The following is a 57,108-nucleotide window of genomic DNA, read 5'->3' on the forward strand; positions in this document are numbered from 1 at the left end:
TCGGAAGACTTGTTTCGCACCGTCACGGCCGGACATATCAATGGTCCCGGTGCGGTGGCCGTCCCATCCGATGATGGCTGCCTCCATGTGCCGACGCTCAAGAGCGACACCTTGACAGGGAAAGGTGGTGTGCTGCTCGGGCGGTCCCCCTATGACAAGCCCAACCTGCGCCCGTTCGCCGCCGGACGAGTCAAGTCAGCAGTTGATGGGGATCCGACTGCGGCGTTCCTCGATCGGAACGTGGCCATGCAATACAGTTTCAGTATCGCCCAGAAGTCGCAGGACAAGCTGGCGGCTGAGGATCCGAGCTTCTTTGCCAAAGGCATTTTGATCGTGGTGCCAGATGAGATGTGGCCGGCCGAGTACGCCGACCGTGGACTGGTGATGTCGGCCGAGGACGTCAAGTGCCATTCGAGCTGGACCGAGCGTAAGGACCGCGCGAAGGTGGACGTGCAGGTCGAATGTGTCGGCATTCTGCAGGCAACCGAATTGTTCGCTCCGGGGTCATTGGTTGCAGTCCCGCCTGGTGAACAGAACAAGCTCGATGGCGACTTCGACGGGGATACCGTCATTATCCTCGCCGACCGGCCACAACTTTATCAGCATGTCCGGCGGTTCGATGAGAAGGAGCAAGCTCGCGGCGTTCGCTCGCTCAAGCCGCCAAAGTCGCATACGCCGGCGATCAAGGATGATAGCTACCAGTTCAGTCGTGCCAGCCAGATCCTCGCGGCCACGACGAATGTTTTGGAAGTCTATAGCAGCCTGCAGCGAAGCTTTCTGGCGCAGTCCCATCAAGGTCGACACTGGTTTGCCGAGCGGGCCATCTTTGGCACTTACGAGGGCGTTCAGCACGAGCTCAGGCGACAGATCGGTGGCCTGTTGAACCAGGAGCAGGTGCGTTGCCAGGAAATCCAGGACAAGCTCGAGCAGGCGAGGCACGAGATCGAGGTCGCAGCCCATCCGGTCGCTCGCGAAACGGCCGAGTTGCTCGTCGCCGACCTCGATGCTTGGGCAGCGAGGGCGGATGAGCAGGTCCTGCGTGAGGCAGTCGGACGCGTGAGCGAGGCAAAGCTGACGGTGAGCCCAGCACTCGTCGCGCTTTTCCCGGAACTGGCGGAGGCCTATTCGGCGGCTCCTCAGCCTCGCGACCGCATCCAGGTCATACTCGACCACTATCCGGCGCGCATCGATCCCCGCCCGGATGGTTACAATCCGGACGATCTCGTCCAAAGCGCAAACAATCTCTTGAGCCTCGGCATCAAGGTCGGCACGGACGGCTATAAATCCGACACCGGGGTCCGCCTCTTCATGAAGAAAAGCCAAGAGCTTCAGCGACTCCTGCAACAGGTGCCGGCTCTTAAGTCCGCGCCCTACAGCAAGAGCATGGCGGCGACGCTCAGCCAGGGCCGGTTCGACGTCGATGCTACCTTGGAAGATCTGAAGGATAATCCCACGCTGGCGGCGTCAGTCATGGAGGCCTCAATCAAGCTTGCTGCGGAGAAGCACATTCTGCCCGAACCCTCTGGCCGACTGCTTACGGCTGAGGATACGCCATGACGGTCATTGTAGCCGACCATCCTGCGCACGACAGCGCCGTTCTTTTGCTCGACGAACGCTTGATCGTTTTTGCGGTACGGCCGGCAGCGCGTGAAAATGATACTGGCCGTGTCACAGTACGTCTTGAGCGTCTCGTTCATGAAAACGGTGTCATTGGCCGTGTCCAAGCCAAGAAGCGCGAAGGGCAATTGCTTACGCAATTCCGTCAGCACGGTGCTCAGCAGCGTCTGCTCGCGCACGATCAGCGGCGCACATTCCGTTCAGCCGGTCACGACGTCAGTGAGGACCAGGGTCTGTACGAAACTGCCGCGCGCCGATGGACCGCTGTGCGCGACAAGGTCCGCCTCCACGAAGCCCGGTGCGGGATCATTCCAATCCGCCGAAGTCCGTATCGGAATACTGCGTCGTAGGGCGTGTGCGGCCGGTCGCCGGCGCTGGCGACCGAGCCCCTCCCGAATCCGGCCCAACGCCCGGTCGATCGTCGCCGCGCTCATCGAAAGCAGCTTGCCGCGGATCTCGGGAGCGAGGTCAAGATGGCTGTGCCCGCTCCATCGCGTCGATCAGCATCGATATCAAGGCTTTCAGCCGCTTCCCGCAAACCCGGTCCGAGGCTTCTCAGAGGAGTGCGAGCGCATTGCGTTCGGCTTCACCGTAAATCCGGCGCCGCGCCCGACGACCTGTGAGCTATGCGGGATTTTGGGTGACGAGGCGATCAGGCGGCGTGGTTTTCCGGCACTTGGATGACCTCGATGCCGTTTTCGAATCTGACACCTGCGCTGACCTTCGGCAACTGATTTGTGCCTTTCAGCCGCCGCCAGGTCTTTGATGCGGCGCAGAGCAGCTTGAACACCATCAACTTGGCAGTCGTTGACGATAACGAACCTTTCGTGCGCACCGTTCTGTGCCGGACCGTCGCGAACACGCTTTCGATGGGATTCGTCGTCCGCAAGTGGTCCCAATGCTCGGCGGGGAATTCGTAGAACGCAAGCATTGCGTCGCGATCTTTCGTCAGGCACTCGACCGCCTTGTCGTACTTCGCTCCGTATTTCTCGGCAAAGACATCGATCGCCACTTCGGCCGAAGCTCGGTTGGACGCCAAATAGACCTCGCGCAGATCCTTCTTCATGCTGGCCTGTACCGACACTGCGACTTTGTTCAAGGTATTCGCGGTTTTGTGCACCCAGCACCGCTGATGTCGCGTGGCGGGAAAGACCTCGTCGAGCGCCTTCCAGAAGCCGAGCGCGCCGTCACCGACGGCGATTTCCGGGGCGATCTTCAGCCCACGGGTTTTCGCCTCGACGAGCAGTTCGTGCCAGCTCTGCGTGCTCTCGCGCACGCCGACCTGGAAGCCGATGAGTTCCTTCTTGCCTTCCGGCGTCGCGCCGATCAGCACCAGCATGCATTCGCTGTGGTCTTCCATGCGAGCCTGCAGGAAGACGCCGTCCGCCCACACGTATACGTACCGGCGCGCCGACAGATCGCGCTTCTGCCAACGCTCGTACTCGAGCTGCCACTCCGTCGTCAGTCTGGAAACCACCGCCGGAGAAAGATTCGGCGCATCCTTGCCCAAGAGCGCCGCCAGCGCCTCCTGGAAGTCGCCCGTCGAGATGCCTCGCAGGTACAGAACCGGCAAAAGTGCATCCAAGCTCTTCGTGCGCCGTGCCCACAACGGCAGGATAGCCGAGGTGAAGCGGATCCGCTCGCCATCGCTGGTCACCGCGCGATCGCGAATCTTTACCCGGGCGACTTCGACGGCGCCGATCCCCGTCTGGATCGTCCGCACTGGACCATGGCCGTGCCGCACGAGGCGGTCGCGGCCATCGGGAAGCTTCAAGCCCTTCATCGCGGCGAGAAACGCCTCGGCTTCCATCTCGACAGCCTGCGCAAGCAGCTGCCGAGCACCAGATCGCAAAATATTCGTCAGTGGATCGTCGATCTCATCGGGCTGACGCAGTGGGACAATGTTGCTATGCTCGTTCATGGCGTATCGCTCTCCTTGAGGTTCTGGCAGGCTCGACACCCGCCTCGATACGCCGCCTATCTCATTCCGTCATCACCCAGTTTCCCGCATAGCTCACGACCTGTTCGCGACCCATCGTGGCCCCGCAGCAGCCGCATCGCATGCTTGCGATGATATCCAGTGACATTGACGAACTCATCCAATATCCGCGCCTTCTCCACGCGATCGCTCGATCGGTAGCGTTCGCCCACAGCTGCCGTCAGTTCCTTCCTAGCCCGTCCTATTCGTGAGAGTGCGGCTTTTGGGCCCGATTGATGCGGCCGCACATCTTGTCTGACGAGGCGCACAGGATTGCCTTCGGCTTTTCGCCGCCTGACGACCGGTACTTTGCAACGCGCTTGAGGGATGGGTTGGGCGAACGGGGGCGGACGCCCCGCCGGTCAAGGACCGAGCGGCAGCAGCGCGCCGGGCAAGCCGCAGATCAGGTCGGCTTCGGGACATGCCGCGGCAAACGCAAGGCGAATGCGGCTCGTGGTCTCGACGACACGGGCGGCGATTTTCAAGAGCCGAAGACGCAGCGTCGCGAACTCGGCAGCGGCCAATTCCCGGGCTTTGGGAATGGCGTCGCGCACGGTCAGCATCAGCCAATAAGCGGCCGTATGGAGCACGAGACGGACCTGGTTGGCGAGCGCCGAACGGCAGCTGGTGCGATCGGAGGCGAGCTGCGTCTTATGCAGCTTGATCAGATTCTCGGCTTGGCCGCGCGCGCAATACAGGCTGTCGTAGATCCACTCGGCCGAGCCGACATCGAGGCTGGTGACGACGAAGCGGATGTCGAGGCCGAGCATCGTCGCCTCAATACGGGCGACAGTGCGCCGTTCGCGATCCCAGGACTTTGCCTTGTGGCGCGTCTCGGTATAGCCACGCAGAACCGGCAGGTTCTCGATGGCGCGTCGCGTGCGGATGTCGTCGGCGACCTCGTCGACTTTTCTGGCGAGAGGCTTGGTGCCGGACAGACCGAAGATGTAGTCGATGCCGTTGGTCTCGCACCACGCCATGGCCTCCGGCCGGGCATAGTGCCCGTCGCCACGGAACGTAATTCGCGTGTTGTGCCACCGCGTCCGGATATGCCGTACCAGGCGGCGCAGAAGGGCACGCACCTCGACGCCGCCCGGCGTCTTGCCGGGCCGCAGCACGACCGCCACGGGCCGGCTCTTCTCCGTGTCGTAGACGTGGATCGGCAGGAAGCAGCGTTCGTCATAATGAGCGTTGAACAGCGAGAGCTGCTGATGGCCGTGGACGACGTCGCAGGTATCATCGATGTCGAGCGTGACGGATGCCGGCTCGCGCGGGTAGCTATCCATCCATGCGTCGACCAAAGTGTAGGTCAGCCGGATCACGTCGCGCAGGCGCGGAGCATTCTCCAGCCGCGACAGCGTCGGCTGGGAACACAAATCCCGGCCCGTGTCCGGTAGGCGACCGCAGGCCAGTTTGAATGCCGGATCGGACCTCAGATGATCGAGGTCGTCGGCGTCCTCGTAGCCGCAGCAGATCGCGAACATGCGAGCGCGGAACATATCGACCAGGCTGTGCACGACCCGCGTCGGATCGCGCCGATCCCGATCTTCCTAATCACTCGATATGAGCGCCCCCACAAAGGATGGTGGGGGTCCCGAACCTCGACCACCTCCGGAAATGATTCGTCAGACTCACTATCAGGGACATTCCTCAATCCCCTCGTTTGAAGGGCTGAACTGGAAGCGAGTGGGCGAACGGATTGTCGCGACGCCAGCTGCGGCGAACTGACTCAGACCCGACAACCTGCTTCGCGCGGGGCTTTGGGATGATAGCTTGCGGATGTGCCGCCGTCCCCCATTGATCCCGCCCGTCTTGCAGCGCTGCCCGCCGATTTGCGCGCGCTCTTCCGCGCGCAGGAAGCGATGATTGAAGCCGAGCGTCGTCGCGCAGACGATGAATGCTCGGCGCGCCTTCATGTCGAGAGTGAACTGGCTGCGTCCAAAGAGAGCGTCGAACGCCTCGAACTGCTCGTGAAGGAGTACGAGCGCGCACGTTTCGGTAAACGCTCGGAGAAGTTCAATCCCGATCAGATGCAACTGGTTCTCGAGGACATCGAGATTGCCATCGCCGAAGTCCAGGAACGCCAGGACGATCGTGCGCGCCGCGCCGGCACGGCGCCGTCCAGCCGCCGGACCAGGCGCGCTGCCCGTGCCTTTCCCGCGCACCTGCCGCGCATCGAGCAGGTGATCGAACCCGAGAACCTCGAGTGTCCCTGCGGCTGCGGCCGGATGGTCCAGATCGGCGAGGATCGCTCCCGCCGTCTCGATGTCATGGCCGCCCAGTATCGTGTGATCGAGACGGTGCGACCGCGCTACGCCTGCGCAAAGGGCTGCACCGGTGTTGCTCAGGCGCCGGCGCCCGCCCATCTCGTGGAGGGTGGCATCCCCACCGAGGCGCTGCTGGCGCAGGTGGCGGTCGCCAAGTTCAGCGAGCACATGCCACTCTATCGTCAGTCGCAGGTTCTGGCTCGGCATGGCATCTTCATCGATCGCGCCGTTCTGGCAGACTGGATGGGAACGGTCGCCTTCCACCTCGCGCCGCTGGTCGAGCGCATGAGCGTCGTGATGAAGCAATCGGGCCGCTTGTTCATAGACGAGACCAGGGCGCCTGTGCTCGATCCGGGCCGGGGCCGAACGAAGACCGGCTATCTGTGGGCTGTCCTGCGCGACGATCGCGGCCACGGCGGCGCTGATCCACCAATCGTGGTCTACCACTACGCGCCAGGACGCGGTGGTGACCATGCTGAGCGCATCCTCGAGGGCTTCGACGGCATCCTTCAGGTCGACGGATACCAGGCTATCATCGGCTCGCACGGCCCAAGCGCAAAGGCGGCGTGCCGCTGCGGCTGGCCGCATGTTGGTCCCACTCCCCCGTGGGTCGGTCAAAACCCCCCGGGTATGGTCACTTGAAACTCCCCCACCTGATGATCGCCGTCAGCGCCGCTGAACAGCAGTAGCCGGTCAGGCAGGACGTTTATGTTCGACCCCTTTAGCCAGCAAGGGGCCGGGGAGTTGAACGTCTTGAAGCGACATCTGCAAAGCACCGTACTTACATTACTTGATCGCAACACCAGCCAGCGCGAGATTCACCGGCTGACGGGTGTCGATCGCAAGACGATCCGGCGTTATCAGGCGCTGCGGGCCGGTGCGGAGGCAAATTCCCCCGGGGAAGTGACCACCGGCTCGGTGAGCGCGGACGGCCAAATTCCTCCACCCCGACCACCGGCTTTTGGGACATCGGAAGCGACGGTCACCAGCAGCCTGGCCCGTTCGGCTTGCGAAGCGCATCGGACGTGGATCGAAGAACAGGTCCGGCTGAAGCGGAACGCGCAGGCGATTTACCAGGACCTGGTTGATCAATTTGGCTTTCCGTCCAGCTACCAGAGTGTCAAGCGGTTTGTGCGCCGGTTGCGGCACGCTGATCCTGAGCAGTTTGATCGTCTTGAGTTCCTCCCCGGCGAGGAAGCTCAGGTCGACTATGGCGAGGGCGCGCCGACGGTTGATCCGAAGAGCGGGCGGTACCGTCGTCCCCGCCTGTTCGTGATGACGCTACGCTACTCGCGGCGCAGCTTCCGGCGGGTAGTCTGGAAGTCCAGCCAACAAGTCTGGGCGCAGCTCCACGAAGAGGCGTTCCGGTATTTTGGCGGGGTCCCCAGCTATGTCGTGCTCGACAACCTGAAGGAAGGCGTCCTCAAGCCGGATTTGTACGAGCCCCAGCTCAACCCGATTTACAGCGCGATGCTGGCTCATTACGCCGTGGTCGCCGATCCCGCGCGCGTGGCCGATCCAAATCGGAAAGGATGCGTCGAGAATGCGATTCAACATACCCAGGGCACTGCGCTGGCCGGACGGCGCTTCGAGACGCTGGAGGCGCAAAACGAGTTCTTGAGGCACTGGGAGGAGAACTGGGCTTCCAAACGCATCCACGGCAGCACGCGCCGTCAGGTCGAGGCGATGTTCCAGGAAGAGAAGCCGCACCTGCGGCCGCTGCCTGTCGCTCCCTTCCGCATCTTCACCGAAGTCGTCCGGACTGTCTGCGACGACACCACCGTACGCGTCGACAACAGCTATTACGCCGCGCGGCCCGCGCCGATCGGCAGCCAGGTCGTCGTGCGCATCTACACCACCACGATCGAGATCCGTGATCGCCACACCCGTGCGCTGCTGCGTGTTCATTCCCGGATGGCGCACCCCGGTTCTGTCGTCCTGCCGACCAGCGAACGGCCGTTCAACCCGTCGCGGCAAACCGCCGTGCTGCTGGCGAGCGCCGAGCGCATCGGACCGCAGACCAGGGCCTTGTGCCAGCAGGTGTTCGACACCGAAGGGCGCCCCGGACAGCGCGCGATGTGGGGCATTGTCGGGCTGGGCCGGAAGTATCCGGCGCGGCTGGTCGAGCAGGCCTGCGCGCACGCCATCGACAACCGCATCTACCGCTACAAGCACGTGCGTGCGACCGTCGAGCGGTTGTTCGAACAGGCGATCGAGCAGGTTGGAGTGACGCCACAGCCGGCATCGCCGCTCACCCAGGATCATCCGCTGATCCGTACCCCCGCGGAATACGGCGACCTCTTCAGCCGCGCTGTGCGGCGCGACGCCGACGACAATGGTCGGCAGGCCGAGGCTCACGACGATCACGCCACGGCAATCCGCGCTCGTGTCGCCTGCGCAACCCCGGCCAACTCCGGCGCCACGAGCGCTCCCGCTGCACCTTCTCACCTTAAACTGGAGACCTAGCCACATGATGACCATGCCGGAAATTGAGCGTTGCCTACGACAGCTGCGCCTGTCGGGTGTCCGCGACACGCTGCAGACGCGCGTGCTCCAGGCGCAGGGCGCCAACCAGCCCTTCCTCGAGACCTTCTCCCTTATCCTGCAGGATGAACTGGACCGTCGTCAGTCCCGTCTTATCGAGCGGCGATACCAGCAATCCGGGCTCGACGAAAAGCTGACGCTCGCCGAGTTCGACTGGTCCTTCAATCCCAAACTGCCACGTCAGACCTGCTTCCAGCTCCACACCCTGGCGTTCATTGCCGCTGGCGAGAACGCTCTGCTTGTTGGCAAACCTGGCACCGGGAAGTCGCACATCGCCAAGGCGATTGCCTATCAGGCGATCCTGCAAAGCCACAAGGTCCAGTATCTTGAGACCGACGACTTCTTCCACCGCTACGCCCTGAACTCTCCGGCACAACGCGAGGTCCGGCTGCGAACCATCATCGACTGCGATCTCCTCGTGCTGGACGATCTATTCCTCGCACGCGCCATCCCCGACGACGCCGGCACTTTGCTGCAGACCCTGATCCATCAGCGTTACAAACTGCGCCGCAGCGTCATCGTCACCTCCAATCGCGTCGTGCAGGATTGGGGGGCATACCTTGGGGACAACACTATGAGCACGACGATCCTCGATCGCCTTATGCATCATTGCCATCTGCTTGAGTTCGACGGACGCAGCTATCGGCTCAAAGAAGCCGCTGAAGCTCTTGCCCGGGAAACAAACTCAAACTAACAGTCCCTTGTCCTGCCTCGCGGGTGGAGGAATTTGACTGACCACACCCGGAGGAATTTGAAGTGACCCGCGGGGGTTAAGCCGACACCATTCCGTCACGGATGCGCGTTTCGCGGGATCGTGAGCGCGGATTTCAGGGGATCGTGAGCAGAGATTTCAGACGATCGTGAGCAACGATTTCGCGGGATCGTGAGCAAGGCTTTCGGAGCCTTGCAGCGCTTCGGCCGACAACTCAACCGGCTTAGGGATGACCTCGTGGTTAACGAGGAAGTCCAATGCCTACCCAGAGATTGTCGATGCGCCGGATCAAGGAAGTCCTTCGGTTAAAACATTTTCAAGGCCTGCCAGAGCGGGCCATCGCGCGGAGCGTGGGCGTCAGCAACGGCGTTGTGCACAGCTACCTGAGCCGCGCCCGCTCTGCTGGGTTGAGCTGGCCGCTTCCGGAGGGAATGACCGATGAAGACCTGGAGCTTTTGCTTTTCCCGGCCCCACGACCAGCGTCTCAGAGCCCGCAGCGGCCGGTGCCCGACTGGAGCTACATCGATAAAGAGCTCCGCCGGCGCAACGTAACCCGTCGCCTGCTCTGGGAGGAGTATCGCGCCGTTAATCCCGACGGTTTCGGGTACACGTGGTTCTGCACTACCTACGAGGCCTGGAAGGGGCGGGTCCGACCTTCGATGCGGCAGATTCATCTGGGCGGCGAGAAGGTGTTCGTGGATTTCGCCGGCGACACCATCGACATCGTCGATCCCCTGACCGGGGAAGTGGGCAGCCAGTTCACCAGCCTCGAGTTCACCGATGTGCTGCTGGACGCGAAGATCGCCATCAGCATGGACGGCAAGGGCGCCTGGCGCGACAACGTGTTTGTCGAGCGGCTCTGGCGCACGGTCAAATACGAAGAAGTTTATCTCCGCGCCTACGACAGCGTGTCCGAGGCGCGAGCGTCAATTGCCAAGTATCTGGCCTTCTACAATCAGGGACGCCCTCACTCGAGCCTTGACGGGCGCACGCCCGACGAGGCTTACTTCGGCACGCAAGCTATGGTGATGGCCGCATGACCGTCGCCGACGGTTTTGTCGTCGCTCTGGTCGGGCTACGCCCTCCCGACGCAACGACAAAACCGTAAAGCCCCGCGTTCAGCATAACCCGGCAGGAATCCACTTAAATCCAGCGGGGCGCTGTCCAAACAACCGGGGCCAGCTCTGCGTCTTCGCCACGGTGCGCCACCGAACGGTGCGGACCAAGGGATCGCTGTCGCAACAAACTGCGAAGCTGATGGTGTTCAAGCTCATCGACGCCGCATCGAAGACCTGGCGGCGATTGAAGAGCACGAACCAGTTGCCGAAAGTCATCGCCGGTGTAAAGTTCATCGACGGAATCGAAGTCATTCCGAACACTGAAAGCCACGCCGCCTGATCAGGCCGCGTCACCCAAAATCAGCCATAGCTCAACCGACGCCCAACCGGCGCAGAGGCAGGTCTCCATCATGGAGGGAGATTCCGCCGCCGGACAGCCCCATAGCTTGCACGTCGAGCATCGCGTGAAGCCGGTCACTCACCAGCGCTCCGAGCCGCTGGGCGGCCAGCTTGGCTTCTTTGATGGTTTCGGCGAACAGTATCTGCGAGTCTTTCGAGAATTCCTGGCGCGCGACACGTCCGGCTTCCGCCATCAGCCCGCGGGATGCCGTCGGACCCTTGGTTATCCGGTTGAGCACGGATTGACGTCCCTAGCCCAGATGCCGGTCTGCATAAGGCCCGAGCCGGCTTGGCGCGACGTCCTGACGATCGTGGAAGGCTAGCGCCCTGATGCTCAGTTGGTCCTCTTTGACCCGTTCGTCATAGTGTCCACTCTGCCTCAAGGCTATGGTCGACGGTGAGCCTTATCGAAAGCGCATGTTCGAGCCCCGACTGCTCTTCATCCGTAAGCGCTCCTTTCTACGCACCTATGCAGTTGAGCGCGGGGATGGGATGAGGTGTCCACCATGAACGAGGTGGACACCATCGATGATCACTCCAGAAGAACTTTTGAGACTTGAGACGGTCGGCGTGTTGCGCAATGGGCGGCGTCGCTATGATCCGGCCAGCAAACAGCGGCTGGTCGAGGCCTGTCTGCAGCCTGGCGTGTCGCTGGCGGGGCTGGCGTTGCAACACGGCGTGAACGCGAACCTGCTGCGCAAATGGGTGGCCAAGCGACAACGTCAGAACGGGGATGGCCAGCCGGAGGCGCCGATTGCGCCAGCCTTTGTTCCGGTTCGCGCGCCGTCGCCGTCGCCAACTCGATCTGCTGGCGCGATCGCGGTTTGCGCGACGGAGCGATCCTGTGCAGGGCGGCTGACGGCATCGATGCCCAACGGCGTGACGCTTTCGCTGGAAGGCGGCGACGCGCAGTTGCTGTCGGCGGTGATTGAAGCGCTGGGGCGTTGCGATGTTCCGGCTGGCGTCTGATCTTCGGGTCTACCTTCACCGCGAACCGATTGACTTCCGGGCGGGCATCAACAGCCTGGCGATCGTGGTCGAGCAGTCGATGGGGCTGGATCCGTTCCAGCGCGCGGTGTTCGCGTTCTGCAATCGTCGCCGCGACCGGATCAAGCTGCTGATTTATGACCGGTCAGGATTTTGGATGCTGCTGAAGCGGCTGGAGGCCGACAGATTCCACTGGCCCCGAAGTCAGGAGGCGGTGCTGACGCTGACGACGGAGGAGCTGCACTGGCTGCTTGACGGCATCAACATCGCGGCGGTGCGTCGTCATCCGGTGCGGCAATATCACAGCGTGGGCTGAGCGTGTTCGATGCGGGCGGCGTCATCAGCGCTATCGGATGACGCCGGCCACCGCATGGAACTCGGTTGACGCGGCGGCATGACTTCGATTCAAGACTACGATGAGTCGCAGGCCCACGACGCACGAGCTGGAAGCCTTGATCGCGGCGCACGCGGCCGAGCTCGCGGCGCTGAAGGCGGAGAACGAGAAACTCGCGCAACGCGTCCTGCATCTTGAGGAGCAGTTGCGCCTGGAGCGCTTGCGCCGCTACGCGCCGAAGAGCGAAAAGCTCAAGGAGCGCATCTTCAACGAAGCCGAGCAGGCCGCCGCTGAAAGCCGGGACGACGACGATGTCGAGGCGGTCGCCGTGCCGGACACGGGATTGCCGGAGGCTCCAAAGCCGGCACCGAAGACACGCGGCCGCAAGCCGCTGCCTGACGATCTGCCGCGCCAACGCGTCGAACATGATCTGGGTGAGGATCAAAAGGACTGTCCGTGCTGCCGCAATCGGATGCATCGGATGGGCGAGACCGTCACCGAGCAGTTGCACGTCGAGGTGAAGGCGTCAGTGCTGCAACATGTGCGGTTCAAATATGCCTGCCGTCACTGCGAGCGCACCGCGCTGAACACCCCGATCGTGACCGCGCCGATGCCGGCGCAGCCGCTGCCGGGTAGCGTCGCCACGCCATCGACGCTGGCGCTGGTGCTCGCCAACAAATACGTCGACGGCACGCCGCTGTACCGTGTGGCGGACGCGCTGGGGCGCGCCGACGTCAGCATCAGCCGCGGGACGCTGGGCAACTGGGTGATCCGGGCGAGCGAGTTGCATCTGCATCGGGTCTATGACGCGCTACAGCAAAAGCTCAGGTCGCAGCCCCTGGTCCACGGCGACGAAACCTGGGTCCAGGTTCTGAAAGAGGACGGCCGGGATGCGCAGGCCAAATCCTTCATGTGGGCCTATCGCAGCGGCCAGGACTGCGCGCAGCCGGTCGTGCTGTTCGATTACCAGCCCGGTCGCGGCCAGGAACATCCTCAGGCCTTCCTGGCCGGCTATCGTGGCTTGTTGATGAGCGACGGCTATGACGCCTGGGGCACGCTGACAGGCGCGACCCATCTTGGCTGTATGGCGCATGCGCGCAGGAAATTTACCGATGCGCTCAAGGCCAGGAAGACGCCCGGCGGTCCGCCATTGCAGGCGCTCAAGTTCTTCGAGGCGTTGTATGAGGTCGAGAGGGTGGCGCGCCAGACGCCGCCCGACGACGAAACGCGCGCCGCATACACCTTGCGGCTGCGCCAGCAGCATAGCCTGCCGGTATTGGCCGCCTTCCGGACCTGGCTCGACGACCAGGCGCCGAAGGTCCTCCCCGAAAGCTTGACCGGCAAGGCGATCGCCTATGCGCGCAACCAATGGGATTATCTGACCCGTTACACCAGTGACGGTCTCGCCCCGATCGATAACAATGTTCTGGAGCGCGACATCAGGCCGTTTTGCACCGGACGAAAAAGTTGGCTGTTCAGCGACACCGTTGCCGGCGCCAAGGCAAGCGCCGTGATCTACAGTTTGGTGCTGACATGCCGGGCATGCGGCGTCGATCCCTATGCATGGCTACGTCACGCGCTCACCGAATTGCCCCAGCGCGCGCCAGACGCCGATATCGAAGATCTGTTGCCGTTCAACTGCACCGCTCAAAAAAACCTGCCAGCTGAGAATAGCGGCTGACGTTCGAACGCTCAGGTCAACCAAGCCGTTCCGATGACACTGCTGGGGCCCGGCGTCACGCGACGCCGCGGCCAGCCGCGCGCGTAGCCTGTGCGGTAAAATACGCGCTTACCTTCATCCGGGTCATCTTCCAGCTTCTTGCCGGCTTCATCCCATCCCCTGAGGTAATGACCATACCGATCCTCCTTCAGGAATTCAGTGGGCAGATCGCCGATAGTGACTGTGATGGCGATCGGGTTGGCTTTTGGGTCAACGGCATAGAAGTCGGTATCGAAGGTGAGGCTGTTGCGCGGAGCAAATGCCAGCTCGATGGCGTCGATAACAGTCGTTTTCCCCGAATCGCTTGGGCCGACCAAACAATTGGTTTCAGGCGCCGGATGCCACGAGATCTGCTTGATCCCTCTAAAGTTGATTATCTCGACGCGAACGATTCGCAAGCCTTGCCCTCCCCCTGCCACGAATAGGCTATCATGAAGCTGCAACTAGTGGTAGCCGTTGGAATTCAACAACCAGCGCCGGAATATTCTGAAGAGAGTCCAAAGTTCAGCACGCTCATCATCGCTCAATACCAGGGGCGCAAGTCGCTGGGCCGCCATCAGATCCTCCGTCACTGTTGCAGCCGCCATCTCTGGCACAGCGACGCGAATCTAATGCGAATCTACGATTGCGAACTTGTGACTCGGGAGCTCTGAGAGGCGTAAGCCCGTCTGGGCCGCGACCAGCAGCAGCAAGGTGTGATCGCGGCGGCCAAGCCACGTCGTTCGATCAGGCGCGGCGAGAACCGCCTCGATCTCGGGGCGCGTCAGGAAGTGCACCTGTCGCTTGTCGTGGCGCTTGCTCGGTATGGCGAGTACGCGCTGGATCAGCGCACTATGTGCCGGTTCCTCGAAGGACACGAACCTGAAGAAGGATCGGATGGCGGTCAGACGCAGGTTACGCGTCTTCGCGCTGACGCCGCGCTTAACCTCGAGATCGGTGAGGAACGCGCCGATGAACGTTGCATCCAGATCGGCGAGCGTCAGGGCCGATGGGGACTTCCGCAGCCGCACCTGCGCGAACATGAACAGCAGCCGGAACGTGTCCCTGTAGGAGGCGATCGTATTGGCGCTAACATTGCGCTGGCGCATGAGGTGCTCGGTGAAGAAGCGTTCGATCAACGTGGCGACATTGCAGGCGGGCTTCATAGCGTCACCTCCCATCGCCGGTCGAGACGCCGCGCCGCTTCTTCCATCAACTCGGGGCAGGCCGAGAGATACCAGTAAGTATCGCGCACGCAGGCGTGGCCGAGGTAAGTGGACAGCACTGGGAGCTGCTGCTCGACGTTCTTGCCTTCGCGATACCAGTCGAGCAGCGTCGCGGATGGCGAAGCGATGACGGAAGTCGTGCACGCGTGGCCCGGTACGATCACCTGGGCGCCGCAGCCCGATCTCTCTGGACAATCGCCAGAAGACGCGATTAACGTACTGGTGAAGCAAGCGGCCTCCCTGTTCGGCAACCAAGAAGGTCGAGCCGCAGCATGATCCGAGCAGCGCATCGCGCCGGTGGACGTAGTCGCGCAGCGCTGTTCTCGTCGTCGGATGCAATGGCACGAGCCGCGACTTGCCGAACTTGGTCAGCCGGACCGTCAGCACGCCGGCGTCGAGATCGACGTCATCACGCTCCAGGCCCATCGCCTCGGATATGCGCATGCCCGTCACCGCGATCAGCCCGAACAAGGTATGGTAGGTCCATCGGCGCAGCCCGTCCTCTGGCGGCAGAGCCAGCCCCGCGGGTCACTTCAAATTCCTCCGGGTGTGGTCAGTCAAATTCCTCCACCCGCGAGGCAGGACAAGGGACTGTTAGTTTGAGTTTGTTTCCCGGGCAAGAGCTTCAGCGGCTTCTTTGAGCCGATAGCTGCGTCCGTCGAACTCAAGCAGATGGCAATGATGCATAAGGCGATCGAGGATCGTCGTGCTCATAGTGTTGTCCCCAAGGTATGCCCCCCAATCCTGCACGACGCGATTGGAGGTGACGATGACGCTGCGGCGCAGTTTGTAACGCTGATGGATCAGGGTCTGCAGCAAAGTGCCGGCGTCGTCGGGGATGGCGCGTGCGAGGAATAGATCGTCCAGCACGAGGAGATCGCAGTCGATGATGGTTCGCAGCCGGACCTCGCGTTGTGCCGGAGAGTTCAGGGCGTAGCGGTGAAAGAAGTCGTCGGTCTCAAGATACTGGACCTTGTGGCTTTGCAGGATCGCCTGATAGGCAATCGCCTTGGCGATGTGCGACTTCCCGGTGCCAGGTTTGCCAACAAGCAGAGCGTTCTCGCCAGCGGCAATGAACGCCAGGGTGTGGAGCTGGAAGCAGGTCTGACGTGGCAGTTTGGGATTGAAGGACCAGTCGAACTCGGCGAGCGTCAGCTTTTCGTCGAGCCCGGATTGCTGGTATCGCCGCTCGATAAGACGGGACTGACGACGGTCCAGTTCATCCTGCAGGATAAGGGAGAAGGTCTCGAGGAAGGGCTGGTTGGCGCCCTGCGCCTGGAGCACGCGCGTCTGCAGCGTGTCGCGGACACCCGACAGGCGCAGCTGTCGTAGGCAACGCTCAATTTCCGGCATGGTCATCATGTGGCTAGGTCTCCAGTTTAAGGTGAGAAGGTGCAGCGGGAGCGCTCGTGGCGCCGGAGTTGGCCGGGGTTGCGCAGGCGACACGAGCGCGGATTGCCGTGGCGTGATCGTCGTGAGCCTCGGCCTGCCGACCATTGTCGTCGGCGTCGCGCCGCACAGCGCGGCTGAAGAGGTCGCCGTATTCCGCGGGGGTACGGATCAGCGGATGATCCTGGGTGAGCGGCGATGCCGGCTGTGGCGTCACTCCAACCTGCTCGATCGCCTGTTCGAACAACCGCTCGACGGTCGCACGCACGTGCTTGTAGCGGTAGATGCGGTTGTCGATGGCGTGCGCGCAGGCCTGCTCGACCAGCCGCGCCGGATACTTCCGGCCCAGCCCGACAATGCCCCACATCGCGCGCTGTCCGGGGCGCCCTTCGGTGTCGAACACCTGCTGGCACAAGGCCCTGGTCTGCGGTCCGATGCGCTCGGCGCTCGCCAGCAGCACGGCGGTTTGCCGCGACGGGTTGAACGGCCGTTCGCTGGTCGGCAGGACGACAGAACCGGGGTGCGCCATCCGGGAATGAACACGCAGCAGCGCACGGGTGTGGCGATCACGGATCTCGATCGTGGTGGTGTAGATGCGCACGACGACCTGGCTGCCGATCGGCGCGGGCCGCGCGGCGTAATAGCTGTTGTCGACGCGTACGGTGGTGTCGTCGCAGACAGTCCGGACGACTTCGGTGAAGATGCGGAAGGGAGCGACAGGCAGCGGCCGCAGGTGCGGCTTCTCTTCCTGGAACATCGCCTCGACCTGACGGCGCGTGCTGCCGTGGATGCGTTTGGAAGCCCAGTTCTCCTCCCAGTGCCTCAAGAACTCGTTTTGCGCCTCCAGCGTCTCGAAGCGCCGTCCGGCCAGCGCAGTGCCCTGGGTATGTTGAATCGCATTCTCGACGCATCCTTTCCGATTTGGATCGGCCACGCGCGCGGGATCGGCGACCACGGCGTAATGAGCCAGCATCGCGCTGTAAATCGGGTTGAGCTGGGGCTCGTACAAATCCGGCTTGAGGACGCCTTCCTTCAGGTTGTCGAGCACGACATAGCTGGGGACCCCGCCAAAATACCGGAACGCCTCTTCGTGGAGCTGCGCCCAGACTTGTTGGCTGGACTTCCAGACTACCCGCCGGAAGCTGCGCCGCGAGTAGCGTAGCGTCATCACGAACAGGCGGGGACGACGGTACCGCCCGCTCTTCGGATCAACCGTCGGCGCGCCCTCGCCATAGTCGACCTGAGCTTCCTCGCCGGGGAGGAACTCAAGACGATCAAACTGCTCAGGATCAGCGTGCCGCAACCGGCGCACAAACCGCTTGACACTCTGGTAGCTGGACGGAAAGCCAAATTGATCAACCAGGTCCTGGTAAATCGCCTGCGCGTTCCGCTTCAGCCGGACCTGTTCTTCGATCCACGTCCGATGCGCTTCGCAAGCCGAACGGGCCAGGCTGCTGGTGACCGTCGCTTCCGATGTCCCAAAAGCCGGTGGTCGGGGTGGAGGAATTTGGCCGTCCGCGCTCACCGAGCCGGTGGTCACTTCCCCGGGGGAATTTGCCTCCGCACCGGCCCGCAGCGCCTGATAACGCCGGATCGTCTTGCGATCGACACCCGTCAGCCGGTGAATCTCGCGCTGGCTGGTGTTGCGATCAAGTAATGTAAGTACGGTGCTTTGCAGATGTCGCTTCAAGACGTTCAACTCCCCGGCCCCTTGCTGGCTAAAGGGGTCGAACATAAACGTCCTGCCTGACCGGCTACTGCTGTTCAGCGGCGCTGACGGCGATCATCAGGTGGGGGAGTTTCAAGTGACCATACCCGGGGGATTTTGACCGACCCACGGGGCCAGCGCTGCCGTCAGCAACGCATCGATCTCCGCGTCGCTGTAGACATAGGGCTTGGCGCGCTTCCATCCCGGCAGCATGCCGACGGGCGGCACCTCCGTTCTCGGATCGAAGTTGGCGACATGGCGCGCGAACCCGCGCACGTCGCTCAATCGCAGCGCCCAGGATGCATGACGATCGGGCGGCAGCGTCGCCCATTCCATTGCCAGCTTCGTCGTGATGATCCTGGCTTTGCGCTTCTCCATGAAGGCGACGAAGTCGGCGAGCCGACGGGTCTGGTGCTCGTACTTGTATCCCAGTCCCTTGCGCATGCTCAGGTACTTATCGAGTGCGGAGCGCAGATTGGTCGTTGCACGCCTCCCGGCCAGGGCAAGCTCAATGTTCTCAGCGCATCGATGTCGACCTTCGCGTAAATCCGGGTGGTGTCGTGGTTCTCGTGCCGCAGCAACTGTCCGATCTCCGACAAGGTCGCGCCAGATCGATAACGTACAGAGTCTTTCGCACTTTCAGGATTGACGGCTCCTTCTAGAATGAAGGAGCTTTGAATGAACGATGGGAATGCCATGGGTCAGGTGATCCAAATTGATGAGGCCCGGATTCGAGATCACCTGGGCGAGATGGTCCGCGGGACGGTGGAAGAGACACTGAACGCCATGCTGGAGGCCGAAGCGGACCAGCTGTGCGGTGCTGGGCGTTATGAGCGCAGCCCGGCCCGGCAGGACACGCGGGCGGGCAGCTACGAGCGAACGCTGCAGACCAAGGCGGGCGACGTCAATCTGAAGGTTCCGAAGCTACGGCGGCAAACCTTCGAGACGGCGATTATCGAGCGCTAGCTGATGGCCGTGGACGACGTCGCAGGTATCATCGATGTCGAGCGTGACGGATGCCGGCTCGTGGGGGTAGCTATCCATCCATGCGTCGACCAAAATGTAGGTCAGTCGGATCACGTCGCGCAGGCGCGGAGCATTCTCCAGCCGCGACAGCGTCGGCTGGGAACACAAATCCCGGCCCGTGTCCGGTAGGCGACCGCAGGCCAGTTTGAATGCCGGATCGGACCTCAGATGATCGAGGTCGTCGGCGTCCTCGTAGCCGCAGCAGATCGCGAACATGCGAGCGCGGAACATATCGACCAGGCTGTGCACGACCCGCGTCGGATCGCGCCGATCCGGGAACACCCGGGCCAAATTGTTGGCCAAACCGAGACGCCGCTCGGCCATCGCCAGAAGCATCACGCCCCCGTTCGAGGTTAGGCGCCCACCATCGAAGGCAGCTGTGACTTTCTTGGCGTGAACGGCTGGAAACGAGAAGGGCGGAATCGTATCGTCGGTCATGGCGGGCGTGGCGTTCGCGGTTGGAGGTGATGGGGTTGGCTTCGCAACCGAATCCTACGCCGCATCAGCGCTTTACAGAGCTGGTCCCGATTGTCTGAACAGGATCTCCGCGTCGATAAGTGGAGCGTCTGCCGGGGTTAGGCTGCCAGGCGGGGTGGCAGCGGGGTGAAGTAGGCTTGATCCGGCGTGCTGCCGTCAAGACTCGAATGGGGACGTCGGCTGTTATACGCATGGTCGAGGAAATGCTGGCGGCGCGTGGCATCGGTGTGACCTATGAAAGCGTGCGCCAGTGGGGAAGGAAATTCGGCAAGGCGTTCTCCGATCGGATCCGCCAGCGCGCTCCCGCTCGTGGCGACAAATGGCATCTGGACGAGGTCGTTGTCTCGATCGCGGGCGAACAACATTGGCTCTGGCGCGCTGTCGACCAGAATGGCTTCGTTCTCGACGCCTTGATCCAGCGCCGAAGAGACTCGCGCGCTGCGCAACGGCTCATGAAGACGCTCTTGAAATCCGCCGGCACGCCGCCGCGCGTGATGATCACGGACAAGCTGCGTTCGTACGGCGCTGCGAGAGCGAAGATGGGCTTTCACGTCGAACATCGCCAGCACAAAGCTCTCAACAATCGGGCCGAGAATTCTCATCAGCCGACGCGGCGACGCGAGTGAATCATGAAGCGTTTCAAATCGTCCCGTCAGGCTCAACGGTTTCTGTCAGTTCATGATCAGGTCGCGAACCTTTTCCACATCCCCTATCCCGGAGCCGTCACTGCCGACTTCCGTCGTGCTTCGCGCGAATTAGCCTTTGCGACTTGGCGCGAGATCTCGACGACAAGCGCTATCGCCGAATCTCGAACCTTTGAGAATCGTCTCCTTCGGCTCGGCGGTCGATTAAGTTGACGATGCCGCAAGAGGTCTTGTTTGAAGCACTTTTCGTACCTGCGCAATCAGCAAGGAGCTCACGGCTTCGGCGGCGGGGGCGAGGTCGCCAGAGGAGATGAGGCAAGCCGTCATATGGATCGGCGGATCTATTACGAGCGGCCTCAGATCTTCGTCGCCCGGAATATCGGGAATTTCGCCCTTGGGCAGGATCGCATTTGCGAGACCCGCCCTGACGAAGGAGAGCGCATTGGCGAACGTGTCGACTTCTGCGATGCAATTCGGCATGACGCCGGCCGCTTCAAACGTCCGATCTAATGCGTCGCGAATCGTGTTTGGGCGTGTCGGCAATACAAGAGGGAGCTCAGCCAACTCCTCAGGCGAAATGGCCGGAGCGACGTCCCCTTTAGCGCGAGGACGTACCAAGTGGAGCCGTTGTTGAAACAGTGGCTGGCGGGTAACGCCTGGGGTGGGCGCATCCTCGAGCACAGCGCAGATGTCAAGGGCTCGCGATGCGATGAGTGGCTTCATCTGAAGAGAGTCACCGGTAACAAGATGGAGGCGCACTTTTGGGAGCACTGTCCGGCTGCCTTCGATCAAGGCGCAGGCGAACGAAGCGGCGAACACCGAGGCCATCCCGAGCTTTACCGTACCTTCCGGTACTCCTGCCGCAGAGCGGACGATGCTGCGCAGTTGGTCAACCTGCTGAAGGATGGACATGGCCTCGCGATAAAAGACCGCACCCTCGCGAGTTGGGCGAACGCCGCGTACGCTACGGTGCAGCAGCGCCACGCCGAGCTCGGCTTCTAAGGCAGCCATCTGCTGACTCAGGGCCGGCTGCGCCACGTGGATCGTCGCCGCTGCTTGGCAAAAACTACCAGCATCCACGATGCCCGTGAAATATCGGAAATGACGTAGCTGCATAAGGCTGGAAGACATAGCGCTTTAACATCGTCCGTCGTTGTTCAGACCTTTGATTGTGGCGTGCGGTGCCAGCGGATCAAAAATCCCGGATGCATATTGGGACGAATGCATTTGCCAAAAAACGGGAAGCACATCACCGGTGCACGGCAGGTCGGATACTACGTCCGCCGACAGCGGACCTCGAATCGAGGGAGCCTAACCGGCGTACCTCAGCCAATGTTCCTGATAATACCATTCAGCGCCTCGTGAACTGCTTTGATGACAGTCGAATTCAGGCTCAAGAGTGTAGTATGTGTGTTCAATGAGAGCTGAAGCTTGAGCTGATCCATGGTGTCGTCCGCTTTCATGGTCGTCATGTGAGTTCTCAAGCTCAGTTCAGATGCCGCAACAGATCTGCCAAGCGAGCCATTGATCCTGCTGAAATCCACCTCACCCCTCCAAGCCAGAGGATCGCCTGCTGTGGTGGCGCATCCATGTTGTACTGACAGCGTCTGCTGCGGCATTTATCGCGTCAAGCAATGTGCACAATGCGTCGAAATGACGCCTCGTGACGCCGCTATCCATGTCACGTTTCAACGATTGTCGCCAACTCTCGAACTCTCTCTCGAGGGCAGATAACTCGGTGCCATCGACATCGTCTACCAGCTGCTTCTGCAGCTCAAGCACGACCAGATGATCGCTCACAGTTGATCCTCCTCTGTTATCCATTCCGGCTTGTTCGGATAGGCAATGTGCACGTCGGACTCTCCGACACGCACAAGCATTCCGTCGCGATTGATGACAACGATCTTGCCGAAATGATCGATATTGTCGCCGACTTTCAGGCGCGCTCCGTTCTGAACTACGATGAATGGAGACCGGCCGAGGTGCACACCTCTCGCTGTTGGCAATACAACTGGCAAACAGTGTGCCTCAAGTCGAATGTGGGGTGCGAACTTCTCCTCGAAGCGGGAAGCAACGGTCCTCCACTCGTTATAGGCGGTTGGGGTAAGCGTTCCCGAAACAATGATGACGTCTGGCTTCACCACGATGCGAATCGAGCGACGGAGTCCGACTGTCGTCGCAGTCTCTAGAAAGGTTCGCGCGCGGTCCGGCGTTACGACCGTGTCGTCAACTGTGCGTACTGTGGGAATATCCTGCTGCAGGTGACGAAGGGCCGCTTTGACAACTGCATCGCTCGGCCCATATCCCGCTATTGATATCCCTCCGGCGCTTCCCACGCGAATACTCCCATCGACGCCGAATGCCCGCATGACCGTCGTTGACAGGTCGATGATCTTTGCATCAGACAGGGCGGCTGCGGTCGCTGATTTCGCTGTTACCTCTGCTGTTAGCCCGGCGTCGTGGAGGGCTGCTTTGATCTTTGTAGCCTCTCCAGCTTGCTGGTCGCCGTCGATGAGCAGGTTATTATCGGAGAGCGCGATGCTGACGCCGCGTCCGACATTCAAATCGCGAAGGATATTCCTGGCAATTTTGATCGGGTCAGTACCCGGAACGATGGCCGAGGTGAAAGAGCAAACAACGCGCCCCATCCCGGCACTAGCTCCATAGACGATCAGCAGAAGGACGCAAGCGGCCGCACCAAGCCGAAATGGCCGAGATATCGAGTTCATCACAAGACGGGCTTCTCGACCCCGGGTCGCCGGTCCTTCGGGAGCTGAGGGGGCGCGCTCTGCATGCAGCCTTCTGCGCTCGACCGCGGAGTCGACATCGGGAAAGCCGCCGCCGGTCGGGCCGATACTGAAAATTGTCCGCCCAACCCGAACCGGAGTGAGTGGATCGAGGATTGTCGGATGGCCCGTGGGACAACCATCACCGCCGATGAGCACACCCGGTGCAAGAGCGGTGATCTGGATGCGCCCCGCCTCGATGACGATGCGAAGATGTGAACCAACTAGTTCCGGATCTGCGAAGGTGATGTCGTCAGCGCCATGGCTACCGACTAGCCAGACTCCATCGCCGAGCGATGTCTCGGCCCCATTGTTGGGGCCAGATAGCACGCGCAAGGTCAGTTGGGCCTGATCACCCGTCAGAACACCTTGTTTGATGTTGGCATTTCTCATTGCAGCGATATCCGTCCCAATGGCTGTATGGAGATATCGGGGGGAAGCTCCTGATAGGATAGCACTGGAAGTTCGTAGAAGTCGGTTTCGATGACCTTGCGTAGGTATCGACGTATGTCCGTCGAAGCCAGCAGCACCGGCTTATGCGGCTGCTGGTTTAGGTTGCCGATAGCTTCTCGTATTGCGTCAATGATCTGGCTTGTGGTTCGCGCGTCAAGAGCGAGATAGCTGCCGGCGGAAGTCTGCCGAATGGCCCTGCGTATCGTATCTTCCACTTCTGGCGTGAGAAGATAGGCGGGCAGCAGGTTCATGCCGATACAATACGGGATGCAGAGTTGCCTCTTCAGCGCACAGCGCACATGCTCAGTCAGCAGGACAACGTCTTTTTCGTTCTGTGCCCGTTCGACCAGTGCGGCGAGGATGGTGCGCATGTTACGCAGTGAAACCTCCTCCGCGATCAGCCGTTGAAAGACTTCTGAAATCTTCTGCAAATGCGCTGAGCGGAGTACTTCCTTTACGAGTTCCGGGAAGCACACCTCGATGCGATTCAAAAGAGTTCTTGTTTCCTGGATGCCGATAAACTCGAAAGCGTGCCTGCGCAGGATTAGGCCAGTTTGGTAGCTAAGGATCTGCACCGATTCCAGGAAAGGGATGCTGGCAGCTCGCAATGATTCGCGATGTATGGCGTCCACCCAAACCGTCTCGATCTGAGGAAGAAAGGATTTGTCCAGAACATACGGAATGCCCAGAAGATCGAGGTTTTCAGGAGTATCACGTGCCAAAAGAATTTGCGAGCGCAGTCGCCCTTCACCGCATGGTATTTCATTTACCATGATGACATACGCTCCATCCTTGCAGCTGTCGTTCACCCGCACATTGATCGCTGGAAGAGGGACGCCGAGATCAAGAACAAGCGCATGCCGTTCTGCATCCAACGCTTTCTTCAGTAGATCGGGAGAGGCGGCCGCCTGAACGTCGTGACCAATGTCGACCATCAGGGGCACAGTGAACTTGATGCCAATGTCGTCGGCTCCATCAGCCCCTCCGGTCGGCTCGTCCGAGGCTGTTAAGCGCGTTGCCCCTGTCACCGAGTCGCGACGCATTGCCGGTGTGGCCAGCCGCTGACTACGCTGCAATTGCCAGCCACCGCCTCCGACTACAACCGCCAAGATCATGAAGATTCCCGTCGGAAGGCCAGGGACGAACGAAAAGAGGAGGAGAATGAACGACGCGACAATCAGCGCACGTGGTTGTGCGCCGACCTCGTCGCCGATTTCGTTGCCGAGATCTGCACCGCGATGTTGGTCACTAACCCTCGTAACGATAAATCCCGCGGTAATCGCTGTGAAGAGAGCCGGTATCTGACTGACGAGCCCGTCTCCAATGGTCAGGATCGCATAGACCTCGAGCGCCTCGTACAATCCCATTCCCTTTTGAGTCGCTCCAATCGCGATACCGCCTATGATGTTCACGGCAATGCTGATCAAGCTCGCGATGGCGTCACCCTTGAGAAACTTCATGGCGCCGTCCAGAGCACCGTACAGCTGGCTCTCGCGCTCAATCGCAACGCGGCGTCGACTTGCCTCTCGGATATCAATACTGCCGGCACGCAAGTCGCCGTCAACACTCATTTGTTTGCCCGGCATCGAATCCAGAGAAAACCGTGCAGCAACCTCCGCCACACGCTCCGATCCCTTGGTGATGACGACAAACTGAACGATTGTGATGATCAAAAAGGTGACGGCGCCCACCACGAGATTGCCGGCCACCACAAAGTCCCCGAATGTCTTGATGATCTGACCGGCGTCTGCATGAAGCAAGATAGTGCGTGTCGCGGCGACGCCGAGCGATAGCCGAAATAGCGTCGTCACCAAGAGCGCTGAAGGAAAGGAGACGAACGCAAGGGGGGATTTAATGTAGACCGCCATCATCAGCAGCAGTGCCGAGAGCCCCAGGTTGAGGGCCTGTAGCACATCCATGAGGACCGGCGGCAGTGGAATGATCATCATGAAGATGATCGTGATCAGCAGCGCCACCAGAACAATATCATTACGGCCGGACGCGACTGCTCGGACACGGTCAAGAGAAGTGACACTAGCCAAGCGCGGGGTCTCCTCTGTAGGTGTGTGTCCGGCGTGAATGATGTGACGAACCGCAGACAGCTTCCTGCCTCGGCGCTGACGCTTGCCCAACTGTTTTGACTAACGCTCGTGGCGCTCGAATCGGCCCTCTCCGCGTCCTGTGCAATGGTAGAAACCACTTTGCATGGGCAGAGCCCCCTATCCGCAAATATTCAGCGTCGGCGGCGCGACGCGCCAGACGGTGTTGGGGTCGATTTGTCAGTCCCAGCTGCCATGCTCGGCACGCACCTAAGCAGCGATTCCCGCACGGCCTTTTCTTCAAAAAGTCGCTGAGCTTACGAAGTAACGTAGCGTAACATAATGCAGGTGGGCTTCTTAGGCTTCGGGACGGTTTAAGGATGCTCCGTCTCGGGGTTTGCAATCTCCGACGGTCGCCTTCGAAACAATGTCGTGTTGGGAAACGATCAATAGTGTTCCCGCCGCTCGGAGCGATTGGAGATGCGTGGGACATCCAGCGTCGATCCCGTCGGCTCCCCAAGCAAGTAAGGATCGTCCAACTGATACCATCGTTTGGCCGGAACATCACGGCGTCTCCTAAGCGTTGATTGATATTCTCGCGGTAAACCGCAGGGCGGTTCGGATAGCTCGTTCAAGATCAGTTCAACCTCTTCCGGAGGCAGCAATTATCATGCCTATTCCGTTCTCGAACTAGGAGGCCCATGTTCAGCAGGAATGTACGCGTGGCCGCGGCGCGCAAATCGAGGATTTCGGCATAGAGTGAACGGCGGTGGCGGCCCCGCGAGCGGCGCAGGGCATCAAGTTTCCTTGCGGGCTCTGCCGATAGTTCCCGCCTGGCTTTGTTGTTTCCGATCATCTCGGCAATCATGGCCTTTCCAGCAGCGCCGACCGCCTTGCGATGACGGCCAACAGCCAGACGCAGCGCTTCACCCAGGTTCTGGAGAAGGTGAAAGCGATCGGCGACCTGCGCTGCATCGGGAGCACCGCGACGCGCACCCTCGGAATAAATGCCGGCGCGATCCCGCGCGATTACCTCGATGCCTGGATGACGGCCCAGCCAAGACGCGACCGTATCGGCATTTCGATCCGGCAAAAGATCGATGACGCGATTGCGCTCCAGATCGCAGATGATGGTCCCGTAGCGCAGCCCCTTGCGCCAGGCCCAGTCGTCGATGCCGATTACACGCGGCGCTTCCGGCGACTCGAACTCGGCTGCGCGGATCATCCGCAGCAGCGTGTCGCCGCTGGCCGGCATGGCCAGTTTGCACGACAGACGCGCACCCGGCTCCCCGCCGACCGCCAAGTCGATCGACAGTTGTCTTTCGACGAGCCGGGACGTGCGTCGCGCTTTCGGCCGCACCGTTCCCGGCAACCGTTCAGTAAATATCCGACGCTGGCATTGTGAATTCGCGCATCGAAACCGTCGCGCGTGAAGCTGGATCTCGACAACCCGACCCTGCCACGGCAGATAAAGCGTCGCACGTAATGGCTGTGGACGCGGCGCGTCTGACAGCCGCAACAGGGACAGAACGAGACCGTTGACTTCGACCGAGCCACGAGCACCACTTTATCGGCCTGGGGAAGGATCTGGGCAATCGAAAGGTCAGGAGAAACCAACGAGCGGAATGCATGGAGCAAGGCGAATCACGGACGTCGACTGCGATTCCGGCCTTATGGCCTGATTCGCGTCCTCCGTGAATCTTGAGGGTTCTGTGAGGTCGCGTGGCAGGCGCGATCCGCGCGCGCGGTGGCGCGTGCACCTCATAGAGGCCGGATTGAACGAAGCCGCGGCGTTGTGGGCGCTATGACGATAGTGCAGCCGGAGCAACTGCGGAGAAGGCGTCCCTGTCGTCGCCGTGCGTCGGCGAGACATTGATCGGATGTGAGCGGCTGACCTCGATGCCGTCGTCGAATCCGACACCGGCGATGAGCTTCGGCAACTGATTTGTGCCCTTCAATCGACGCCAGGTTTTCGAGGCTGCATCGATCAGCTTGAACACTCTGCACGAAGCTCGGAACTTTGTTGAGCACGTTGACGGTCTTGTGCTGCCAGCAGCGCTGCCGCCGGTGCCGGGAAAGACTTCATCTATCGCCTTCCAGAAGCCGAGTGGGCCATCGCCGACCGCCAGTTCAGGCGCGACCTGCAGTCCGCGCCGGCGGATGTCGATCAGAAGCTCGCGCGCATTGCGTCAGCGTAGAAGTTCCCGAATGATAGGCTGTTGCCTCATGTAAGTTGTAAGCGACGTTCGCGTCCCATTCGCAAAGGTTTGGCGTGGGGATTGCTGTCTGTTGATCAACGTGTTTGCAAATCGTTGGCGGGGGGTATGGAGGCGGCAACGACGGAGAATTACGAGGTGCGGCCGAACGACCAGGGCAGGAGCTCGTCGATCCGGGACTGCGGGTGACCGGTTGCGATCGCTTTGAGCGTCGCTTTCATCCAGACGTAGGGCTCCACGCTGTTGATTTTGCAGGTGGCGATGAGCGAAGCTATGCGCGCCCATGAACGACCACCTTCGTCGTGACCAGCAAATAAACTATTTTTACGCGTCAGAGTCAGCGGCCTGATTTGATTTTCGACGGGATTGGTGTCCATCTCAACGCAACCATCGTCGAGAAACAAGGTGAGGCCATCCCAATGGTTCAGGAGATAGGCGATCGCCTTGCCCATCTCGCTGCCCGGCGACAGGCGAGCGGCTTGCTCGCGCAGAAACCTCTCGAGTTCAGCGACGAGCGGCCGTGATCGCTCGTTACGGGTCGTTTGCCGAGCCGGGGCGTCGGCGCCACGGATCTCCTTCTCGATCGCATAGAGTGCGGCGATGCGCGCGAGAACGGCTTCGGCGATGGGTGAGCCGGCTTTCGGAGTCGCTGCGATGATCTTGCGCCTTGAGTGCCCCGCGGGTCACTTCAAATTCCTCCGGGTGTGGTCAGTCAAATTCCTCCACCCGCGAGGCAGGACAAGGGACTGTTAGTTTGAGTTTGTTTCCCGGGCAAGAGCTTCAGCGGCTTCTTTGAGCCGATAGCTGCGTCCGTCGAACTCAAGCAGATGGCAATGATGCATAAGGCGATCGAGGATCGTCGTGCTCATAGTGTTGTCCCCAAGGTATGCCCCCCAATCCTGCACGACGCGATTGGAGGTGACGATGACGCTGCGGCGCAGTTTGTAACGCTGATGGATCAGGGTCTGCAGCAAAGTGCCGGCGTCGTCGGGGATGGCGCGTGCGAGGAATAGATCGTCCAGCACGAGGAGATCGCAGTCGATGATGGTTCGCAGCCGGACCTCGCGTTGTGCCGGAGAGTTCAGGGCGTAGCGGTGGAAGAAGTCGTCGGTCTCAAGATACTGGACCTTGTGGCTTTGCAGGATCGCCTGATAGGCAATCGCCTTGGCGATGTGCGACTTCCCGGTGCCAGGTTTGCCAACAAGCAGAGCGTTCTCGCCAGCGGCAATGAACGCCAGGGTGTGGAGCTGGAAGCAGGTCTGACGTGGCAGTTTGGGATTGAAGGACCAGTCGAACTCGGCGAGCGTCAGCTTTTCGTCGAGCCCGGATTGCTGGTATCGCCGCTCGATAAGACGGGACTGACGACGGTCCAGTTCATCCTGCAGGATAAGGGAGAAGGTCTCGAGGAAGGGCTGGTTGGCGCCCTGCGCCTGGAGCACGCGCGTCTGCAGCGTGTCGCGGACACCCGACAGGCGCAGCTGTCGTAGGCAACGCTCAATTTCCGGCATGGTCATCATGTGGCTAGGTCTCCAGTTTAAGGTGAGAAGGTGCAGCGGGAGCGCTCGTGGCGCCGGAGTTGGCCGGGGTTGCGCAGGCGACACGAGCGCGGATTGCCGTGGCGTGATCGTCGTGAGCCTCGGCCTGCCGACCATTGTCGTCGGCGTCGCGCCGCACAGCGCGGCTGAAGCTGTTGATTTTGCAGGTGGCGATGAGCGAAGCTATGCGCGCCCATGAACGACCACCTTCGTCGTGACCAGCAAATAAACTATTTTTACGCGTCAGAGTCAGCGGCCTGATTTGATTTTCGACGGGATTGGTGTCCATCTCAACGCAACCATCGTCGAGAAACAAGGTGAGGCCATCCCAATGGTTCAGGAGATAGGCGATCGCCTTGCCCATCTCGCTGCCCGGCGACAGGCGAGCGGCTTGCTCGCGCAGAAACCTCTCGAGTTCAGCGACGAGCGGCCGTGATCGCTCGTTACGGGTCGTTTGCCGAGCCGGGGCGTCGGCGCCACGGATCTCCTTCTCGATCGCATAGAGTGCGGCGATGCGCGCGAGAACGGCTTCGGCGATGGGTGAGCCGGCTTTCGGAGTCGCTGCGATGATCTTGCGCCTTGAGTGGGACCAACTTGCGTCAGGATAAGTCCTGGAAAGGAGGAAGAATGTAGTCTGAAACCTTTCAACGTGACCCAGAGGGTTCGACGCCCTCCCGGCAAAGGCGGAGCCCGCCAGCCGGAAGCGAGTCTTGCATGGGTGACGGCAACGTCACTCGTGAAGCGTAGACAGCGGGTACTGAAGCCCTGTGACCAGCCTCGAAATCACGGTCGTGCTGAAGCCTTCGCCGTGTTGGATCCGGGGGCAGCACTGGGAAAGCCGCTATGGCCAGGCTGACCGGTTCGGCCGGGGTCTCTGAGCAGGGCAAAGGTACGGGATGGGACACCAGGAAACCTGAGAGGTCCCGTTTGTGCCCACATGGGAAAGCCGGCACGGAGCACCGGCCACAGCAACGCTCCAGGCCTGATGACCGACTTGGCGAGCATCGGGAGCGCGCACGCGAACACGAAAACACCAAGGCATGTGGAATCCCGAGGTGAAGACATAAGCCGACGGACGCGCGCGGCGGGGAGTCGTAGCGGCTTCGTAGTACCGAGGAAGGCGGGGAACTGGGCTCACCGGGACCCGCTCGAGGGAAGGGAGCCGTCACGCGTTAAGACCCATTGACGAGAAACACGGGAGGGAACGCTGAGTCCCACGAACCTGTCCACGAAACGACAATGGATAGCCGATCTGGCGAGGAAGAATCCCAAGCGGGTGCTGACCTCGCTGCATCACCTGATCGACTGTGAATGGATGCTCGAGGCCTATCGCCTGACGCGCAAGGATGGCGCGCCCGGCATCGACGGCATGATGGCGACGGACTATGAAGCGAATCTGGAGGCCAATCTCGGTGATCTCCTGGCGCGCATCAAATCCGGACGTTACATCGCGCCGCCGGTGCGACGGCACTACATCCCGAAGGCGGATGGGACCGAACGGCCACTCGGCATCCCGACATTGGAAGACAAGGTGGCACAGCGGGCGATTCTCCTGCTGCTGGAGCCGATCTACGAGACCGACTTCTTGTCGTGCTCGTACGGCTTCCGACCGGGACGATCGGCCCATGATGCCCTACATGCCCTGCGTAATGGGTTCATGGAGCAAGGGCTGCGCTGGGTGGTGGACGTCGACATCTCGAAATACTTCGACACCATCGACCACGCGCACCTGCGCCGATTCCTCGACCAGCGAGTCACGGACGGCATCGTCCGGAGGATGATTGATAAATGGCTGAAGGCAGGGGTGCTCGAAAAGGGCGTCCTACGCCGCACGACTGGCGGAACGCCCCAAGGCGGCGTGATCTCGCCACTGCTTGCAAACATCTACCTGCACTACGTGCTGGATGAATGGTTCGAGCAGGTGGCGCGACCGCGGCTCAAAGGTCGATGCCAACTGGTCCGATACGCTGATGACGCGGTGATTGCCTTCGAGGACCACCTGTCCGGCAAGCGATTGCTGAACGTGCTGGATAAGCGGCTCGGTCGGTATGGGCTTCAACTCCATCCGACCAAGACCCGCTTCGTAGACTTCCGGTTCAAGCGCCCGGGTGGGCGTCACCCCGCGACGGCGGGGACCACATTCAACTTCCTTGGCTTCACCCATGTGTGGGGTCAATCGAGGAAGGGTAAGAATGTCGTCCGACAGATAACGGCGAAAGACCTGTACGCCCGCGCGCTGGCTTCCGTGACGGAATGGTGTCGGCTTAACCTGCATCGCCCGTTCCGGGCGCAGCACGCGCACCTGTCGCGGGTGATCCGGGGGCACTGCGCCTACTACGGCATCTCCGGCAACGGCCGACGGATCAGATGGTATCACCACCAGATCACGCGGATATGGAAGAAATGGCTCGCGCGGCGTGGCCGCCACAGCAATCTGCCGTGGTCGCGCTTCCGGGCCATGCTCGCGCGACACCCGCTGCCGACAGCCAAGATCGTCCACCAATATGCCGTCCCGTGAGCGAAGCTTACGCGTGAAGAACCGGATGCGGGTAATCCGCTCGTCCGGGTGTGTGTCCAGCGAAGGCTGGCATGTTCAGCAGGAGACAAACCTGCCGGGGTAGAAGTCAGAGCCCCGTAGTTTGGATAGCAGAGGTGATGGAAACTGAAACTCTGAAGCCTATCGACAAAGTCTCCCCAGGGGAGGCTACGAGTCATCGGGCCGTAATAAAAGTGAACGCGTTGTGGCCTCGAAAGTGAGTATCCCCGAGGGCCGAGCCTTCAACCGGAGGGCGAAGGCAGCATGAGCAACTGAAGACTGACCGATACGGATGTTCACCTCGGCGGGGTGGAAGCGACAGCACGGTGACAAGGACATGCTGAGCAACTGGAGAAGCCCTCCTCGTCCCGACGCGAAATCGTCGGAGCAAGGTAGGCCGTATAACCGGCGAAACCGGGAAGTCGGCCGAAGACGAGAGGGTGGCGGCCGGGTCCGGAGTAGCAATGAAGCGGAGTAATATCCGTGGAGCCAAGGGACCCTGCCATTTGCAATGTCTCCAACATAGGGAAGGCAAGGACGAGATGACAAAGGCGTCCATTGATTTGCAGGACCTGAGGCGGAGAATATACGTCAAGGCAAAGGCTGAACCGTCCTGGCGGTTCTGGGGACTATACGTCCACGTCTGCAAGATGGAGACCCTGCGCGCTGCGTATGAGATGGCCAAAGAGAACGATGGAGCACCGGGAATAGACGGTGTCACCTTCGAGGCCATTGAGACGCAAGGCGTGGAAGCTCTGCTTGAGCAGTTACGGGACGAACTGATCGGGCGCACCTACCAGCCACTTCCCGCGCGGAGGCAGGAGATACCGAAGGACGGGGGCAAAGTCCGTGTCCTCTCGATTCCGGCGATCCGCGACAGAGTGGTGCAAGGGGCGCTCAAGCTCATCCTCGAGCCTGTGTTCGAGGCTGACTTTCAACCGGGGTCGTATGGATATCGGCCCAAACGGACAGCACATGGCGCCATCAAGCGTGTGGCTGAAGCGATAGTCCAACGGAAGACGCGGATTCTCGACATTGACCTACGGGCCTACTTTGACAATGTCCGGCATGACCGGCTGTTGGAGAAAGTGGCGCGGCGGGTTGATGACGCGCATATACTGCATCTCCTAAAGATGATGCTGAAAGCCTCAGGCAAGAAGGGCGTTCCGCAGGGCGGTGTGATCTCGCCCTTGCTCAGTAATCTCTACCTCAATGAGGTGGACAGGATGCTGGAGCGAGCGCGGGAAGTCACCCGCAACGGCAAGTACACCTACGTCGAATACGCGCGATTCGCTGACGACCTGGTGGTCTTGATCGACGCCTACAAGCGTCATGACTGGCTGATTGGAGCCGTGACCAAACGACTCCGGGAGGAGTTCGCCAAGCTGCAGGTGGAAATCAATGATGAAAAGAGCCGCACAGTGGACCTTGAGCGCGGTGAGTGCTTTGGGTTCCTGGGCTTTGAGTTCCGCTACTTCCGCGGACTAAGCGGAGCGATGCGGCCGCATTACACGCCCAAGCTCAAAAAGCGGACGGCACTGGTGCGGGCGCTCAAAGAGGTGTTCCGCCGACACCGGTCGCAACCGGTTGAACGAGTGATAAACTTGATCAATCCGATGCTCCGGGGGTGGGTGAACTACTTCGCGGTGGGGCATTCCAGCGAGTGCTTCAGCTTCATCAAAGACTGGGTGGAGAAGAAGGTCAGGCGCCATCTGGCGCATGCTCAGAAACGAAAGGGCTTCGGCTGGGAACGATGGAATAGGCGGTGGCTGTACGACACTATCGGGCTGTTCAACGCCTACAGAGTGCGACGCGACGGGCCGAAAGTCGCCCCAGCAGGATAGGTCCCATAAGCGTTGGCGTGAAGCAAATGGGAGCGCGCAGTGCGGGAAATCCGCATGCTGCGTGCGACGTGGAGGGGACTGGAAACGTGGCACGGTCGAGAGGCCTGTCGGCGCGCCAGTCTTCGACCCTACCTGTGAGGGGCGGGGATGGCAACATCCCCGCCTACTCGGCATGCGGCCAGCCGCAGCGGCACGCCGCCTTTGCGCTTGGGCCGTGCGAGCCGATGATAGCCCTGGTATCCGTCGACCTGAAGGATGCCGTCGAAGCCCTCGAGGATGCGCTCAGCATGGTCACCACCGCGTCCTGGCGCGTAGTGGTAGACCACGATTGGTGGATCAGCGCCGCCGTGGCCGCGATCGTCGCGCAGGACAGCCCACAGATAGCCGGTCTTCGTTCGGCCCCGGCCCGGATCGAGCACAGGCGCCCTGGTCTCGTCTATGAACAAGCGGCCCGATTGCTTCATCACGACGCTCATGCGCTCGACCAGCGGCGCGAGGTGGAAGGCGACCGTTCCCATCCAGTCTGCCAGAACGGCGCGATCGATGAAGATGCCATGCCGAGCCAGAACCTGCGACTGACGATAGAGTGGCATGTGCTCGCTGAACTTGGCGACCGCCACCTGCGCCAGCAGCGCCTCGGTGGGGATGCCACCCTCCACGAGATGGGCGGGCGCCGGCGCCTGAGCAACACCGGCGCAGCCCTTTGCGCAGGCGTAGCGCGGTCGCACCGTCTCGATCACACGATACTGGGCGGCCATGACATCGAGACGGCGGGAGCGATCCTCGCCGATCTGGACCATCCGGCCGCAGCCGCAGGGACACTCGAGGTTCTCGGGTTCGATCACCTGCTCGATGCGCGGCAGGTGCGCGGGAAAGGCACGGGCAGCGCGCCTGGTCCGGCGGCTGGACGGCGCCGTGCCGGCGCGGCGCGCACGATCGTCCTGGCGTTCCTGGACTTCGGCGATGGCAATCTCGATGTCCTCGAGAACCAGTTGCATCTGATCGGGATTGAACTTCTCCGAGCGTTTACCGAAACGTGCGCGCTCGTACTCCTTCACGAGCAGTTCGAGGCGTTCGACGCTCTCTTTGGACGCAGCCAGTTCACTCTCGACATGAAGGCGCGCCGAGCATTCATCGTCTGCGCGACGACGCTCGGCTTCAATCATCGCTTCCTGCGCGCGGAAGAGCGCGCGCACATCGGCGGGCAGCGCTGCAAGACGGGCGGGATCAATGGGGGACGGCGGCACATCCGCAAGCTATCATCCCAAAGCCCCGCGCGAAACAGGTTGTCGGGTCTGAGTCAGTTCGCCGCAGCTGGCGTCGCGACAATCCGTTCGCCCACTCGCTTCCAGTTCAGCCCTTCAAACGAGGGGATTGAGGAATGTCCCTGATAGTGAGTCTGACGAATCATTTCCGGAGGTGGTCGAGGTTCGGGACCCCCACCATCCTTTGTGGGGGCGCTCATATCGAGTGATTAGGAAGATCGGTCAGCGAGGCCGAGGCATTCCCGCTTCGTATGAAGTTGAGTATCGCGCAGGAAGCAGTCTTCTGATTCAAGCAACCGCAATCGAATATTATGAGCAAGAGGCAAATCAGATTAAGCTGAGTATGGAGGCTCTACTCGAGCTTTTATCGACAGCGGATTGTCCCGACGCACATGAGCATGGATCCAGCCGATCTTTGGTCGACGCTGACGCCCGCGCTCCGACGCCAGATCGTCGAAGACGTCGCCGCAATTTTGGCGGAGATCCCTCATGAAGTCCGAGCTGGTCACACCAAGCCACTTGGCGCGCAAAGCCGTAGTCTACATCCGGCAGTCGACGCCCCATCAGGTCGTAAGCAATCAGGAGAGCCTGCGCCTTCAATACGCGCTTCGCCAGCGCGCCCGCGAACTCGGATGGCGTGAGGCGGCCATCGACGTGATTGATGCCGATCTCGGGTTGAGCGGCGCGTCTATAGCACAGCGTAACGGCTTCAAGGAACTCGTTGGCCGTGTTGGCCTGAGTGAAGTGGGACTCATCCTGTCGATCGACGTGACCCGCTTGGCGCGTAATTGTACCGACTGGTATCCGCTCCTGGATATCTGTGGTCTACGTGGCTGCCTGATCGCCGACCGCGATGGTGTCTATGATCCGGGCACTCCCAACGGACGGTTGCTTCTCGGGCTGAAGGGTTCGATCTCCGAGCTTGAGCTACATACGATCCGCAGCCGGCTGACCGCCGGCCTGCTGGCCAAAGCCGAACGCGGCGAACTTGCGGTTATGCTGCCAATCGGGCTGATGCGGGACCCGAGCGGTGTGGTCGTTAAGGATCCCGACATGGCCGTGCAAGGGCGGCTCGGTCTCGTCTTCCAGTTATTCCTGCAGCTGCGCAGCGTTGCCAAGGTCATGCGAGCGTTGAACGAGCGTGACCTGGAACTGCCGCGTCGTGATCGATATGGCGATTTGTGCTGGACGCGCGCGACGCTGGCTGCCGTCGCGGCGATCTTGAAGAACCCCGCATACGCGGGCGCCTTTGTCTATGGACGAACCCGCTTCCGGCCGCCGAAGCGGGAGGGGGCCCTGCCACAAAAGGCTCCGCGGCCGATGGAGGAGTGGCGGATCGTCGTTAAAGATCGATATCCAGCCTATATCGACTGGCCAATTTATGAAAAAATCCGATCCGTCATCAGAGATAACCGAGCCGAATACATGCGCATCAAAACCCGCGGCGCGCCTCGCAATGGCGAGCTCCTGCTCCACGGCATTGCCTGGTGCGCACGATGTGGCCATAAGATGTACGTCCGCTACAAGGGCGGCGGCGAATATGTATGCAATCACCTGCGTACCCAGGAAGGTCAGCCAACCTGCCAACACATCCGCGCCGCCCATATCGATGCAGCCGTTGGCGACGCATTCCTAACCGCACTAGCGCCGGCCGAACTCGATGCCTTGTCGCGCTCCCGCCGGGTGCAGCAGCAGACGAACAATGCGCTACGCTCCAGTGCAGAACGAGAGCTCGAGCGCAAGCGATACACGGCGGCGCTCGCCGAACGGCAGTTCAACCGAGCTGATCCAGATAATCGGTTGGTCGCCTCGGAACTCGAGCGTCGATGGGAAGCGGCGCTAAACGACGTGCGCGCCGCCGAAGAGGCGCTTGCCCGACAGACGCCGCCCAAAGCCATCACACAAGTGGCCATAAGCAAGGAGCTCAACGACAAGGTCATCAGCCTCACCGGCCGCCTCCCGCAGATATGGGGTGACGAGACCATCTCGGATGCGCATCGCAAGGCGTTGTTGCGATGTCTCATCGAAAAGGTCGTTCTCGACCGCGGTGAGCGCGACTTGGCCCTGGCTAGGATCGTCTGGCGGGGAGGCGCCGTGACGGAGCTCGAAGTGAAGATGAGCGTCAACTCCGTCACCAGATTGACGCGAGGCACAGAGATGCGGGAACGCCTTCTGACGCTCGCTCGCGACGGCGTCCCAGACGACAAGATCGCCACAATCCTTACTCGGGAAGGTCACCGCTCTCCCCGTTGCGCCGATAAGGTGCTGCCTATCACCGTTGGGCGGCTCCGTCGTGCCGCCGCCATCAAGGTAACTGCCCAGCGCAGCCGATGGGAGCATGACGACTCATACCTCAGCCCGCCCGAACTGGCCCGAAGGCTCGAGATTCCAGTAAACTGGCTCTATGTTCAGATCCGAACCAAGCGTTTGCTAATTGATCGCCAGCCCAGCGGCGCCTATCTCTTCCCGAATACACCATCCGTTCTTCACGCCATCGGAGACCTTCGAAACCACGTCATCGCGCAACTTGATCTAAGAATCTGTCAGCCTAACAAGGAGGGGCATCAACATGGGTGATCGAACAGCGCTTCGAACTGCACGCGCGTCAGATGCATGACGCCGTCGCTGATCTGCGGCCACTCGAAACGACCATCGCGGCCAAGGCGCTTGTAGACCAAAACGAGGCCCGTGCCGTCCCATAGCAAAATCTTCAGCCGGTCGGCGCGCTTCGAACGAAAAACCACGATCAGGCCCGAATGCGGATCGAGCCCAAGCGTGTTTTGCACAAGACCGGCCAGCGCGTCGTGCCCGCACCGGAAGTCAACAGGACGCACAGCAAGCACAATCCGCAGTCCCTGCGCCGGAATGATCATGCGCCGCGCTCGATCGCAGTCACGATCTCCGCGATCCGCACCGCCGACACGTCCGCATCCAGGCGGACCGAAACCTTGCCAATCGTAATCTCGACGGGCCCCTCGCTCTTGCCTGACGCCGCTGGATCGCTCAGCTCGATCGACACGAAATCCGCCGCGTCGTCCGTGACCAATGCGAGCCGGCCAGCACGCGCCAATCTGCGCCACCTCGTCAACTGCTGGGCCTTCACACCATAACGCCGTGCGACATCACATACCCGGGCGTCGGGCTTCATGCTCTCGAAAACAGCGCGCCCCTTGATCTCCGCAGACCATAACCGGCCTCCAGAACGCGTCCGGCGCGTAAGCTTCCCTACAAAGCCATCAGCTTCGGCTTCCTCCCCCGATTGTTCCATCGCCTTCAGTCTCCTCTTGGCTCTCTGACCAGCCAAGAATCGCAGAGCGAAAGCCGAAGCGAAACCAGTCAATCAAATGGGAGAAAAGCTCCGCTTACGATTTTCAACACGGATCAGGGCAGCCAGTTCACCAGCCTCGAGTTCACCGATGTGCTGCTGGACGCGAAGATCGCCATCAGCATGGACGGCAAGGGCGCCTGGCGCGACAACGTGTTTGTCGAGCGGCTCTGGCGCACGGTCAAATACGAAGAAGTTTATCTCCGCGCCTACGACAGCGTGTCCGAGGCGCGAGCGTCAATTGCCAAGTATCTGGCCTTCTACAATCAGGGACGCCCTCACTCGAGCCTTGACGGGCGCACGCCCGACGAGGCTTACTTCGGCACGCAAGCTATGGTGATGGCCGCATGACCGTCGCCGACGGTTTTGTCGTCGCTCTGGTCGGGCTACGCCCTCCCGACGCAACGACAAAACCGTAAAGCCCCGCGTTCAGCATAACCCGGCAGGAATCCACTTAAATCCAGCGGGGCGCTGTCCAAACAACCGGGGCCAGCTCTGCACCCGCCTCAATACGCCGCCTATCTCAGTCCGTCATCACCCACTTTCCCGCATAGCTCCCAGCTGGATGATCTCGGCCTTTTCGGAGGCGGGATATCTCATGCCTCGTCCCCCCCCATCGAACAAATAGATATTCGTTATGAGGCAATATCTGTGCCTACGGCTGGCGGGAGAACCGCAGGTCAGTCAGACCGGCGACATGTTTCCGGCCGTTGGAAACTGCGATCCACGATCAACGTCACTGACGTCAGGACCGATAAGAGGTCTCAGCCGCCAGGTTTCCGAGCGCCCGCAGAACCGTCCCGAGAGGCACAATCAGGTGTGATGGAATATACTCATCCACCAGGCCGTCCTCCAGGAGCGCGCGCGCCAGCGGAATGTTTCGCATTACCGGCACTCCGGCCTCGGCCGCGGCATCAATCATTTGCTGCGCCAAGAAATCGGTGCCGATGGCGTCGATCATGGGCAGCGGGGTTCGCTGTCGATCGTAATAAATCGCCACTGCAATATGTGTGGGATTGGTGATCAGTACGGTCGCTCGACGCGACTGCCCAATTGCGCCCTTGGCCAACAATTGCGAATGGAAGTGCCTGCGTCGGCCTTTGATCAGAGGGTCGCCTTCATTTTCCTTGGATTCTCGTTTCACTTCGTCCAGCGACATCAAATTCTTGTTCGTGAACTGCCATCGCTGGAACGCAAAGTCCGCAATTGCCACCACAAGGTAGCTCGCCCCCACATAACTAGCGATCCGGAGCAGCAGGTTGCTCGTCACCGCACTTAGGCACGATATGCCACAACTCGGCGTCCACACAAGCGCATGTACACCTTGGCGCAGTACAAGCATTATGACGAGGCCAAGTATCAGAACCTTCACGATCGCCTTACCCAGATCGACGAGATTCTGCAGCGAGACTATCCTTCTCACGTTCTCAGCGGGGTTCAGCTTCTTGAGTGACGGCGAGACAGCTTCGGGCGAGAAAATCGCCCCGTTCTGCACCGCGTTGGCGACTACGCCGATGACCAGGACCACGCCGAGGAACGGAGCCACCATGCTTTGTACTTCACCGATATAGAACTCGAGGAGTCGTTGGCTGACAATTAGGAAGTCCTCTTCGAGAAATGATACGGGCAACAGCATCGTTGCCTCAAGTCGATCTATTAAGCCAGGCAAAGAGATGAAGAACAGCGCGAAGAACCCAATGGTCACCGCCGCCGACACGACTTCCTTACTGTGAGGGACCTGGCCCTTCTTGCGCAGATCCCGCAGCCTCTTGGGGGTCGGCCTTTCAGTTTTTCTACCGACCACGACAGTCACCTGACGATACGATTGAGGATCGCGACAGGTGACGGCATATGCTTGTCGGCGCTGGTCAAAACAATCGTGAGCGAGAGAATCAGCAGCAGAAGGGCGACTGCGCTCTTGACCGACATAGCGAGAAAGAAGACATCCAGTTGCGGTGCGAACCGGCTGATTAGTGCCAACCCCAATTCGCTGAGAAACATCGCCACGATGGCTGGACCGGCGAGAAGCAACGTCAGCCGCATCACGAGGTCTGCAAGATCTAACACACCAGTGACGAAGGTTAGACCAAATTCAGGATAAAAGCTCCACAGCGGCCAGATCTCGTGGGAGCGATAGAGGGCTTCCAGCAGTTTGGAAAAGCCGCCGCTGACGAGCAGCCATGTAGCGTAAAGCTGAGCCAGGAAGATCCCAAGCGGCGAGTCCGGACTGACGCTTGCCGGGCTCAAGAGGCTTGTCATTGTGGCCCCCCTCTGGTGGTCAATGAACGTGCCTGCGGCTTCCACACCCCACATAGTCGCGGCAATTGGCATGCCTAGGACGCACCCGAGCAAGAGTTCCTTGAGCCCCAGGCCCAGCACCGGCACCAGACGTGTGATATCGAGGTCCGCAGGCCTCGTTGCCCAAGCAAACACCATTACCGGGAGCGCCAATGCCATGATCACGCCGTTGCGCGCCAACGCCGTCACCATGCCGCGTCCCAGGAACGGGATGACCAACATCATCCCTGTCACACGCGCCATCGCAAGCGCAAGAACAATAAGAAATGTATGCAGGTGAGCCGGATTAAGTGGCGACATGGAATGCATTAGTCAAGCGCATAGACAGCGAGTTGGCGGCGGTCGCTCTTGTTGCGTGCCGCGCGGGCGAAGAGAGGCAATCGACCGGGCCCCTGGGGCCTTCAAACTTATATCCGGGCGATTTGATCGAAGATGCTCGCCGTATACCGGCTAAGTTCACCAAACCAATTCGCGGTGGCGGCCAGTGTCAGGCTCACGCATATCAGCTTCACCGCGAAGGAGAGTGCCTGCTCCTGAACTTGGGTCAGAGCTTGCACCACACTGACGATCAATCCGACGCCTGTAGCGACGAGGACTGTAGGCATCGAGAGGATAAGTGTCAGTTTGAGCGCGCCAATGGCGATGTTGGTGAGTGTGGCGGTATTCATGGTGCTGCTCCTGCGTAGGAGAAGATGAGGCCATGAATGAGGCGCTGCCACCCATTCACGGCAACGAACAAGAATAGCTTGAATGGCAAGGATATGGTCATTGGCGAAACCATCATCATGCCCATTGCCAAAAGGATGTTCGACACGACGAGATCGATGACGATAAACGGCAGAAACAATAAGAAGCCGATCTTGAACGCGTCTTCCAGTTCGGATGTGATGAAGGCCGGAATCAAAATCATGAATTCGTTGCCCATTATGGCGGCGGCGTCCTCCTTGCTCCACAATCCCCGAGCCGCATTGACGTAGAATTTCCGTTCCCGTTGCGACGCATTCTTCAAAAGAAAGTTGCGAACTGGCTCAGTAGCTAGCGTTACCATTGTCTCTAATTCGCGGAGATCTTGGGATGCGATTGGCTTGTCCCGCACGGCTTCATACGCAGCTTTAGCCACTGGCTGCATGATGTAGGCCGAGAGCAGGATTGCGATCGCATTCAGCGCCATGTTCGGCGGAATGTTCTGAACGCCGAGAGCATTGCGAATGAGCCCAAAGACGACGACGAGCTTCACGTAAGAGGTGACGGTAATCGCAACGAAAGGGGCGATCGCAATGGCGGCGAGTAGGACGATCAGCGTCGCGGGATCAGGCAGCCCCGTCATCGTTCTGCTCGGGCTAATCGCAAGTCAAGCACGCGCACACCCGTTCGCTCGGCGATGCGCACCAGTTCGCCGGTTGCAACGATCTGGCCATTGACGCGCAAGCTGATATTGGTCGTGGCATCAAAACCAAGATCCAGCACCTGGCCGATTGCCAATTCGCGAAGCTGCCTGAGGGGCATTGTCAGGCGCCCAGCATCCACATCAACGGGAAGATCAATGCTGTCGAAGGTTTCCGGTGGAAGCAGATCCGGTCTGTCCATCATACAGTCCACAGCTGAAAGGACGGTAAGGCGGCCATTGCAGATCGAGGCGCGAAAGCAAGGATCGCCAGAGAGGCATAGGAGAACAGTTATGATGCCGTCATTGCCGACCGGGGTGGTATCCAGCAGGATGACGTCACCTAACGCGAGTTGATGCAGATCCGTCGAAATAAGGCTGATGCGCTCGACCAGCAGAACGAGACAAACGGGCAGATCATCGAGCGCGGCGCATGCGACCGGAAGCGCAGAGCAGCAGTCGGCGATCCATTGCAGCCCGCTGCCATCGAATTCCACCAGCCCAACGACGTCGTTTGGACGCTCCAAGCGAAGAATCTCAAATGCGTACAGAAACACTTCAGTGGTTTCGGCCGAAGACCAAGTCGGCCGATGTCCACACCATTGTTCCACCTTGATCGCAAGATCTCGGAAGACAATGTCGAACAGGATTTCTCGCAGGCCGTCCCCCGGAGGCAATGCGGCAATTTCCGGCCAATGTTGTACAGCCACCGCCGGAAGGAGCGTCGAGTCAACTGCGACGCGAATCCTGTGGCCGCGTGGGCGCATCACAGCCCGGCAGTAATCTGCTGGTAGGCGCGGAGTTGTCCAGCCTGGCATGACAGCTTCCACGTCGATGCCAGCGATGTTGAAGGGGACTGGCAGACGTGTAGCAAGACGCGAAACGGCGGCAGCCTCACGTGGGTCATAGCAGGGCAGATCGATCACGCGCCCTTCTCAGCTTTGTAGTAGAGCAGTGTCTCAAATCCGCGAGATCGCCGGTTGCTGCCTTGTTCGTCCAACGTTGAGCTGTAGGCGAAGAGGGCCATCACGATGCGCATTTTAAGCTGATCAGACAAATCGCGCGCAAATGCATGGCCATGTACCTGCAGGATAGGCCAAAGCCGCTCGGATTCGATGCAAACCCTTAGGGTGTCATGCTGGCAACTGACGATAACAAACGCATCGCCGAACAATTTGCGGTTTAGCGTGACGTGCACCCCCGTATTGCCGGCATAGTCTCGGCTGACCAGAGCGTGCTCGGCGATCCCCCTGGTCAACTCGGCGAGTTCAACCGATCGTGACAGCTCTTCGGGCGCTCGCCGACGCTGTACAGGGGGGGGCCTGGCACCGATGAACGAGCTGGCGATCAAGGGTAAAGACGCGGCGCTATCGTTTTCGGCCAGATCATGCAGGTCATAGTCGAAAACCTTGCAACCGGGGGCGCGATCGGACCCTTCGCAGGCGTCTAGGGTCGCCTCCTCGATCAGATGCGAGGACCAAGCGTTGCCCCCGGTACGCGCGTGCTCCGGCACCTGGGCCGCCACCGGAATTGAACGACCACGTGGTTGGATGGACGGCATCGCAGCTCTTGTCGCCAGTTGCATCTAACTTCCTCTGCTAAGTGTGACCGCTGTGGGACTGGGGCACCTGGCTCAGCCGCGTTGAAGCGCTCGGCAGGACACACCATTCACCATCACCCCGACTTGGCGAACCACAACAATAGTTTTCACTGGGCGTACGTCTCCACACATCGTATTTGTCGGAACCGAGTTCCTAGGAGAAAGGCAGGTAGCCGCTCAAGGGAGTAGTATCCGCTCTCCATGTACCCACGATCGACCGAGCACCAATACAATTTCGATATGGAGCCAGCTGATGACGCTATGCCTTCCAGGAACAACATGCTCAGCGTCCAATGGCCGGTTTAAATGAGTAGGGAACCAGTGCGAGTTTCGGAGCTCACTCACACATGCGGCTGAGAGCGTGCGGTGCTGGCCTGACGCCTGTCGAACACGATGGACACATCGTTCTGCGTGTCCGCGCTCGAAGAGGCCTTGGCGCGCTTCGGCCGGCCTGAGATCTTCAATACCGTAAGCGCCCGGTCATGACCCGGGCTTTTGTTCGCCGCCCTTCTCGCCGCGGCCGCGATTGGTTTTGTGCTCGCGGATGAAGTCGGTCAGGCTTTCGAGGCCGAAGTCAGTGAAGGCGGGGATCTGCTGATCGTCGGGCCCGTAGACCCAGAGGCAACTGTCTTCCGGCTCCAGGTCGACATAGACCTCCCACAGCAGTTCGGCGTCCTCGCCGAGCATTTCGGCAGCGAGCGGGAGGGTGTAAACCCGGGTGATCGCAGCCACGGTCAGGCCGCCAGTCTGGCGTCGGATGGGGCGCGCCAGTTCCAGGGAAGAAGCTCGTCGATGCGATTGGCTGCGTGGTCGCTGACGCGGCTATCAGGTCGGCGAGATAGGCCTCCGGATTGATGCCGTTCAGCTTGCAGCTTTATGCCGCCCGCCGAACTATGCCGAACGGATTTGGTACGGCACGCCGTTGTCACGCTGGCACGCGTCGATCGCGTGCAGGGCAGCCCCATTCCTTTCGGCAGAGTCTGGTCGTTCAGAGCGCCTCGAGGAAGGCGAGTAGGCGGTCGTTCGGCTGGAAGCGGGTTCGCTTGCCGCGCTCGTACGGCTTGAGCTTCGCCAGGGCAGCTTCCTTGAGCGCGAGGTGGGCGTGCAGGTACGTCTGCGTGGTCTCGACCGATTCATGACCGAGCCACAGCGCGATCACGGAGCAGTCGACGCCGGCTTGCAGCAGTTCCATCGCAGCGCTGTGCCTCAGCACGTGCGGTGACACGCTCTTGGCCTTCAAAGACGGGCAACTCTTGTGAGCGACACGAACATGCTTTCCCAGCAGGGGACTGGACGCTATCGGCACTGAGCCTGCCCCCGTGCACGTTCGGGAACAACGCTGTTGCTCCTTTCCGCAACGGTTCCTTGAGCCATGCCTGGCGTGCACACCGAGCGAGTGTGGTCAGCGGAGTGGTCCGCTCCTTCCGCCCTTTACCGACGCATCGTACGTGTGCGCCAGACCCGAGGTGGACGGCATCCCGGTCAAGGCTAGTCAGCTGCTCCATACGGCCGCTTATTGGCTGATGCTGACCGTGCGCGACGCCATTCCCAAAGCCCGGGAATTGGCCGCTGCCGAGTTCGCGACGCTGCGTCTTCGGCTCTTGAAAATCGCCGCCCGTGTCGTCGAGACCACGAGCCGCATTAGCCTTGCGTTTGCCGCGGCATGTCCCGAAGCCGACCTGATCTGCGGCTTGCCCGGCGCGCTGCTGCCGCTCGGTCCTTGACCGGCGGGGCGTCCGCCCCCGTTCGCCCAACCCATCCCTCAAGCGCGTTGCAAAGTACCGGTCGTCAGGCGGCGAAAAGCCGAAGGCAATCCTGTGCGCCTCGTCAGACAAGATGTGCGGCCGCATCAATCGGGCCCAAAAGCCGCACTCTCACGAATAGGACGGGCTAGGGGCCGTACTGGCGCCACTGCCACGACTAGCGCGTTCGGCTTGCCAGGCCAGCTCGCGCACATGCGTTCCCGTAGCAAACACTGGTCCAATCTCTGGATGATGCAGCTCCTGAGGGACGACCTGAGAGAGTTCTCCAACCAGCTGCCGACCAACGGCGCGTTGTGTCACCCGGTCGATTGCGTCAACGACAGTGAGCCTTGACGGCGGTTCTTCCTCGGCCGAGGTCTCCTCGGCTCGACGACCACGCCAAATTGTCACGGGCCTGTCGGGCTCGGCAAGACGAGCAGATGCGCAAGTAACGGCAACGTCGAGGGCCTCGGCCGCAGCGGAGATGGCTGGCCAGCGGAGATCGAAGCCCCCGGCTTGGCCACGACCATTCAATTCTCCCTGTATTGCCTGTTGTATTAGGGAGTTGACGCCGGATTGCGCGCAACTGGCTGCTGCTCCCCGCAGGTTCAGCAGGGCATCGTGCGAAACAAGCTGGAAGGCATAAGCCACGAAGTTTGCGACCTCACGGGTGTAGCAGTAAGCTGTGTTGGCGTTGGATTGAACCACCGCTTTGTAGGCATCGACCTTGCTATGCGATGAGCTTCGAAGGTGCCCAAAAGCATTCACGCCCGTGTGCGCAGCGAAGCCGAAGGTCATAGCGGCTGCCGCCAGACTGGGCAACAGACGTGTCAGCTGGCTTGCGGGCACGTCGGGAGTTCCCGCCGTCGCGAGGGCCGCTGATGGCGCCGACCGCTCTCCCTGAAATCCTCTGCGATAAGCCTCCCAATTATCGGTCGCCCGCCATGTGTGCACGCCCGCTCTTGCACCCGCGATCAATCCCATCGCCATGTTGACCGCAGCATGTGCTGCCATCGCCGTATCGCTGACCTGTTGTGGCTGTTCCGGGCGACCGGAAAGCACCTGCACCGCCCCCTGTACGAGGCGACCCGCAAAGGTCTCGAACGCCCCCAGCGCTCCATTCGCGGCCACCAGCGTGGCCGTCCGACGCCACCATCGGGCGCGGCCAGCAGGGAGAGCACGTTGCTCCGTCCCTGCGTCCGCATCAGGTCGCGGCGATACGCTGTCCTCAAGCAGAGGCTCGGCGTACCCAGCAGCATCCTCTTCCACGAGTGAGTTTCCCGAGTGCAATGTCCCCGTACTGGCAAGCTCACAAGCCATCGAAAGTTGTTCAGATGCGTTTTCTTGCTCCGCTCGCTGGTTATCTGTCAGCGTGGGCGGCCCGCTGGTGCTGTCGCGATCCCAAACCCGCACAGCCGTTAGGTCACCTGCGCGCTGAGTCTCAGCCGCAGCTGCGCTATCCACCACACGTGAAATGCCTGTGATCATGTCGCGCTCCGCCCGTCTCGCCAAGCTTTAGCCTGCACCGCCAAGGCATCCAGCAACGGCGCAAAGGTCGGGGGAGCGATCTGCGCAAACTCGAACTTCTGACCCAAGATAAGGTGTTGACTCAACGGATTGACGAAGAACAGCGGCGCACCAAGCAGGAAGTTCTCGAGGTTTCGGGACAATGCAAGTCCAACCAAGTCATGCTCGGCTGCCGTCGAAAGCAGGCCTGCGTCGAGCAGCACAGCGGCCAGATCATGCCGGTCTCCACATGGATGGATGAATGTGCAGACGATGTCGTGCACAATCAGCGTTCGTTCCCGAGCGAAGTGACCAACATCGTCCAGCTTCATTGTACTGGAGTAGTGGCTGAGCCACTGAGAGAAAGCACATGCCACAACGACTCTCCATGGCAGTTATTGTCACTTTAACCGTTGAATATCTCAGGTGTGTGACTGCGTCGCCATTCGGCGCGCCGTCGCTTCGGCGATCACCGAGCATTTGGCACGAGTGCGCTCTGCCGAGCCAAGTAGGTAAAGTGCGGGGCGCCGAGGTCCCGACCTCCGCCTGCTGTGCCTCGGACCGGAAGCAACGATGTTGTGGGCGGACTTGATATTGCGATTAACCGTTCGGCATGCAATTTTGCGTTGCTCGGCATAGATCGCCATCAATTAGGAGATGAAGATGCAAGACATACGATTGAATGTTCCGCTTGTGGGCCATCGAAGGCAGCTGTGACTTTCTTGGCGTGAACGGCTGGAAACGAGAAGGGCGGAATCGTAACGTCGGTCATGGCGGGCGTGGCGTTCGCGGTTGGAGGTGATGGGGTTGGCTTCGCAACCGAATCCTACGCCGCATCAGCGCTTTACACCACGCTCGCCAGCCTCTCAGGCGCCCTCTCGCGAATAAGACGGGCTAGCTCCGCCACCCTGGCGTCGTGGGGATATCGCTCGGAGCCGATCTGCGACTGAATCAAACGCAAACAGCGACGAACGGAGTTTTGGGATGATTCGAATTCATAATGCTCTCGACACGGCAACGTTGGCTTACAGCAGTACATCGGGCGCTGCGCAGCAAGATGAAACCATAAACCAGCACGCCTTTGACCAGCAGCCGGACGAGATATCGCCGAAGCTGGATGAACCAGGCGGTGCACGTCCTGCCCATTCTATTGCCTCGGGCGGGGTGGCTGATGTGGTTAACCAGCAACCTGATTTGAAGCTTGTCGTCATTTCGAACCGCGTTGCGCCCTTCGACCCCAGTAAACCCCAGACCGGCGGCCTTGCCGCGGCCCTTGAGCCGGTCGTGCAACGGTCCGGGGCGGTCTGGGTCGGTTCCTCGGATAACCGGGGCGACGGGACCGAGCGCCCCCTGCCACTGGTGGAAACTGGAGCGGGTTTTGTGGCCAGGCTCGATCTGCCGGCCGCGGACTATCCTGGCTACTATCGAGGTTTTTCGAATTCGACGCTGTGGCCAGCGTTGCACTCCCTGCCCGAGCGCATGTCGGGCTCGGACGATTATGACAGCTATCAAAGGACCAACGGGTTTATTGCGCGTGCCGTCTTCGACGTACGCGATCGGGACGCATTCTGGGTGCATGACTATCATCTGATTCCGCTCGGGGCCAATCTGCATGACCTAGGCATTGAGCGGCCAACCGGCTTCTTCCTTCACACGCCCTGGCCCTCGCCCGACATGATAGAGCGTGTGCCCAATCATCGCGAACAGATGACGTCGATGCTTAAATACGACCTGCTCGGCTTCCAGACGAACCGGGATTTGAACAATTTCGCGGCCTGTCTGCAAACCCATTTTGAACTGGAGAGCAAGAATGGCGTCGTGACAACGGAACGCGGCCAGACGCGACTTCAAAAGTTCCCAATCGGTATCGATCCCAAGCAGTTCGCAGAGTATCTTGCGGCAGACCTTTCTCCCGCAGAGCATGAAAAAGTCTCGTCATTATTGCAAAACTTCGAGGGCGCGAAGTTTGCGATCGGCGTCGACCGGCTCGACTACACGAAGGGTATCGACAAACGGGTCGAAGCCTTCAATCAGGTTTTAGCGGCCGAGCCGCCGCGCAGTATCTCGCTGTTGCAGATCACGCCCTCTTCACGCGCTGACGTCGAACAATACCAGAAATATAAAGACGACGTGGAGACCGAGATCAACCGTGTCAATAACGAACATGGCACCGAGAAGTGGCAGCCGATCCACTACAAGAATGACTCGTTCAGCCAGGCTGCGCTCGCGCGGCTTTACCGCGCAGCCCATGTTGGCGTCGTGACGCCGCTGCGCGACGGCATGAATCTTGTGGCGAAAGAATATGTTGCCACACAAGACCCGGAGGATCCCGGCGTGCTGATCCTATCCAAGTTTGCCGGCGCGGCTGAGGATTTCAACGAAGACGAGGCGCTGCTGGTGGATCCGAACCACCCCGAAGAGATCGCAGCCGCTTTTTCGAAGGCGACCCACATGCCGCTTGAGGAGCGTGTCACCCGCTGGCGCTCGATGATGGACAAGATTGAATCGTATACCATCCACGACTGGTCGGCGGATTTTGTTCGAGAGCTCGATAAAAGCCGAGTTACTGTTCCCGCTAATCATTTCCACCATCTCGGCCTTGGCTGGACCAACGAGGCTCAAATGCCGCTGTACCAGGATCACGCCAAGGCTTTGACCGCATACAACGAGATCGCCCCCATGGATGCCGCCTTGAAAGAGGCTGCCTATGCAGATGTTAAGTCAAGTTTTGAGGCGCTAGCGGCTCCACTGATGCATACACAGGACAGACTCTGGATCCTGCCGGCATCGGACAGCTTCGCAAACTTCTCACAGAGGCCCCGTGGGTCGGTCAAAATCCCCCGGGTATGGTCACTTGAAACTCCCCCACCTGATGATCGCCGTCAGCGCCGCTGAACAGCAGTAGCCGGTCAGGCAGGACGTTTATGTTCGACCCCTTTAGCCAGCAAGGGGCCGGGGAGTTGAACGTCTTGAAGCGACATCTGCAAAGCACCGTACTTACATTACTTGATCGCAACACCAGCCAGCGCGAGATTCACCGGCTGACGGGTGTCGATCGCAAGACGATCCGGCGTTATCAGGCGCTGCGGGCCGGTGCGGAGGCAAATTCCCCCGGGGAAGTGACCACCGGCTCGGTGAGCGCGGACGGCCAAATTCCTCCACCCCGACCACCGGCTTTTGGGACATCGGAAGCGACGGTCACCAGCAGCCTGGCCCGTTCGGCTTGCGAAGCGCATCGGACGTGGATCGAAGAACAGGTCCGGCTGAAGCGGAACGCGCAGGCGATTTACCAGGACCTGGTTGATCAATTTGGCTTTCCGTCCAGCTACCAGAGTGTCAAGCGGTTTGTGCGCCGGTTGCGGCACGCTGATCCTGAGCAGTTTGATCGTCTTGAGTTCCTCCCCGGCGAGGAAGCTCAGGTCGACTATGGCGAGGGCGCGCCGACGGTTGATCCGAAGAGCGGGCGGTACCGTCGTCCTCGCCTGTTCGTGATGACGCTACGCTACTCGCGGCGCAGCTTCCGGCGGGTAGTCTGGAAGTCCAGCCAACAAGTCTGGGCGCAGCTCCACGAAGAGGCGTTCCGGTATTTTGGCGGGGTCCCCAGCTATGTCGTGCTCGACAACCTGAAGGAAGGCGTCCTCAAGCCGGATTTGTACGAGCCCCAGCTCAACCCGATTTACAGCGCGATGCTGGCTCATTACGCCGTGGTCGCCGATCCCGCGCGCGTGGCTGCGGATTTCACGGATCGTGAGCATCGATTTCGCGCGATCGTGAGCACTGAATTCAGACGATCGTGAGCAGCCCGCTACGGCCGATGGGAGATAGAGTCAGTGTTCTGGTTGGCCGTCAAGGGTGATGGTTTTGGCGCTGCGTTTTCGCATGCTTTCTCCGGTGAGCTGGAGGCGGTGGGCGTTGTGGACGAGGCGATCGAGAATGGCGTCGGCGACCGTGGGGTCCCCAATGGCTCCATGCCAGGTGTCCACGGGGAGCTGACTTGTGACGATGGTGGATGCGCGGCCATGGCGGTCCTCGAGGATTTCGAGCAGATCGCGGCGTTCCGCGGCGGTGAGCACCGATAGTCCCCAATCATCCAAAATCAGAAGCTGAGCGCGGCCGAGGCTTTTGAGGAGCCGAGCGTAACGTCCGTCTCCGCGCGCGAGCGCGAGCGCCTCGAACAGCCTTGGAACGCGATGATAGAGGACTGATCGGTTGTCGCGGCAGGCCTTGTGGCCGAGCGCGCAGGCTAACCAACTTTTGCCCAGGCCGGTTGCCCCGGTGACGAGCAAATTCTCGTGGCGATCGATCCAGCGACCTTCGACGAGTTTGGCGAAAACGGCGCGGTCGATGCCCCGCGGGGTGCGCAGATCGACGTCCTCGACGCAAGCAGTCTGGCGCAGTGCGGCGATCTTGAGGCGCGTGGTGAGCCGCCTGGTGTCGCGTTCGGCGGCTTCGCGGTCGACCAACAGGCCGATGCGATCTTCGAACGGCAGGGCTTCGAGATCGGGCGATCGGCGCTGCTCCTCGAAGGCCTTGGCCATTCCGGTCAGGCCAAGCTCGATCAGCCGTTCGTGGGTTGGGTGGTTAAGCATGCCGGGTCTCTCCTTGCTTCAGTGGAAGTAGTCGCGTCCGCGGATGTTGCCGTGGCGCAGGGGCTGGTGCTCGAAAGATTCGTCGAAGAACGTGCGATCGAGGCCGTTCTGGAGGATCGATCTAATCGAGGCGACGGAGCGCGCCTTGATGAGGATGCCCCTCCGGCAGGCTGCGTCGAGGCGTTCGGCGCCGTAGCTTTTGACGAGCGCCAGAATGCCAAGGCAGGTTCGAAAGCCTTGTTCTGGATGGGGCCGGGCGTCGATCACGGCCTGGAAAAACGCTGCTGTCGAAGGACCGATCCGCTCGCCGGCGGCGATCACCGCGGCGGGGGTCCATTTGCCGTAGCGGCGATGGGCGCTGGGCATGTGGTCGGCGATGGTGGTGTGTCCGCGTCGGTTGGGCGCGCGGGCATGGCTGGCGATCCGCTGGCCCTTGTGGAAGATCTCGACCGTCCGATCGTCGATACGGGCATCGACCAGCTCGCCAATCAGACGATACGGCGCGGAGTACCAATGGCCGTCGACCTCGACATGATAATCGGGAGCGAGGCGGCAGCGCTTCCAGCGTGCGAAGGCATAAGGCTGATCTGGCAGCGGGGTTAGCTTGGGTTTGTCGAGTTCGGCAAACAGTTCGGCGCGGCTTGAGCCGAAGCCACGCATTTGACGAGCATTGAGTTCGTCGACGAGTGTCTTGATGGCGGCGTTGAGCTCGGCCCGGAAAAAGAAGCGCTGATTGCGCAGCCGGGCCAGAATCCAGCGCTGGGCGATTTGCACCGCGACCTCGACCTTCGCCTTGTCTTTTGGGCGCCGCGGCCGTGCGGCGAGAATGGCCGTGCCGTAATGGCTCGCCATCTCGGCATAAGTGCGATTGAGGCCGGGATCGTAGCGGTCGGGGTTGCTGACGGCGGCTTTGAGGTTGTCGCAGACCACGAACGTCGGCGTTCCGCTCAAAAACGTGAACAAGTTGACGTGGGCCCGGATCCAGTCGGCCAAGCTCTCGCTGGGGCAGGCCTCGGCGTAGGTGTAGTTCGAAGCGCCCATCGCCGCGACGAACAGCTTCATCGGCTGCACTTCCCCGGTCAGGGGATCGACGATGTCGATGGTGTCGCCGGCGAAATCCACGAACACCTTCTCGCCGCCCAGATGAATCTGCCGCATCGAAGGTCGGACCCGCCCCTTCCAGGCCTCGTAGGTAGTGCAGAACCACGTGTACCCGAAACCGTCGGGATTAACGGCGCGATACTCCTCCCAGAGCAGGCGACGGGTTACGTTGCGCCGGCGGAGCTCTTTATCGATGTAGCTCCAGTCGGGCACCGGCCGCTGCGGGCTCTGAGACGCTGGTCGTGGGGCCGGGAAAAGCAAAAGCTCCAGGTCTTCATCGGTCATTCCCTCCGGAAGCGGCCAGCTCAACCCAGCAGAGCGGGCGCGGCTCAGGTAGCTGTGCACAACGCCGTTGCTGACGCCCACGCTCCGCGCGATGGCCCGCTCTGGCAGGCCTTGAAAATGTTTTAACCGAAGGACTTCCTTGATCCGGCGCATCGACAATCTCTGGGTAGGCATTGGACTTCCTCGTTAACCACGAGGTCATCCCTAAGCCGCTTGAGTTGTCGGCCGAAGCGCTGCAAGGCTCCGAAAGCCTTGCTCACGATCCCGCGAAATCGTTGCTCACGATCGTCTGAAATCTCTGCTCACGATCCCCTGAAATCCGCGCTCACGATCCCGCGAAACGCGCACGTGGCCGATCCAAATCGGAAAGGATGCGTCGAGAATGCGATTCAACATACCCAGGGCACTGCGCTGGCCGGACGGCGCTTCGAGACGCTGGAGGCGCAAAACGAGTTCTTGAGGCACTGGGAGGAGAACTGGGCTTCCAAACGCATCCACGGCAGCACGCGCCGTCAGGTCGAGGCGATGTTCCAGGAAGAGAAGCCGCACCTGCGGCCGCTGCCTGTCGCTCCCTTCCGCATCTTCACCGAAGTCGTCCGGACTGTCTGCGACGACACCACCGTACGCGTCGACAACAGCTATTACGCCGCGCGGCCCGCGCCGATCGGCAGCCAGGTCGTCGTGCGCATCTACACCACCACGATCGAGATCCGTGATCGCCACACCCGTGCGCTGCTGCGTGTTCATTCCCGGATGGCGCACCCCGGTTCTGTCGTCCTGCCGACCAGCGAACGGCCGTTCAACCCGTCGCGGCAAACCGCCGTGCTGCTGGCGAGCGCCGAGCGCATCGGACCGCAGACCAGGGCCTTGTGCCAGCAGGTGTTCGACACCGAAGGGCGCCCCGGACAGCGCGCGATGTGGGGCATTGTCGGGCTGGGCCGGAAGTATCCGGCGCGGCTGGTCGAGCAGGCCTGCGCGCACGCCATCGACAACCGCATCTACCGCTACAAGCACGTGCGTGCGACCGTCGAGCGGTTGTTCGAACAGGCGATCGAGCAGGTTGGAGTGACGCCACAGCCGGCATCGCCGCTCACCCAGGATCATCCGCTGATCCGTACCCCCGCGGAATACGGCGACCTCTTCAGCCGCGCTGTGCGGCGCGACGCCGACGACAATGGTCGGCAGGCCGAGGCTCACGACGATCACGCCACGGCAATCCGCGCTCGTGTCGCCTGCGCAACCCCGGCCAACTCCGGCGCCACGAGCGCTCCCGCTGCACCTTCTCACCTTAAACTGGAGACCTAGCCACATGATGACCATGCCGGAAATTGAGCGTTGCCTACGACAGCTGCGCCTGTCGGGTGTCCGCGACACGCTGCAGACGCGCGTGCTCCAGGCGCAGGGCGCCAACCAGCCCTTCCTCGAGACCTTCTCCCTTATCCTGCAGGATGAACTGGACCGTCGTCAGTCCCGTCTTATCGAGCGGCGATACCAGCAATCCGGGCTCGACGAAAAGCTGACGCTCGCCGAGTTCGACTGGTCCTTCAATCCCAAACTGCCACGTCAGACCTGCTTCCAGCTCCACACCCTGGCGTTCATTGCCGCTGGCGAGAACGCTCTGCTTGTTGGCAAACCTGGCACCGGGAAGTCGCACATCGCCAAGGCGATTGCCTATCAGGCGATCCTGCAAAGCCACAAGGTCCAGTATCTTGAGACCGACGACTTCTTCCACCGCTACGCCCTGAACTCTCCGGCACAACGCGAGGTCCGGCTGCGAACCATCATCGACTGCGATCTCCTCGTGCTGGACGATCTATTCCTCGCACGCGCCATCCCCGACGACGCCGGCACTTTGCTGCAGACCCTGATCCATCAGCGTTACAAACTGCGCCGCAGCGTCATCGTCACCTCCAATCGCGTCGTGCAGGATTGGGGGGCATACCTTGGGGACAACACTATGAGCACGACGATCCTCGATCGCCTTATGCATCATTGCCATCTGCTTGAGTTCGACGGACGCAGCTATCGGCTCAAAGAAGCCGCTGAAGCTCTTGCCCGGGAAACAAACTCAAACTAACAGTCCCTTGTCCTGCCTCGCGGGTGGAGGAATTTGACTGACCACACCCGGAGGAATTTGAAGTGACCCGCGGGGCACAGAGGCGCTCCTACACAGAATTTCTGAGGCCCGGCTCCCTCCACAACGGCTGCGCCCGCACCGTAGACGGCCCGCTCCTTGGATCCATAAATTAGACATCCTTCTCCTGCAGCGGGCCGGCTTTCAAGGCACGCACCAAATTGTCGCATTTCTCGAGCCCCCGATATGCCTTACGCGCGGCGTTGTAGGCTTCCTCCCGTGCCTGCCGGGCTTGTTCGGCTTCCGACATTGCCTCCTCAAGGCGCCGTTCGACCAGCCGTTCGTGTTCGTGCAGTGAGATCATCTTCGCCTTCGCCTCCTCAAGATCATTGAGAGCGACGGTTTTGCCGATCAGCAAATCGTATATCGAGCGTTCCAGACGAGGCCGGTCTTGCCGCCATATGCGAAGGTCTGTCAGTGCCGCTTCGATACCCGCATCGGATTTGTCGAGGGCTGACTGCCGCACTCGTAGAGACTCGTCGGCCCGGCGACGCCGCAATTCCCTCAACTGAAGCAATTGATACACGGCCTTGGGAATTATGCCAGGCACGCGGCAAGCTCATGAAGCATTGCGTCGAAGCCAATCTGTTCACATCTCGTCTGTCGCAGGAAGGTCCGTATGTTCTCTATCTTGGCGATAGCCGTATCAGCGTGCGGATCGGCTCCTTGCTTGTACTCGCCGACCCGTATCAATAGTTCCACCTCTTGGTATTTAGCTATCAACGCCCGCAGCTGACCTGCTAACGTCTCATGCCGCGACGACACGATAGCGCTCATGACACGGCTGACGCTTGCCAGAATATCGATAGCAGGATAGTGGTTCGCCATCGCCAAGGTGCGCGAGAGCACAATGTGGCCATCCAGGATGGAACGGGCTTCATCGGCCAGGGGGTCGGCGACGTCGTCGCCCTCGACGAGCACGGTGTAGAACGCGGTTATCGATCCACGATCGTTGTTGCCGGCGCGTTCAATGAGCTGCGGCAAAGTTGCAAAGACCGAGGGCGGGAAACCACGCAGGGTGGCCGGTTCGCCGGCCGCCAGACCAATCTGCCTCTGGGCGCGCGCAAAGCGCGTGACCGAATCCATGAGAAGCAGTACACGCTGTCCCCGATCTCGATACCATTCTGCGATCGCCGTCGCCACATAGGCCGCCTTCACCCGCTCCATCGCGGAACGATCGGAGGTCGCAACGACAAGAACTGATCTCCGTCGCGCTTCTGAGCCGAGATCGTGTTCAATGAACTCCTTCACCTCTCGGCCACGCTCGCCAATCAGCGCTGTCACAGTCACGTCAACCGCCGCGTTACGCGCCAGCATCGACAGCAGCGTGCTCTTGCCGCCGCCCGCCGCGGCAAAGATTCCGATGCGTTGTCCCTCCCCGCACGTCAAAAGACCATCGATTGCCCGTATACCGACTGGAAGAACGCGATCAATGACGCGCCGGGTCAAGGGACCCGGCGCCTCGCCTTGGACTGGCACGCGGGCGTCTGGAAGCAAGGGCCCATGCGCGGATGTGTCGAGAGGGCGGCCGAGACCGTCAAGCACCCGGCCAAGCAGGTTCCAGCCCGCGGGCACCATCATAGGCTCTCCCATCGGGATCACCTCGGTGAGGGTAGAAAGTCCCTGTATTTTGCCAAGCGGCGTCAGAATGGCGATGTCGTGCTGAAACCCGATCACTTCCGCCGACAATTCGCAGTTGTTCTCGGGATTGCGGAGCGTGCACAGGTCGCCTATGCGGGCGCCAGGTGCCGTTGCACGGATGATTGTCCCAACGATTTGAAGGACTCGGCCGCGGACACGCAATGTCGACGTCTGCGCCACCGCCGTGCGAGCACGCTGGAACAAGCGATCGATGTCGTCGTGCGGAGAATGAATGGCGGTGGTTGCCGTCGGTAGCTCGGAAATCACGTTGCGGAGGCCTTTAGGTTATTGCGCAGGCCGGCTTCGATCGCCGCTAATTGGCTTTCGATCGTGGCGTCGACGAGGCCAGCATCGGTTTCAAGGATGCATCCGGCATCTTTGACGCGCGAATCAGACACGAGTTCGACGACTGCGCGCGACGTCGCCGTCAAGAGCAGCTCGTTCAATCGTCTGCGAACAGTTTCGATATACGCCGGTGCCACGCGTAAGCGGACGAAGGAGCTATGGCCCGTGAATCTCAGGCTGTGCAAAGCGAGCTGCACCGTAGCGTCATCCGGTGCGATGGTGTCGATCACCCGACGTGCGATTTGCAGGCCCATGTCGACGATCCGCTCTTGATTCTCCTCCATGATCCGCAGAGACGCCACGGCGATCGCGGTCAACCGCTGTTCGATGGTCGCTTGCGCCGCTATCAGCGCGGCTTCCTTGGCTGCCGTCTCGATCATCCCTACGGTTTCGCGCGCACCATCCACGAGCGCGTCCGC

The 57,108-nt window shown here is 60.9% G+C and carries 41 protein-coding genes and 20 pseudogenes (2 of these 61 running past the window's edge); 21 read left to right on the top strand and 40 right to left on the bottom strand.

Annotated elements, in window-relative coordinates; translation table 11 throughout:
• Nucleotides 1-1,557, top strand: partial view of a hypothetical protein gene (locus ACFLEY_RS47485; protein WP_304495018.1) — the 3' end only. Its footprint begins 3,036 nt before the window's first position; 1,557 of the gene's 4,593 nt are visible here — the last part of the coding sequence; its start codon lies beyond the left edge, outside the window; its stop codon occupies nucleotides 1,555-1,557.
• Here ACFLEY_RS47485 and ACFLEY_RS47490 read toward each other — a convergent pair.
• The 4 pseudogenes from ACFLEY_RS47490 to ACFLEY_RS47505 form a co-directional block, all read right to left on the bottom strand.
• Nucleotides 1,539-2,235, bottom strand: a pseudogene (locus ACFLEY_RS47490) (ISNCY family transposase); the annotation flags it as partial. The gene ACFLEY_RS47485 and the pseudogene ACFLEY_RS47490 overlap by 19 nt on opposite strands.
• Before the next feature lie 34 nt (nucleotides 2,236-2,269).
• Nucleotides 2,270-3,587: pseudogene (locus ACFLEY_RS47495) on the bottom strand (IS256 family transposase).
• A gap of 46 nt (nucleotides 3,588-3,633) precedes the next feature.
• A pseudogene (locus ACFLEY_RS47500) lies at nucleotides 3,634-3,801 on the bottom strand (ISNCY family transposase); the annotation flags it as partial.
• Nucleotides 3,802-3,957: 156 nt separating this feature from the next.
• Nucleotides 3,958-5,136: pseudogene (locus ACFLEY_RS47505) on the bottom strand (IS1380-like element ISBdi2 family transposase); the annotation flags it as partial.
• A gap of 240 nt (nucleotides 5,137-5,376) precedes the next feature.
• Here ACFLEY_RS47505 and tnpC (ACFLEY_RS47510) point away from each other — a divergent pair.
• From tnpC (ACFLEY_RS47510) to ACFLEY_RS47535, 6 genes and pseudogenes are all read left to right on the top strand, one after another.
• Nucleotides 5,377-6,504, top strand: a complete 1,128-nt coding sequence (gene tnpC, locus ACFLEY_RS47510) for an IS66 family transposase (RefSeq protein WP_396605019.1) — start codon at nucleotides 5,377-5,379, stop codon at nucleotides 6,502-6,504.
• A 66-nt stretch (nucleotides 6,505-6,570) separates the two neighbouring features.
• On the top strand, nucleotides 6,571-8,328 hold the full coding sequence (gene istA, locus ACFLEY_RS47515) for an IS21-like element IS1631 family transposase (protein ID WP_100214066.1): 1,758 nt from the start codon (nucleotides 6,571-6,573) through the stop codon (nucleotides 8,326-8,328).
• Between the two features lie 4 nt (nucleotides 8,329-8,332).
• Nucleotides 8,333-9,100: an IS21-like element IS1631 family helper ATPase IstB gene (gene istB, locus ACFLEY_RS47520; RefSeq protein WP_038952109.1), complete on the top strand. Its 768-nt coding sequence runs from the start codon at nucleotides 8,333-8,335 to the stop codon at nucleotides 9,098-9,100.
• Nucleotides 9,101-9,375: 275 nt separating this feature from the next.
• Nucleotides 9,376-9,867, top strand: a pseudogene (locus ACFLEY_RS47525) (sigma factor-like helix-turn-helix DNA-binding protein); the annotation flags it as partial.
• Nucleotides 9,868-10,158, top strand: a pseudogene (locus tag ACFLEY_RS47530) (transposase); the annotation flags it as partial.
• Between the two features lie 148 nt (nucleotides 10,159-10,306).
• Nucleotides 10,307-10,516: pseudogene (locus ACFLEY_RS47535) on the top strand (IS256 family transposase); the annotation flags it as partial.
• A gap of 31 nt (nucleotides 10,517-10,547) precedes the next feature.
• On the opposite strand, the gene ACFLEY_RS47540 reads toward ACFLEY_RS47535, so the two are convergent.
• On the bottom strand, nucleotides 10,548-10,814 hold the full coding sequence (locus ACFLEY_RS47540) for a hypothetical protein (RefSeq protein ID WP_060913161.1): 267 nt from the start codon (nucleotides 10,812-10,814) through the stop codon (nucleotides 10,548-10,550).
• Between the two features lie 289 nt (nucleotides 10,815-11,103).
• Between ACFLEY_RS47540 and tnpA the strand changes: the two genes are divergently transcribed.
• From tnpA to tnpC (ACFLEY_RS47555), 3 genes are all read left to right on the top strand, one after another.
• On the top strand, nucleotides 11,104-11,544 hold the full coding sequence (gene tnpA / locus ACFLEY_RS47545) for an IS66-like element accessory protein TnpA (RefSeq protein ID WP_035693717.1): 441 nt from the start codon (nucleotides 11,104-11,106) through the stop codon (nucleotides 11,542-11,544).
• Nucleotides 11,525-11,878 (top strand): IS66 family insertion sequence element accessory protein TnpB, encoded by a 354-nt coding sequence (tnpB, locus tag ACFLEY_RS47550; RefSeq protein WP_018270214.1) that lies wholly within the window; start codon nucleotides 11,525-11,527, stop codon nucleotides 11,876-11,878. Before tnpA ends, tnpB (ACFLEY_RS47550) begins: the two co-directional genes overlap by 20 nt.
• A gap of 100 nt (nucleotides 11,879-11,978) precedes the next feature.
• Nucleotides 11,979-13,577: an IS66 family transposase gene (tnpC, locus tag ACFLEY_RS47555; protein WP_018270215.1), complete on the top strand. Its 1,599-nt coding sequence runs from the start codon at nucleotides 11,979-11,981 to the stop codon at nucleotides 13,575-13,577.
• A gap of 11 nt (nucleotides 13,578-13,588) precedes the next feature.
• On the opposite strand, the gene ACFLEY_RS47560 is transcribed toward tnpC (ACFLEY_RS47555), so the two are convergent.
• The 6 genes and pseudogenes from ACFLEY_RS47560 to ACFLEY_RS47585 form a co-directional block, all read right to left on the bottom strand.
• Complete coding sequence (locus ACFLEY_RS47560) at nucleotides 13,589-14,014, bottom strand: ATP-dependent endonuclease (protein WP_232674808.1); 426 nt, start codon at nucleotides 14,012-14,014, stop codon at nucleotides 13,589-13,591.
• 246 nt (nucleotides 14,015-14,260) lie between these two features.
• Nucleotides 14,261-14,761: pseudogene (locus tag ACFLEY_RS47565) on the bottom strand (tyrosine-type recombinase/integrase); the annotation flags it as partial.
• Nucleotides 14,758-15,346, bottom strand: a pseudogene (locus ACFLEY_RS47570) (tyrosine-type recombinase/integrase); the annotation flags it as partial. The pseudogenes ACFLEY_RS47565 and ACFLEY_RS47570, both read right to left, overlap by 4 nt.
• Before the next feature lie 69 nt (nucleotides 15,347-15,415).
• Nucleotides 15,416-16,183, bottom strand: a complete 768-nt coding sequence (gene istB / locus ACFLEY_RS47575) for an IS21-like element IS1631 family helper ATPase IstB (protein WP_038952109.1) — start codon at nucleotides 16,181-16,183, stop codon at nucleotides 15,416-15,418.
• Between the two features lie 4 nt (nucleotides 16,184-16,187).
• Nucleotides 16,188-17,945, bottom strand: coding sequence for an IS21-like element IS1631 family transposase (istA, locus tag ACFLEY_RS47580; protein ID WP_100214066.1), 1,758 nt, complete (start codon nucleotides 17,943-17,945; stop codon nucleotides 16,188-16,190).
• Between the two features lie 66 nt (nucleotides 17,946-18,011).
• Nucleotides 18,012-18,362: a hypothetical protein gene (locus ACFLEY_RS47585; RefSeq protein ID WP_396605020.1), complete on the bottom strand. Its 351-nt coding sequence runs from the start codon at nucleotides 18,360-18,362 to the stop codon at nucleotides 18,012-18,014.
• 234 nt (nucleotides 18,363-18,596) lie between these two features.
• On the opposite strand from ACFLEY_RS47585, the pseudogene ACFLEY_RS47590 reads away from it, so the two are divergent.
• Nucleotides 18,597-18,881, top strand: a pseudogene (locus ACFLEY_RS47590) (transposase); the annotation flags it as partial.
• A gap of 3 nt (nucleotides 18,882-18,884) precedes the next feature.
• Here ACFLEY_RS47590 and ACFLEY_RS47595 read toward each other — a convergent pair.
• A pseudogene (locus tag ACFLEY_RS47595) lies at nucleotides 18,885-19,382 on the bottom strand (transposase); the annotation flags it as partial.
• A gap of 206 nt (nucleotides 19,383-19,588) precedes the next feature.
• Between ACFLEY_RS47595 and ACFLEY_RS47600 the strand changes: the two are divergent.
• Nucleotides 19,589-20,273 (top strand): annotated as a pseudogene (locus tag ACFLEY_RS47600) (IS6 family transposase).
• On the opposite strand, the gene ACFLEY_RS47605 reads toward ACFLEY_RS47600, so the two are convergent.
• The 9 genes and pseudogenes from ACFLEY_RS47605 to ACFLEY_RS47645 form a co-directional block, all read right to left on the bottom strand.
• Nucleotides 20,270-21,196 (bottom strand): LysR substrate-binding domain-containing protein, encoded by a 927-nt coding sequence (locus ACFLEY_RS47605; protein ID WP_049810652.1) that lies wholly within the window; start codon nucleotides 21,194-21,196, stop codon nucleotides 20,270-20,272. The pseudogene ACFLEY_RS47600 and the gene ACFLEY_RS47605 sit on opposite strands and share 4 nt — an antisense overlap.
• A gap of 194 nt (nucleotides 21,197-21,390) precedes the next feature.
• Nucleotides 21,391-21,684, bottom strand: a complete 294-nt coding sequence (locus tag ACFLEY_RS47610) for an EscF/YscF/HrpA family type III secretion system needle major subunit (RefSeq protein WP_080586871.1) — start codon at nucleotides 21,682-21,684, stop codon at nucleotides 21,391-21,393.
• Nucleotides 21,685-21,861: 177 nt separating this feature from the next.
• A complete protein-coding gene (locus tag ACFLEY_RS47615; RefSeq protein ID WP_028154110.1) occupies nucleotides 21,862-23,244 on the bottom strand; it encodes an FHA domain-containing protein in 1,383 nt (460 codons plus the stop codon).
• Nucleotides 23,241-25,253, bottom strand: a complete 2,013-nt coding sequence (gene sctV, locus ACFLEY_RS47620; RefSeq protein WP_085965873.1) for a type III secretion system export apparatus subunit SctV — start codon at nucleotides 25,251-25,253, stop codon at nucleotides 23,241-23,243. The genes ACFLEY_RS47615 and sctV overlap by 4 nt, the downstream gene beginning before the upstream one ends.
• A gap of 727 nt (nucleotides 25,254-25,980) precedes the next feature.
• Nucleotides 25,981-26,862 carry an ISL3 family transposase gene (locus ACFLEY_RS47625; protein WP_202802075.1) on the bottom strand — a complete coding sequence of 294 codons (882 nt, stop codon included), beginning with the start codon at nucleotides 26,860-26,862 and terminating at the stop codon, nucleotides 25,981-25,983.
• A 283-nt stretch (nucleotides 26,863-27,145) separates the two neighbouring features.
• Nucleotides 27,146-27,523, bottom strand: a pseudogene (locus ACFLEY_RS47630) (transposase); the annotation flags it as partial.
• Between the two features lie 167 nt (nucleotides 27,524-27,690).
• A complete protein-coding gene (locus ACFLEY_RS47635; RefSeq protein ID WP_396605021.1) occupies nucleotides 27,691-28,218 on the bottom strand; it encodes a transposase in 528 nt (175 codons plus the stop codon).
• A gap of 90 nt (nucleotides 28,219-28,308) precedes the next feature.
• The gene (gene istB / locus ACFLEY_RS47640) at nucleotides 28,309-29,076 is read right to left on the bottom strand and encodes an IS21-like element IS1631 family helper ATPase IstB (protein WP_038952109.1); all 768 of its coding nucleotides are present in this window, start codon (nucleotides 29,074-29,076) and stop codon (nucleotides 28,309-28,311) included.
• 4 nt (nucleotides 29,077-29,080) lie between these two features.
• Nucleotides 29,081-29,686 (bottom strand): annotated as a pseudogene (locus tag ACFLEY_RS47645) (transposase); the annotation flags it as partial.
• Nucleotides 29,687-30,370: 684 nt separating this feature from the next.
• On the opposite strand from ACFLEY_RS47645, the gene ltrA (ACFLEY_RS47650) reads away from it, so the two are divergent.
• The gene (gene ltrA, locus ACFLEY_RS47650; protein WP_082757280.1) at nucleotides 30,371-31,612 is read left to right on the top strand and encodes a group II intron reverse transcriptase/maturase; all 1,242 of its coding nucleotides are present in this window, start codon (nucleotides 30,371-30,373) and stop codon (nucleotides 31,610-31,612) included.
• Between the two features lie 560 nt (nucleotides 31,613-32,172).
• A complete protein-coding gene (gene ltrA, locus ACFLEY_RS47655) occupies nucleotides 32,173-33,474 on the top strand; it encodes a group II intron reverse transcriptase/maturase (protein WP_038945931.1) in 1,302 nt (433 codons plus the stop codon).
• A gap of 128 nt (nucleotides 33,475-33,602) precedes the next feature.
• Here ltrA (ACFLEY_RS47655) and tnpC (ACFLEY_RS47660) read toward each other — a convergent pair whose 3' ends face one another.
• A complete protein-coding gene (tnpC, locus tag ACFLEY_RS47660) occupies nucleotides 33,603-34,721 on the bottom strand; it encodes an IS66 family transposase (RefSeq protein WP_253575103.1) in 1,119 nt (372 codons plus the stop codon).
• A gap of 507 nt (nucleotides 34,722-35,228) precedes the next feature.
• Here tnpC (ACFLEY_RS47660) and ACFLEY_RS47665 point away from each other — a divergent pair.
• Nucleotides 35,229-37,316 (top strand): recombinase family protein, encoded by a 2,088-nt coding sequence (locus tag ACFLEY_RS47665; RefSeq protein ID WP_049810452.1) that lies wholly within the window; start codon nucleotides 35,229-35,231, stop codon nucleotides 37,314-37,316.
• Here the strand turns inward: ACFLEY_RS47665 and tnpB (ACFLEY_RS47670) are convergent.
• Together tnpB (ACFLEY_RS47670) and ACFLEY_RS47675 are read right to left on the bottom strand one after the other, a co-directional pair.
• Nucleotides 37,304-37,612 (bottom strand): IS66 family insertion sequence element accessory protein TnpB, encoded by a 309-nt coding sequence (gene tnpB / locus ACFLEY_RS47670; RefSeq protein ID WP_060907863.1) that lies wholly within the window; start codon nucleotides 37,610-37,612, stop codon nucleotides 37,304-37,306. The genes ACFLEY_RS47665 and tnpB (ACFLEY_RS47670) overlap by 13 nt on opposite strands.
• Nucleotides 37,609-38,007, bottom strand: a complete 399-nt coding sequence (locus ACFLEY_RS47675) for a transposase (protein ID WP_082757285.1) — start codon at nucleotides 38,005-38,007, stop codon at nucleotides 37,609-37,611. The genes tnpB (ACFLEY_RS47670) and ACFLEY_RS47675 overlap by 4 nt, the downstream gene beginning before the upstream one ends.
• 99 nt (nucleotides 38,008-38,106) lie before the next feature.
• On the opposite strand from ACFLEY_RS47675, the pseudogene ACFLEY_RS47680 reads away from it, so the two are divergent.
• Nucleotides 38,107-38,415 (top strand): annotated as a pseudogene (locus ACFLEY_RS47680) (transposase); the annotation flags it as partial.
• Between the two features lie 394 nt (nucleotides 38,416-38,809).
• On the opposite strand, the gene ACFLEY_RS47685 reads toward ACFLEY_RS47680, so the two are convergent.
• The 9 genes and pseudogenes from ACFLEY_RS47685 to ACFLEY_RS47725 all read right to left on the bottom strand — a co-directional run.
• Nucleotides 38,810-39,868: an EscU/YscU/HrcU family type III secretion system export apparatus switch protein gene (locus ACFLEY_RS47685; RefSeq protein ID WP_028154236.1), complete on the bottom strand. Its 1,059-nt coding sequence runs from the start codon at nucleotides 39,866-39,868 to the stop codon at nucleotides 38,810-38,812.
• Between the two features lie 5 nt (nucleotides 39,869-39,873).
• Complete coding sequence (sctT, locus tag ACFLEY_RS47690; protein ID WP_253623235.1) at nucleotides 39,874-40,587, bottom strand: type III secretion system export apparatus subunit SctT; 714 nt, start codon at nucleotides 40,585-40,587, stop codon at nucleotides 39,874-39,876.
• Nucleotides 40,588-40,769: 182 nt separating this feature from the next.
• Nucleotides 40,770-41,030: a type III secretion system export apparatus subunit SctS gene (gene sctS / locus ACFLEY_RS47695; protein WP_028154235.1), complete on the bottom strand. Its 261-nt coding sequence runs from the start codon at nucleotides 41,028-41,030 to the stop codon at nucleotides 40,770-40,772.
• The gene (gene sctR, locus ACFLEY_RS47700) at nucleotides 41,027-41,689 is read right to left on the bottom strand and encodes a type III secretion system export apparatus subunit SctR (RefSeq protein WP_028154234.1); all 663 of its coding nucleotides are present in this window, start codon (nucleotides 41,687-41,689) and stop codon (nucleotides 41,027-41,029) included. The genes sctS and sctR overlap by 4 nt, the downstream gene beginning before the upstream one ends.
• Nucleotides 41,686-42,672: a FliM/FliN family flagellar motor switch protein gene (locus ACFLEY_RS47705; protein WP_080587060.1), complete on the bottom strand. Its 987-nt coding sequence runs from the start codon at nucleotides 42,670-42,672 to the stop codon at nucleotides 41,686-41,688. The genes sctR and ACFLEY_RS47705 overlap by 4 nt, the downstream gene beginning before the upstream one ends.
• A complete protein-coding gene (locus ACFLEY_RS47710; protein ID WP_129557675.1) occupies nucleotides 42,669-43,331 on the bottom strand; it encodes a hypothetical protein in 663 nt (220 codons plus the stop codon). Before ACFLEY_RS47710 ends, ACFLEY_RS47705 begins: the two co-directional genes overlap by 4 nt.
• A gap of 495 nt (nucleotides 43,332-43,826) precedes the next feature.
• Complete coding sequence (locus ACFLEY_RS47715; protein ID WP_232674852.1) at nucleotides 43,827-44,078, bottom strand: hypothetical protein; 252 nt, start codon at nucleotides 44,076-44,078, stop codon at nucleotides 43,827-43,829.
• 2 nt (nucleotides 44,079-44,080) lie between these two features.
• Nucleotides 44,081-44,220 (bottom strand): annotated as a pseudogene (locus tag ACFLEY_RS47720) (transposase domain-containing protein); the annotation flags it as partial.
• A gap of 114 nt (nucleotides 44,221-44,334) precedes the next feature.
• Nucleotides 44,335-44,854 (bottom strand): annotated as a pseudogene (locus tag ACFLEY_RS47725) (tyrosine-type recombinase/integrase); the annotation flags it as partial.
• On the opposite strand from ACFLEY_RS47725, the pseudogene ACFLEY_RS47730 reads away from it, so the two are divergent.
• Nucleotides 44,843-45,070 (top strand): annotated as a pseudogene (locus ACFLEY_RS47730) (transposase); the annotation flags it as partial. The pseudogenes ACFLEY_RS47725 and ACFLEY_RS47730 sit on opposite strands and share 12 nt — an antisense overlap.
• Before the next feature lie 150 nt (nucleotides 45,071-45,220).
• Here the strand turns inward: ACFLEY_RS47730 and ACFLEY_RS47735 are convergent.
• Both ACFLEY_RS47735 and ACFLEY_RS47740 read right to left on the bottom strand, forming a co-directional pair.
• Nucleotides 45,221-46,576 (bottom strand): hypothetical protein, encoded by a 1,356-nt coding sequence (locus tag ACFLEY_RS47735; RefSeq protein WP_129557674.1) that lies wholly within the window; start codon nucleotides 46,574-46,576, stop codon nucleotides 45,221-45,223.
• A complete protein-coding gene (locus tag ACFLEY_RS47740) occupies nucleotides 46,573-46,926 on the bottom strand; it encodes a hypothetical protein (RefSeq protein ID WP_028154582.1) in 354 nt (117 codons plus the stop codon). Before ACFLEY_RS47740 ends, ACFLEY_RS47735 begins: the two co-directional genes overlap by 4 nt.
• A 652-nt stretch (nucleotides 46,927-47,578) precedes the next feature.
• On the opposite strand from ACFLEY_RS47740, the gene ACFLEY_RS47745 reads away from it, so the two are divergent.
• Both ACFLEY_RS47745 and istA (ACFLEY_RS47750) read left to right on the top strand, forming a co-directional pair.
• Nucleotides 47,579-49,489 carry a trehalose-6-phosphate synthase gene (locus ACFLEY_RS47745; RefSeq protein WP_193376138.1) on the top strand — a complete coding sequence of 637 codons (1,911 nt, stop codon included), beginning with the start codon at nucleotides 47,579-47,581 and terminating at the stop codon, nucleotides 49,487-49,489.
• Between the two features lie 29 nt (nucleotides 49,490-49,518).
• A pseudogene (istA, locus tag ACFLEY_RS47750) lies at nucleotides 49,519-50,325 on the top strand (IS21-like element IS1631 family transposase); the annotation flags it as partial.
• 96 nt (nucleotides 50,326-50,421) lie between these two features.
• Here the strand turns inward: istA (ACFLEY_RS47750) and istB (ACFLEY_RS47755) are convergent.
• Nucleotides 50,422-51,183 (bottom strand): IS21-like element ISFK1 family helper ATPase IstB, encoded by a 762-nt coding sequence (istB, locus tag ACFLEY_RS47755; protein WP_011090937.1) that lies wholly within the window; start codon nucleotides 51,181-51,183, stop codon nucleotides 50,422-50,424.
• A gap of 18 nt (nucleotides 51,184-51,201) precedes the next feature.
• Nucleotides 51,202-52,743, bottom strand: a complete 1,542-nt coding sequence (gene istA / locus ACFLEY_RS47760; protein ID WP_060913155.1) for an IS21-like element ISFK1 family transposase — start codon at nucleotides 52,741-52,743, stop codon at nucleotides 51,202-51,204.
• Between the two features lie 168 nt (nucleotides 52,744-52,911).
• Between istA (ACFLEY_RS47760) and istA (ACFLEY_RS47765) the strand changes: the two are divergent.
• Nucleotides 52,912-53,874, top strand: a pseudogene (istA, locus tag ACFLEY_RS47765) (IS21-like element IS1631 family transposase); the annotation flags it as partial.
• A gap of 4 nt (nucleotides 53,875-53,878) precedes the next feature.
• On the top strand, nucleotides 53,879-54,646 hold the full coding sequence (istB, locus tag ACFLEY_RS47770) for an IS21-like element IS1631 family helper ATPase IstB (protein ID WP_038952109.1): 768 nt from the start codon (nucleotides 53,879-53,881) through the stop codon (nucleotides 54,644-54,646).
• Nucleotides 54,647-54,815: 169 nt separating this feature from the next.
• Here istB (ACFLEY_RS47770) and ACFLEY_RS47775 read toward each other — a convergent pair whose 3' ends face one another.
• The 3 genes from ACFLEY_RS47775 to ACFLEY_RS47785 form a co-directional block, all read right to left on the bottom strand.
• Nucleotides 54,816-55,169 carry a YscO family type III secretion system apparatus protein gene (locus tag ACFLEY_RS47775; RefSeq protein ID WP_028154237.1) on the bottom strand — a complete coding sequence of 118 codons (354 nt, stop codon included), beginning with the start codon at nucleotides 55,167-55,169 and terminating at the stop codon, nucleotides 54,816-54,818.
• Nucleotides 55,170-55,240: 71 nt separating this feature from the next.
• On the bottom strand, nucleotides 55,241-56,557 hold the full coding sequence (gene sctN / locus ACFLEY_RS47780; RefSeq protein ID WP_028154238.1) for a type III secretion system ATPase SctN: 1,317 nt from the start codon (nucleotides 56,555-56,557) through the stop codon (nucleotides 55,241-55,243).
• 50 nt (nucleotides 56,558-56,607) lie between these two features.
• Nucleotides 56,608-57,108, bottom strand: the 3' portion of a protein-coding gene (locus ACFLEY_RS47785) for a FliH/SctL family protein (protein WP_028154239.1). It continues 126 nt past the right edge of the window; only the last 501 of its 627 coding nucleotides appear in the window; its start codon lies off the right edge, out of view; its stop codon occupies nucleotides 56,608-56,610.

This window comes from Bradyrhizobium sp. YCK136, from assembly GCF_044570075.1.
GTDB classification, from domain to species: Bacteria; Pseudomonadota; Alphaproteobacteria; order Rhizobiales; family Xanthobacteraceae; genus Bradyrhizobium; species Bradyrhizobium diazoefficiens.

Bases quoted from the DNA above. Each gene is read 5' to 3' on its own strand.
- istA (WP_100214066.1), top strand. From the start codon at position 6,571: ATGTTCGACCCCTTTAGCCAGCAAGGGGCCGGGGAGTTGAACGTCTTG.
- istB (WP_038952109.1), top strand. From the start codon at position 8,333: ATGATGACCATGCCGGAAATTGAGCGTTGCCTACGACAGCTGCGCCTG.
- tnpA (WP_035693717.1), top strand. From the start codon at position 11,104: ATGATCACTCCAGAAGAACTTTTGAGACTTGAGACGGTCGGCGTGTTG.
- tnpB (WP_018270214.1), top strand. From the start codon at position 11,525: ATGTTCCGGCTGGCGTCTGATCTTCGGGTCTACCTTCACCGCGAACCG.
- tnpC (WP_018270215.1), top strand. From the start codon at position 11,979: ATGAGTCGCAGGCCCACGACGCACGAGCTGGAAGCCTTGATCGCGGCG.
- istB (WP_038952109.1), bottom strand. From the start codon at position 16,183: ATGATGACCATGCCGGAAATTGAGCGTTGCCTACGACAGCTGCGCCTG.
- istA (WP_100214066.1), bottom strand. From the start codon at position 17,945: ATGTTCGACCCCTTTAGCCAGCAAGGGGCCGGGGAGTTGAACGTCTTG.
- ACFLEY_RS47585 (WP_396605020.1), bottom strand. From the start codon at position 18,362: ATGCGCAAGGGACTGGGATACAAGTACGAGCACCAGACCCGTCGGCTC.
- ACFLEY_RS47605 (WP_049810652.1), bottom strand. From the start codon at position 21,196: ATGTCTTCCAGCCTTATGCAGCTACGTCATTTCCGATATTTCACGGGC.
- ACFLEY_RS47610 (WP_080586871.1), bottom strand. From the start codon at position 21,684: ATGCCGCAGCAGACGCTGTCAGTACAACATGGATGCGCCACCACAGCA.
- ACFLEY_RS47615 (WP_028154110.1), bottom strand. From the start codon at position 23,244: ATGAGAAATGCCAACATCAAACAAGGTGTTCTGACGGGTGATCAGGCC.
- sctV (WP_085965873.1), bottom strand. From the start codon at position 25,253: ATGATGATCATTCCACTGCCGCCGGTCCTCATGGATGTGCTACAGGCC.
- istB (WP_038952109.1), bottom strand. From the start codon at position 29,076: ATGATGACCATGCCGGAAATTGAGCGTTGCCTACGACAGCTGCGCCTG.
- ltrA (WP_038945931.1), top strand. From the start codon at position 32,173: ATGACAAAGGCGTCCATTGATTTGCAGGACCTGAGGCGGAGAATATAC.
- ACFLEY_RS47665 (WP_049810452.1), top strand. From the start codon at position 35,229: ATGAAGTCCGAGCTGGTCACACCAAGCCACTTGGCGCGCAAAGCCGTA.
- tnpB (WP_060907863.1), bottom strand. From the start codon at position 37,612: ATGATCATTCCGGCGCAGGGACTGCGGATTGTGCTTGCTGTGCGTCCT.
- ACFLEY_RS47675 (WP_082757285.1), bottom strand. From the start codon at position 38,007: ATGGAACAATCGGGGGAGGAAGCCGAAGCTGATGGCTTTGTAGGGAAG.
- sctT (WP_253623235.1), bottom strand. From the start codon at position 40,587: ATGATGTTGGTCATCCCGTTCCTGGGACGCGGCATGGTGACGGCGTTG.
- sctS (WP_028154235.1), bottom strand. From the start codon at position 41,030: ATGAATACCGCCACACTCACCAACATCGCCATTGGCGCGCTCAAACTG.
- sctR (WP_028154234.1), bottom strand. From the start codon at position 41,689: ATGACGGGGCTGCCTGATCCCGCGACGCTGATCGTCCTACTCGCCGCC.
- ACFLEY_RS47710 (WP_129557675.1), bottom strand. From the start codon at position 43,331: ATGCAACTGGCGACAAGAGCTGCGATGCCGTCCATCCAACCACGTGGT.
- ACFLEY_RS47735 (WP_129557674.1), bottom strand. From the start codon at position 46,576: ATGATCACAGGCATTTCACGTGTGGTGGATAGCGCAGCTGCGGCTGAG.
- ACFLEY_RS47740 (WP_028154582.1), bottom strand. From the start codon at position 46,926: ATGAAGCTGGACGATGTTGGTCACTTCGCTCGGGAACGAACGCTGATT.
- ACFLEY_RS47745 (WP_193376138.1), top strand. From the start codon at position 47,579: ATGATTCGAATTCATAATGCTCTCGACACGGCAACGTTGGCTTACAGC.
- istB (WP_011090937.1), bottom strand. From the start codon at position 51,183: ATGCTTAACCACCCAACCCACGAACGGCTGATCGAGCTTGGCCTGACC.
- istA (WP_060913155.1), bottom strand. From the start codon at position 52,743: ATGCCTACCCAGAGATTGTCGATGCGCCGGATCAAGGAAGTCCTTCGG.
- istB (WP_038952109.1), top strand. From the start codon at position 53,879: ATGATGACCATGCCGGAAATTGAGCGTTGCCTACGACAGCTGCGCCTG.